Here is a 53,447-nt window from a genome sequence, read left to right as displayed (position 1 = left end):
CTCCAGATAGCCCTGCGGGCGCACCGGCGTGAACATCGTGGTGAGGTGGTAGTCCAGATCCGCCACCGTCGGCCTGCGCAGGACCGCGGCCGCACCGGCGCCCTCGATCCAGTCGCCGAACGTGAGCCCCTCAGGGGCGTCCCATGGCCGGTTTTCCCGGGGCAGCACCATCAACGGCGTGTCCATCATGCGTTCCGCCCACGCCGCGGCGGGGTCCGGGTCGGCCGCGGCCGACCGGGTGCGCACCGGCTCGGTCTCCAGCACGGCGAGCCAGCGTGCCGAGGCGTGCCCGGTGTCCCGCCCGGCGTGCACCCGGGAGTTGGCGAACGCCGCCAGCAGTGGCGGGCCCATCGCGTGCGCGGCGGCCCACCGGGCGGCGAACCCGGTGGATTCCCCGGTGTCGACACAGATCTGCAGCCCGGCGGTGCTGCACATCATGGTGATCCCGCCCGTGCCCAGCGGGGCGAAGCGGCGTTCCATCGCCGCGTACCGCGGGGTGCTGAGAACGCGCCGGGGCGGACGGTGTGCGTCGATGCCCGTCTCGCCCAGTTCGAGATCCTGCCGGGCGAGCAGGGAACGCAGATGGCGAAGATCGGCCGAGACGACCGCGTCGAGTTCACGCAGTCCGGCCAGTGGAGGAGAAGAAATCTCTACCTGGCACCCGGGTTCGAGACTCAGTGGCGAACCACCCGGGAGCGGAGAGGCGGGGCTTTCGGGGCGCAACGTCCGCGGGGTGTGCGGGCCGAGCGCCGTGGCCAGTACATCGGGATCGAGCGGGCGGGCCGGGTCACCGCGATGGTGCACGGTGTACTCCAGTTCCACGCCCACGAGCTTCGGTGGCCCGTGCTTGAAGCACACGGAGGCCACGTACGCCTCGCCCGCCGCTCGATCGGAAAGGACCTTCGCGGTCAGGTTCGACGCACTACCGGACTTCTCCGGGTAGTCGTGCACCGTGTTCGAACGCGCCGTCATATCCGCCCGTCCAGTCTGGGAGCCCGCTCCTTGGGACTCCTTGACTTCGGACGCTACACGCGGGGTCCGACAAAAACAGCGTCGTTCTCAGCTACCCCGCGAACCGATCGGTCGCACCGACGAGCACGTCCCGCATACCCTCCGTCGACACGGTGTGCCCGGACCCGCCCACCATCACGAGTTCACTGCCCGGCCACGCCCGGTTCAGTTCCCACGGTGTCCCGGCCAGATTCCCCAGGTCCAGCACGCCGGCCGCGAGCACGCCGGGAATCGCGGCGAGCTTTCCCGCCTCGCGGAGCACCACTCCGTCCTCGAGCCAGGAACCGTTGCTGAAGTAGTGCGTCACCAGCCGCGCGAACGCCAATCGGTACACCGGATCGGCGAATCGGTCATCGGGCGGCAAATCCGGCAGAATCGCGTCCTCCCACGCACACCACCGGCGTGCCGCCTCGTGGTGCACCGCGGGATCCGGATCCATCAGGAGCCGGTGGTACGCCACGGAAAGATCCCCGTCGCGCTCGTCATCGGGTACCCCGGCGCGGAATTCGGCGAATGCCGCCGGGAACATGGCGCCCAGACCGCGGATCAGCAGCTCCACCTCGCACTGCCGCCCGGTCGCGAGTGCCATCAGGACCATTTCGCTCACCCGGTCCGGATGACGCTCGGCGTAGACGAGTCCGAGGTTGCACCCCCACGACCCGCCGAAAACGAGCCAGCGTTCGACGCCGAGATGAGCCCGCAGCAGTTCCATGTCCCGCACGAGGTGATCGGTCGTGTTCGCGGACAGATCGGCGTCCGGCGCGCTCGCGTGTGGCGTGCTGCGCCCGCAGCCGCGCTGGTCGAACAGCACCACGCGGTACCGCGCCGGGTCGAAGTACCGCCGGAGGCCGGCGGTACTTCCCGTTCCCGGGCCGCCGTGCACCACCACGGCCGGTTTGCCCGCCGGGTTCCCGCAGACCTCCCAATAGAGCGAGTGGCCGTCGCCGACGTCGAGCATCCCGTGCTCGTAGGGCTCGATCTCGGGGTACAGCCCAGCCATCCGCCTCGTCCTTCCGGGAGATACAACAGCGCTGTCATACTAGCGGGGATCACCGTAGCGGCGGGCGATCGCGGCGGCGCGATCACACAGGGAGACGCGCAGCCACTGCGGCGCCAGGGCTTCCGCGTCCGTGCCGAGCTGCCACAGCGCCCATGCGGCGTGCCGGGCGTCCTGGAAGGTCACCTCCAGCCTCAGCCAGCCCTCCGCGTCGGTTTCTTCGGCGCGGAGGGCCAGCGCGGTGTCCATCAGCTCTTCCCGTCGCGCCGGGTTCATCCGCATCAGCACGGCGACCTGGTCGCCGCCGGTCCGGAACCGTGTGCCGCGTTCCTGCCAGGCCTGGTCCAGATCGACCCGGTCCGGCCGCTGGGCGGGTTCGGCGAGTTCCTCGGCGGCCAGGACCCGGGACAGCCGGTAGGTACGGTCCGCGCCGGATCGCGTGGCCAGCAGGTAGCCCTGGTCGCGCACGGTGACCAGGCCGATCGGGTCCACCGTGCGCCATTTCGGGGCCTGATCCGCCGCCGCGTAGCGAATGCGCAGCTTGTGCCCGGCGAGCACCGCGCGCCGGATCTCGGTCACGATCGTGTCGGGCACCTCCTCGGCGACCACGCGGCGCGACAGCAGGTCGGTCTCCGGGTCGATGAGCAACCGCTCGGCAACACCGGCCGCGGCGCCCCGATGGCTTTCGGGCAGCGCGTCGACCACCTTCAGCATGGCCGAAGCGAGCGCCGAGCCGAGCCCGAAAACCTGCGCGCCGCGCCGTGATCCGGCGACCAGCAGGGCGAGCGCCTCGTCGTGGTTCAGCCCGGTGAGCTCCGTCTGGAAACCGGGCAGCAAGGCGAAACCGCCGTGCCTGCCGCGTTCGGCGTAGACCGGGACGCCCGCCGCGGACAGCGCGTCGATGTCGCGCAGCACGGTGCGGGTGGACACCTCCAGCTCGCGGGCGAGCGTGGTCGCGGACAGCCGGCCGCGCTGGCGCAGCAGCAGCACCAACGACACCAACCTGTCGGCGCGCATGGGAAAACCCTAGCGGAATACACGACACAGGATGTCGTGATTCGCTGGGAGGCTCTCCCCACGACGTCGGCACCTGGCCGCCAGCGAGCCGGGGGGCGTCCGTACACCCGATGAATCGAATGGAGCAGATGTGGCGTTGGAACGAACCGCGGTCAACCCGGTGACGTGGTCGGTGGAAATGGGATTCAACCAGGGCGAGGTCGTCTCCGGGCACACCCGCACCCTGTACTGCTCCGGGCAGACCGCGATGAGCGGCGACGGCAAGCCCCAGCACGACGGTGACATGGCGGCCCAGGTGGCGCTGAGCCTCGACAACCTCGAGGCCGTACTCGGCGAGGCCGGCATGTCGCTGGCGAACCTCGTCCGGCTCAACGTGTACACGACGGACGTCGATCTGCTTTTCCAGCACTACGGCGTGCTGGCGTCGCGGCTCGGCGCGGCCAGAGTCGCGCCGACGACCACGATGCTCGGGGTGACGCGGCTGGCGATCCCCGGCCAGCTGGTCGAACTCGAGGGGACCGCCGTCGCGTGACACCCGGCTGCTCGTGCCGGTTCCCCCGGCACGAGCAGCTCGTCACCCGAGGTCCTTGACCAGGAACCGGGCGGGATCGGCGACGTCGTGCGAAGAGCCGTCGGCGTCCACGTACGAGTACCGATCGAGGTAGCGGCAGCCGGTTTCGCGGTAGCCGAGCCGGAGGTAGAGCGCCGCCGCGCGCGGGTTGTCGTCGTCGACACCGAGTCCTATGTGGTGATAGCCGCGATTCCGAGCACAGGTCTCGGCAGTGGCCAGCAACGCGGTCCCGATCCCCCGCGAACGCCGGTCCTCCGCGACGTCGAGACCGTTGATCTCCGGGCAGCCGGGAAAACTCGCCCGGACCTCGGGCGCGGCGCAGCCGTTCCAGCGGATCTCGCCGACGGCGACCGGCCGGTCGCCGTCCCAGGCGACGAGGAAGGTGCTCGTGTTTTCCGCCTGCCGCCGGTACCGGGCCTCGTGATAGCGGTTCGCGCCGGGCGACGGCAGATGGGTTTCGAGCAGGGGCACGTCGTCGGCGCGGCATTCCCGGATGTCCACGTCGGTCATCCTGGCAAGCGGGTGCTCACCGCGCCGCCGATTTTCCGAGCCGTGGTCAGCCCGGCAGCGTCCCGGCGAGTTCACGGAGTGTTTCGGCGAGTTCACGGGTGCCGGCGGGTCCGATGTGGATCACGGCGTCGTCGCCGTCGCCCGTGGTGTAACTGAGGTAGCGGCCCCAGTCGGTGTCGGCGTAGTGCAGGGGCTGGTCGAGGCAGGTGTATCGCCCGACCTCGTCCCGCAGCCCGGCGTACAGCTCACCGCTGCCCGCGACGGGCCGCTGCACCAGCTTCACGACGTCGGCGATCGCGGGTTCGAGCGGATACGCGTCCTCCCCGCGCCGGGCGGCCTCGTGCAGGTCGAAAACCCTTACGGAGCGCGGATTCCCACCGCCAGGGCCGAGTGGCGGGAGCTGCTCGACAAGGGACTCGGCCAACCTGCGCCGGTCGATCTCCTGGACGCCGACCCATTCGCCGTCGGACACCGCGAGCACGGCCTGCAGTCCCCGCGTCGCCGCCAGCACGCCATAGGTCCGCTCGCCGGTGCCGATCCAGCCGTAGAACTCCCGGGCTGGCTTCACCAGCAGCGGCAGCCAGTCGAGGAAGTCGACGAGCGTGCGGCCGTGCGTGTCGACCAGCCCCGCCTCGGCAAGCGCGGCATCGACGCGCTTGCCGGCCTCCGCCCGCGCCTCGTCGGAGAGCCAGATCGGTTCCGGCCGCAACGTCAGGTGCAACCGGCCGATCTGCTCCCGTTCGGCCAGCGCTGCCAGCGCTTCGACCGGCACGTCCACCCGGCCCGTCGCCACGACTCGCCTCCTACTCGCCGATGACCGGCGGACTCGTCTTCTCGTCGGTCCCGAACAGCGAGTCCGGATCCGGCTCGATCAGGAAGTCGGGACGCTGGTGCTCCTCGTCCTCCTCGCGCTCGCCACGCCCGTGCGGCCCCATCGGCCCCATCGGGCCGCTGCCCCGGCCACCGGCCGCCCTGGCCGCGGCGGCTTCCGAAGCCGCCGCGTTGCCGAGCCCGCCGACACCCGAACCACGTCCCCCGCCAAGCCCTCGCGCGTTCTCGCCGACACCGCCACGGCCGTCACCGCCGAGCAGACGGCTCCCCGCGTTGTTGCTGCCGCGACCGCCTCCCGTACCCGGCTCCTCGACACCGTTCCCGAATCCGGTGGTGTTCGGGCCTTGCGTGTTGAGGAGCCCGGTCAGCGTCGATTCGGACCGCTCCGCGTCGCCCACGGGTTTCCGCCCGGCGACGCCCGTCGGTGGCAGGACCCCGGTCCGGCCCGGCCTGGATCCCGTCGGCGTCGTCGTCTCGTCCGTGCCACCGGGACGCCCGGTACCGCCCGGCCGCCCGGTACCGTCCGTGCCACCGGTGTCCCCGGGCCGGTCCGTGCCGGACGGCGTGGTCGGCTTGCCCCCGGTCTGGTCCCCCGAAGTCTGCCCTGGCACGTGACTGCTCGACGTCGTCTGTTCGTTCCCGCCGCGCTTCGTGGTCCGTGTCGTCTTGCCGGGCAACGGCTCGACGTGTCCGGGCGGCGTCGGCTCCTTCACCGAGATCGAGGCGCCGTCGGACTGCAGGAGGCCGTAGTCCGTCGGGAGCGCCGACTTCGTGCTCGACGTGACGTTGCTGTACTGGTCCATCACGCGGACGTTGTTCTCGTTGGCAGCGTTGTACTTCTGCATGCTCTTCTGGTACGAGGTGACGTCGTTCATCGCCATCGACGGCCCCGCGATCGGGATCGCCGCCTTGAGGCCGGTGGTCCAGGGATTCGGCTTGTCCGGCTTCGGCGGGACCTCCACCACCGCGTGCCCGGACGCGTCGAAACTGCTCGCCTGCGCGTCCACCGATGCCGTCGTCGTGTCCAGAGGACCGGCGGTGTCGAAGAACGCCTGCTCGAGCGGTCCCGCCCCCGCGTTCGCGGCGTCCGCGGCGTCACCCGTCCACGCCTTCCGCATCCGGCCCTGCAACGCCTTGATGCTCTCCGCCCGGTCCTTGTACGCCGCCTGAAGCTCGGCGACGCCCCGCGCGGCGGTTCTCAGCCCGTCGGTGTTGCCCTTCGTGAAGTTCTCGTAGATCGCCTTGCCGTCCACGTCAGGCCCCCTTGAGTGTCTTGATGACCGCGGCGGCGACGGTCTGGGCGACCTGGCAGGAATCCTGCTGGCCCTTGTACCCCTGCGGCGCCACGGAAAAAACCAGGTCGTCGGCGATGCCGACGTCGAGATTGCAGTTGCCGCCGGCACGCCGGTCCCGCTTGTCCGCGTAAACCGCCGGATATCCTTCGACGGAGGGCGCGGGCTCGAGGAAGCCCAGCTGCCCGGACCGCTTGCCGGTGTAGAGCCCGGCGAGTCCGCCGAGGCCACGATCACGGTTACCCGTCTCCACGAAGACCTGCAAGCTCAGGCCCTCCGCGCCGATCATCCAGCCGCAATACGGTCCTGCCTGCGTATCGGCCTGATGGGGGTCGGTGTGGGCTGTTCCCGGCTCCGTGTACCGGAGCGGGGTCAGTACCGACTGCGGTACGAGCTTGCACGGGTCCGCCACATAAGCCGACGCATCCAGTGGCCGGGAAACCTTCGGCACATTCGGGTCGGCGGCGGAGGACGCGGTCCCCGCCGCGGTCGGTGACGGCTGCGCGGTGCCGCCCGTGGTGCTCGAACAGGCGGCGAGGCAGAGGACAGCACTCGAGGCGGCCATGATCCGCAGGAGCTTCACGGTCACGTCGCCTGGGTGAGGGGGCCGGCGAGAGCATGGTCGGTCTTCACCGTCTTGCTCTGCGCCTCACGAAGCCTCTCCAGATACCCCTGGACGTACGCCTTCATCGAGTCGTTCTGCGCCTGCAGGGCGGCGATCGAATCGCCTCCCGTGGACACGTAGCTCCCGCTCGCGTCGTCGTGGCCCGGCGGCCGCAGCGCGTCGGCGATACCCCGGATCTTCTGGCCGTCTTCGGTGATCTTCTTGAGCTGGTCCTCCCAGAGGCCGATGACGGCCTTGAGCTCGGCGGGGTCCATCTCGAACTTGCCGCCCCCGCCGGAACCACCACCGCCGTACACCTTGCCGTTCTGGCCCGGCTCGATGCCCCAGACGGCTTGGGCGGCCCGCCCGGCCTCACCGATGATCAACGCCCCCACCTTCCTCACAGGTCACGCACCGTGGTGTCCGGCCACGATGGGCAAAGACTAGCCAAACGGCCGACATCGTGTCAGCAGGACACCGGACGAACACTCCGACGTGGGTGAGGGCGGGCGGGTTCCCCCGAACGCGCAAAGACGCCAGGACCGGCATCACAAGACGTACGTACGGATTGCGATCTCCCCATCCCCAGTGTCAAGATTTCAGAATGCCACGGGTAAGCCAGGATCACCTCGACGCGAGACGGCGCCAGATCCTCGACGGTTCCCGTGTGTGCTTCGCACGGTACGGGTACGAAGGTGCCACGGTCCGGCGCCTGGAGGAAGCCACCGGGCTCTCCCGCGGCGCCATCTTCCACCATTTCCGCGACAAGGAATCGCTTTTCCTCGCGCTGGCCGAGGACGACGCCGTGCGCATGGCCGACGTGGTCGCCGAGCAGGGGCTCGTCCAGGTCATGCGCGATCTGCTGGCGGGGGACACCGAACATCCGGCCGACTGGCTCGGCACCCGGCTGGAGGTCTCGCGGCGGCTGCGGACCGACCCGGAGTTCCGGGCCCGCTGGGCCGAGCGCTCCGAGCAGCTGACCACCGCGACCCGGCAGCGGCTCCAGCGGCAGCGCGACGCCGGCAATCTGCGCGACGACGTGGACGTCCAGGTGCTGACCGCCTTCCTCGAACTGGTGCTGGAGGGTCTGGTCTCCCACCTGGCGATGGGCCTGCCGGGTGACGACCTCGGCCCCGTGCTCGACCTCGTCGAGGAGACCGTGCGGCGGCACCGGACCGGGATCGCGGACCACTCCTCCTGACCTCACCCGCCCGGGATTCCGCTCCGCTGTCGTGGTCAAATGGGGGCCGTGGATCTCCTCGACGCGCACGAGCAGGCCCGGCGGGTGTTCGACGACGCCGTCCACGCCGTCGGCGACCAGGACTGGGACGAGCCGACCCCGTGCACCGAGTGGTCGGTACGCGATCTGGTCAACCACCTGGTGAACGAGCAGCTCTGGGCACCGCCCCTGCTCGACGGCGCGACGCTGGACGAAGTCGGCGACCGGTTCGACGGCGACGTGCTCGGGGACGACCCGGTCGGCGCGTGGGAGTCCTCCTCGGCCGCCGCTCGCGAGGCGTGGACGCGGCCGGGGACACTGCGCCGGACGGTGCACGTCTCCAGCGGGCTGATCCCGGCCGAGGAGTACGGCTGGCAGATGACCATCGACCTGGCAGTGCACGGCTGGGACCTGGCCACCGCGCTCGGCCTGCCGAACCCGGTCCCGGCACCGCTCGCCGAGCGGCTGCTCGACATCCTGCGCCCGATGGTCGACACCTGGCAGGGCATCGGGATCTTCGATCCGCCGGTCCCGGTCGGCCGCGCCGCGGGCGCGCCGACCCGGCTCATCGCCCTGCTCGGCCGCGATCCGCGCTGACCGGAGACCACCGCCACGCGGCACAAGCACCCGATCGGCGCCAAGGACACGTTAAGATGGGGGTCATCGCCGCAGTACAACCCTGATTCATGGCTAGGAGTGACCACTCAAGGTGCGCGACGCACAGTCACCCGGTGACAGTACCGAGCCGGGTGACCGGCCCGGCTGTTCCATAGCGCTTTCCCCCGCCGTTCCGGCTGGTGCGGAATGATCCAGATCCTGCTCGCCGTTCTCGGCGTCCTCCTCTTCGTCCTGCTGACCATCGGCACCGGCCTCGCCGTGGCCGCGGAGTTCTCGCTGACCGCGCTCGAACGCAGCACGGTCGAGGCGAACGTCCGCCAGGTCGGCGACAAGCGCTCGCACATCGTGCAGAAGGCGCACCGCTCGCTGTCCTTCCAGCTTTCCGGTGCCCAGGTCGCGATCACCCTGACCACCCTGGTCACCGGGTATCTCGCCGAACCGCTCATCGGCCAGCTGCTGGAGCCGCTGTTCCGCGCCTTCGGCCTGTCCTCCGGCGTGGCGGGCGGCGTCTCGCTCGCCGTCTCGCTGGTCCTCGCGACCTCGCTGTCGATGATTCTCGGCGAAATGGTGCCGAAGAACCTCGCGATCGCGCGGCCACTGCAGACCGCCCGCGCGGTCGCCGGGTACCACTCGCGGTTCTCGTCGCTGTTCCGCTGGCTCATCACGCTCCTCAACAACAGCGCCAACTTCGTCGTGCGCAAGTTCGGCGTCGAGCCGCAGGAAGAGCTGCGGTCCGCGCGCTCGCCGCAGGAACTCGGCTCGATCGTGCGCTCCAGCGCCGAAAGCGGCACGCTCGACACGGCGACCGCGGAGCTGCTCGGCAAGTCGCTCCGCTTCGGCGAGCGGACCGCCGAGGAGCTGATGACCCCGCGCGTGCAGGCCGAATCGCTGACCGTCGACGACACGATCAGCGATCTCATCGACATCTCGCGGCGCACCGGGTTCTCGCGTTTCCCGGTCTACACCGAGGATCTCGACGACGTGCAGGGCGCGGTCCACGTCAAGCAGGCGTTCACCGTGCCCGCCGACGGACGCGGCAACGTGCGGATCGGCGACGTGATGCAGGACGTGCCGACGGTGCCGGAATCCTTGTCCGGCGACGCGCTCCTGACGAAACTGCGCGACTCCCGTTTCCAGCTCGCGATCGTCGTCGACGAGTACGGCGGCACCGCCGGACTGGTCACGCTGGAGGACGTCGTCGAGGAGATCATCGGCGACGTCCGCGACGAACACGACGAGCGGGAGGCACCCGCCGCGCAGCAGCTGGGCACCGACAGCTGGATGGTGTCCGGGCAGCTGCGCGCGGACGAGGTCACCGACGTCACCGGGTTCCACATGCCCGACGGCGACTACGAGACGATCGCCGGCCTGATCCTCGAACGGCTCGGCCGGATCCCGGCGCCCGGCGACACCGTCGAGGTCGACGGCTGGCGGCTCACCGTCACGACCATGGACCGCCACCGCATCGCCGAGGTCGAGGTGCGGCCCGCCGAAATGACCGCTCCCGCCGAAGCGGAGCGCGAGGTGATGGCGCGATGAGCGAAGCTTGCGAGCGAATCATGGATGTCATGCGCCATAAGGAGTTAGACGCTGTCTCGCGAAGCGAGTCGATCGCATGAACGACTGGCTCAACATCGCTCTTGTCGTGGTTTTGTTGCTGGCCAACGCTTTCTTCGTCGGCGCCGAGTTCACGCTGATCTCCTCGCGCCGCGACCGGCTGGAAGCTCTGCTCGAACAGGGCAAGACGCGGGCGCGGACCGTGATCAACGCCAGCCGCAACGTCTCGCAGATGCTCGCGGGCGCGCAGCTCGGGATCACGATCTGCTCGCTGCTGCTCGGGCGGCTCGGCGAACCCGCCGTCGCGCACCGGCTGTCCGGGTTCTTCGACCTCATCGGGCTGCCGATGGCGCTGCTGCACCCGATCTCGTTCGCGATCGCGCTCGCGTTCATCACCGTGCTGCACGTGATGATCGGCGAGATGGTGCCGAAGAACCTCGCCATCGCCGAGCCCGAACGGCTGGCCCTGTGGCTGGTGCCGGTGCACGTCGCGTGGGTCAAGATCGCGAACCCGTTCATCTGGCTGCTGAACCACGTCTCCAACGCCCTGCTGCGGCTGGTGCGGGTCGAGCCGAAGGATGAACTCGAGACGGCGTACACCTCCGACGAGCTGGCCGAGCTGCTGAGCGAATCGCGGCGCGAGGGCCTGCTGGAGCAGTCCGAGCACCAGCGGCTTTCGCAGACGTTGTCCTCGGTGCAGAAGACCGTCGCCGACGTCCTGGTGCCGACCGCGCAGCTCACCACGCTGCCCTGTGCGCCTACCCTCGGGGACGTGGAACGCGCGGTGTCCTCGACCGGGTTCTCCCGGTTCCCCGTCTGTGCCGACGACGGCTCGCTCACGCGGTACCTCCACGTCAAGGACGTGCTGGACCTGCTCGGAGACGACCCGTCGAGCGAGGTGCCCTCGGCCAAGACGCGGCCGCTCACCGAACTGCGTGCCGACGCGCGGCTCGACGTCGCGCTCTCGGCGATGCGCGCGGAAGGCAGCCACCTCGCCCGTGCGCTCGACGCGAACGGCGTCGCGGTCGGCGTCGTCGCGCTGGAAGACCTCGTCGAGGAATACGTGGGGACCGTCCGCGACGGCACCCACGTGGGCGTATGACGCTCGTGCTCCCCGAGGCCGACTGGCTGGCGCGGGAGCGTGACCACGTCGAGCGCATGCGGGCCTGGACTGTCCCGCACCAGGAGCGCCGGGCCCGCGGCGAAAAGCACCCGGTGCTGGACTTCCTGTTCAGCTACTACTCCCATCGCCCGACCCACCTCGAACGCTGGCAGCCGGGGCCCGGTGTCGTACTTGCCGGAGACGCGGCACGGCGGTTCCTCGACCGCAAGGGCTACGTCGAGACCGCCGACGGCGTGCGTCTCGATCCGTGCGGTTTCACCGAGTCCAAGGCGCGGACGGCGGAGTTCGTCCGGCGGCTGCTCACCGCCACCGCGTCCCGCGCGCCGCGGCTCAGCTGTTTCGGGCTGCACGAATGGGCGATGGTCTACCGCGAGCCCGCCGAGCAGGTCCGGCATGCCCAGCTGCCGTTGCGGCTCGGCTCGCCGGGGACCGACGCGGTCGTCGAGTCCCTCGACATCCGGTGCGGGCACTTCGACGCGTTCCGCTTCTTCACCGGGCCCGCGCGCCCCCGCAACCAGCTCACGCCGACCCGCGAGACCCAGGTCGAGCTCGAACAGCCCGGGTGTCTGCACGCCAACATGGATCTCTTCAAATGGGCGTACAAACTGGACCCGTTCGTCGACGCGGAACTGATCGCCGACTGTTTCCTGCTGGCCGCCGACATCCGCGAACTGGACATGCGCGCGAGCCCGTACGACCTTTCCGGGTTCGGGTACTCGCCGGTGCGGATCGAGACCGCCGGCGGCCGGGCCGAATACGCCCGTGCGCAGGCGGAATTCGCTCGCCGGGCGGCACCGCTGCGTACCCGGCTGATCGCGCACTGCGAGGAATTACTCACTTCGTCAAGGTGAATTTAGTACGGCCGAACCAACTGTGAGTCACATTATTCCCGCCTCACGGCTCACCTGTTAGGGTGATAACGTTTTGGTTGCGTAGCAGCGCGTGTGCGCGCGTTTCGAAAGGACAACGATGGGGCGTCACAGCCTGCCCGAGGAGCCGGTGCCGCATCCCCTGGACCCACCGAAGCGGGCCGCGGGCCGCAGTGAGACCACCGGTTCGCATCGCATCGTCGGCAAGAAGGCGCCGCGCCGCCGCATCGCGAAGTGGCCGATCGCGGCCGTCGTCCTGGCCGCGCTCGTCGCGCTGGGCGTCTTCGGCTGGAACTGGGCCGACGGTCTCCTCAACAGCAGGGCAGAGGCCGAGGCGGCCAGCTGCGCGGGCGGGACCTCCGACCTCCGCGTCCTCGTCACCCCCAGCGCCGCGCAGCCGGTGACCCAGGCCGCGACGAAGTGGAACCAGGCGGCCACCGTCGTGCACGGCCGCTGCATCCACGTGACCGTCGAATCGATGCCGTCGGCACAGGTGCTCGACGCGCTGACCGGCCGCACCAACGTCGACGCGATCGGCGGCCTGCCCGCCGCGTGGCTGCCCGAATCGGGCTACTGGGTCAGCGAGCTGACCACCGCCAAGCCCGAGCTCATCAGCTCGCCCGCGCAGTCCGTCGCCACCGCGCGTTCGGCCGACTACCCGTTCATCTGCCTGGGCGGCAAGGCCGCCGACGACATCCAGCAGCGGGCCGCGCAGACCTTCCGGGAGTACCTCAAGCAGCCCGCGCAGCAGGCCGATTTCGCGGCGGCGGGGATCAAGGCCGCCTGACGTCGCCCAGCGCCGACGTCAGGTCGAAGGTTTCCGGGTCCGGCCCGGTCCGGGTGCCGTTGTCCAGCTCGCCGAGCACGGCCAGGTCGTCCTCGGCCAGTTCGAAGTCGAACACGTCCAGGTTCTCCCGGATCCGCGCCGGGGTGGCCGACTTCGGGATCACCACGGTGCCCAGCTGCAGATGCCACCGCAGCACGATCTGGGCCGGGCTCTTGCCGTACTTCGCGGCGAGCGCGGTGACCGGTTCGTCCCCGAGCAGCCGCCCTTTCGCGAGCGGGCTCCACGCCTCGGTGAGGATGCCCTGCTCGGCGTGGAACTCCCGCAGCGCGACCTGCTGGAGCCACGGGTGCAGTTCGATCTGGTTGACCGAGGGCACGACGCCTGTCTCGTCGATCAGCTCGCGCAGATGCGGGATCTGGAAGTTCGACACGCCGATCGCGCGGACGCGGCCGTCGTCGCGCAGCTTCACCAGTGCCCGCCAGGTGTCGGCAGCCGTGCCGCGTTTCGGCAGCGGCCAGTGGATGAGGTAGAGGTCGAGCCGGTCGAGCCCGAGCGCGGCCATGCTGCGGTCGAACGCGCGCAGCGCGGCGTCGTAGCCGTGGTCGGCGTTCCACAGCTTCGTCGTGACGAACAGTTCCTCGCGCGGGACGCCGCAGCCGGCGATGGCGGTGCCGACCTCGGACTCGTTGCCGTAGGCCGCGGCCGTGTCGATGGCGCGGTAGCCGGCGTCGATGGCGGTGCGGACCACTTTCGTGGCGTCCGAGGCGGGCACCCGCCAGACGCCGAAACCGAGCTGCGGGATGCGGACGTCGTCGGTCAGGGCGAGCAGGGGCGACATGGCCATGAAGGGGCGATCCTCACTGCGTCATCGGCTGCTGCGGGGAGTTCCGCGCCCGATCATCGCACTTCGGCGCCCGCCCGGTCGCGCAGATACGCCGCGGTGGCGGGATTCGCCGGAAAGAACGACTCGATGACGAGCTCCGCGACCGTCACGTCGAGTGGCGTCCCGAACGTGGCGACCGTGCTGAAGAACGCCAGCTCGGTGCCGTGGTGGCGGAATCGCAGCGGGACGAAGATGTCGCCGGGTCCGGGCACTTCCACGTCGGGCACCGGCTGGTCGCACGGATAGCCGCGCAGCTCCTCCAGCAGCGCGGCGAGCACCGGATCGGCGGTCTGGGTGACCTGGCCCCGCAGCCTGCCGAGCAGGTGGGCTCGCCACTCCCCCAGGTTGAGCACGTGCGGTGCCATCCCGTCCGGATGCAGCGTCGCGCGCAGCACGTTGGCAGGCGGCGTCAGCAGCTCGGGCGCCACTTGCTCGGTGAAGATCCCGAGGCTCGCGTTCGCGTCGACGAGGTTCCAGGCGCGGTCGACGACCGCCGCCGGGTAGGGCTCGTGCCCCTTCAGCAGCAGCCGGACCGCCTCGCGGACCGCCGCCATCTCGGGATCACCGAGTCCGCTTTCGCCGTACGCGGGTGCGTACCCGGCCGCCAGCAGCAGCTGGTTGCGCTCGCGCAGCGGGACGTCGAGATGCTCGCCGAGGCGCAGCACCATGTCACGGCTCGGACGGGACCGGCCGGTCTCGACGAAGCTCAGATGCCGGGTCGAGATGTCCGCCGAGATCGCCAGGTCGAGCTGGCTGATGCGGCGGCGGTCCCGCCATTGCCGCAGCAGCTCGCCCACCTTCACGGGAGTAGTCACGAGGCAGACGCTACGGGGCCCGCCGCGGCGTCGCCATTACCTCCCGGGTAATCGACGCGCCGCACCCGCACCGGGCAGGCTTTGCGTCGTCGAGGACAACGAAAGCGTTGTCCGGTAACGAAAAGAGGGATCCCATGTCGGACGTCCAGCACATCGTCGAGCAGTACATCGCCGTGTGGAACGAGACCGACCCGGCCCGCAGGCGCGCGCTGATCGCGGACGTCTTCACCGAGGACGCCCGCTACACCGACCCGTTGGGCGCGGTCGAAGGGCACGACGGCGTCGACGGTTTCATCGGCGGGGCGCAGGCGCAGTTCGCCGGGCTCGTGTTCAGCCTGCCCGCCGAGGCCGACGCGCACCACGACCTCGCCCGGTTCCAGTGGTATCTCGGCGCTCCCGGGGCCGACGAGCCGATGGTCATCGGCTTCGACGTCGTCGAGCTGGAAGGCGGCCGGATCGCGAAGGTGCACGGCTTCCTGGACAAGCGGCCCGGCTGACGAACTCGCGGTCAGTCGGCGAAGGCGTCCGGGGGCGGGCAGGAGCAGACGAGGTTGCGGTCACCGGTGGCGCCGTCGATGCGGCGCACCGGGGGCCACGCCTTCGTCGCCGAAGGGCCTGCCGGGAAAACCGCGAGTTCGCGCGAGTAGGGGCGGGTCCACTCGCCGGTGACGCAGCGGGCGGTGTGCGGGGCGTTGCGGAGCGGGCTGTCCGCCAGGGGCCACTCCCCCGCCGCCACCCGGTCGATCTCGCCCCGGATCGCGATCATCGCGGCGCAGAACCGGTCGAGTTCGCCGAGGTCCTCGCTCTCGGTGGGCTCGACCATGAGCGTGCCCGCGACCGGGAACGACATCGTCGGCGCGTGCAGGCCGTAGTCGGCCAGCCGTTTCGCGACGTCGTCCACCGTGACGCCGGTGCGTTTCGTGATCCCGCGCAGGTCGAGGATGCACTCGTGGGCGACCAGCCCGTCGTGTCCCGCGTAGAGCACCGGGTAGTGCTCACCGAGGCGGCGGGCGATGTAGTTCGCGTTCGCCACCGCGGTCAGCGTGGCGCGGCGCAGGCCTTCGTCGCCCATCATCCGCACGTAGGCCCACGAGATCGGCAGGATCGACGCGCTGCCCCACGGGGCCGCGCTGATCGGGCCGACACCGGTGGCAGGACCGGCGGCGGGCTGCAGCGGATGGTTCGGCAGGAACGGCGCGAGGTGCTCCCGGACGCCGATCGGGCCGACACCGGGCCCGCCACCGCCGTGCGGGATGCAGAAGGTCTTGTGCAGGTTGAGATGCGAGACGTCGGCGCCGAACCGGCCGAACTGCGCCAGCCCGATGAGCGCGTTGAGGTTCGCCCCGTCGACATACACCTGGCCACCCGCGTCGTGCACCAGACCGCAGACCTCGCCGACGGTGTCCTCGTAGACGCCGTGGGTCGACGGGTAGGTGAGCATGATCGCCGCGAGGTCGCCGGCGTGTTCGTCCACAGTGGACTTCAGATGCGCGAGGTCGATGTTGCCGCCCTCGTCGCACCGCACCACGACGACGCGCATCCCGGCCATCACCGCACTGGCGGCGTTGGTGCCGTGGGCACTGGCCGGGATCAGGCATACGTCGCGGGCGTCCTCGCCCCGCGAACGGTGGTAGGCACGGATCGCCAGCAGACCGGCGAACTCGCCCTGACTGCCCGCGTTCGGCTGCAGCGAAACCGCTTCGTAGCCGGTGATCCCGGCCAGCCAACCCTCCACATCGGACACCACCGAGAGCAGCCCCTCGGCGTCCTCGACGGGGGCGAACGGGTGCAGTCCGGCGAATTCGGGCCAGCTGACGGGTTCCATCTCCGCGGCGGCGTTGAGCTTCATCGTGCAGGAGCCGAGCGGGATCATGCTCCGGTCGAGTGCCAGATCCTTGTCCGCCAGGGAACGCAGGTACCGCAGCAGCGCCGTTTCCGAGCGATGCGTGTGGAACACCGGATGGGTCAGGTACTCCCCCGTCCGCCGCAGCGGCACGGGCAGCGCGTCGGCGGTGTCCGCGTCCAGCGAGTCCACATCGGACACAGTGACGCCAAAAGCCTTCCACACCAACGAAAGCCGCTCGCGCGTCGTGGTCTCGTCGCAGGCGACGCCGACGTGGTCCGCATCGACGAGCCGGAGGTTCACCCCGAGGTCGCGCGCGGCCGCCACGATCGCCGCCGCCTGGCCCGGCACGACCGCGGTCACCGTGTCGAAGAACTCGCCGTGGCGCATCTCGATGCCGCCCTCGGCGAGCCCGGCGGCGAACACCGTGGCCATGCGATGGGCGCGGTACGCGATGGCCCGCAGTCCTTCCGGGCCGTGGTACACCGCGTACATCGCGGCCATCACGGCGAGCAGCACCTGCGCGGTGCAGATGTTGGACGTCGCCTTCTCGCGGCGGATGTGCTGCTCGCGGGTCTGCAAGGCGAGCCGGTACGCCCGCGCGCCGTCGGCGTCGACCGAGACACCGACGAGCCTGCCAGGGACCTGGCGTTCGAGGCCCTCGCGGACGGCGAGGTAGGCGGCGTGCGGTCCGCCGAAGCCCATCGGCACGCCGAACCGTTGTGCCGAACCGATCGCGACGTCCGCGCCGAGTTCGCCGGGCGAGCGCAGGAGGGTCAGCGCGAGCGGGTCCGCTGCCACCACGACGGCGGCGCCGAGTGCCTTCGCCTCGGCGATCACCGGATCCAGCTCGCGCACCGCGCCGGACGCGCCGGGGTAGCTCAGCAGGACGCCGAAGAAGTCGCCGCCGAGGCCGAGCCCGGTGATGCCCTGGGACAGGTCGGTGACGACGAGCTCGATGCCGAGCGGCTCCGCGCGAGTACGCAGCACTTCGATGGTCTGCGGCAGGGTGTCCTCGTCGACGACGAACCGCGCGGACTTCGAGCGGGTGGCGCGACGGACCAGGGTCATCGCCTCGGCCGCGGCGGTCGCCTCGTCGAGCAGGGACGCGTTGGCGATCGGCAGGCCGGTGAGGTCCGCGATCATCGTCTGGAAGTTGAGCAGCGCTTCCAAGCGGCCTTGGGAGATCTCCGGCTGGTACGGCGTGTAAGCCGTGTACCAGGCGGGATTCTCGAAGAGGTTCCGGCGGATCACCGGCGGGGTGATCGTGTCGTGGTAGCCGAGGCCGATCATCTGCACCATCGGCCGGTTGCGCGCGGCGAGCGCCCGCAGTTCCGCCAGTGCCTGTGCTTCCGTGGCGGCGGGCGGCAGGCCCGGGGTCCTGGCCGAAGCCCGCAGGGAACCAGGGACCGCGCGCTCGGCGAGTTCGTCGAGTGAGGCGACGCCGACGACGCCAAGGATCCGGGCGAGTTCCCCGGGCCCGGGGCCGATGTGCCGGTCGGCGAAGGGAATTCCCTGCTCCAGTTCGGCGAGGGACGGACTGGGTTCGGTCACGTGAACCTCCCGGGACGGCGGGGACGGGGCCGGACAACGTTGTCCTGGCCCTCCCCACTCTGTCCGTACCCGCAGGGCGCCTGAGAGTTTCACCCGTGTGTTGAGCCGGGCTTGCACCTTCGGCGGAGCCGTCAGGCTGTGTCCTGGCGACCCACTTTCCAGAGGCGTCTCGTCCGCGCGGTCCAGGGTGCCTGAGAGGTTCCGGGGAGGACTTGCTCCTTCGGCGCCGGGCTCAAGGTTGTTGATGGCCCGGTCTCTCCCGCGCGGATTCGTCGACCGCGGAACAGAGCCTACCCTGACGCCCTCGAGCGCCGGTGATCACCCGGTGCGACGGGCGTTGCGGCGCTGGGTCAGCTCGTCCGGCACCATCGACTCGACCTCGCCGCCGTCGGCACGCTCGGCCGGGAACTCGTGGATCGTGCCGCTGATCTCCTGCATGGCCCCGCTGACCGCGATGCCGAACACACCCTGACCGCCCTGGAGCAGATCGACGATCTCCTCCGGCGACGTGCACTCGTAGACCGTGGTGCCGTCCGAGAACAACGTCACCTTCGCCAGATCACGCACTCCGCGTACCCGCAGGTGATCGACGGCGACGCGGATGTTCTGCAGTGAGACCCCGGTGTCCAGTAAGCGCTTCACGACCTTGAGGACCAGGATGTCCTTGAACGAGTACAGCCGCTGCGATCCCGAACCGTGCGCGGTACGGATGCTCGGCGCGACCAGCTTCGTCCTGGCCCAGTAGTCGAGCTGCCGGTAGGTGATCCCGGCGATCTGACAGGCGGCGGGGCCCCGGTAGCCGACCAGTTCGTCCGGAAGCGAGGCGTCGGGGAACAGTTCACCCTGCTCGCCGCCGGCGACCTGAACAGGCTGCTTCTCAGGACCAGCCTCGACCACGCGTGCCTCCCCTCGCCCGACCTGGCGGCCGGCGAACGACAAGCCGGTCGGACCCAGGAGTGGGACCGGCCGGGATGAATCGCCACGTCCGTGCCCCCGCGTTCGCAGCACAGCGGATCGCGGGGTCGAATCACATCGTGGCGATTTACCGCCTTTGACGGTAAGCGCATGCAAGGTGCCGGTCAACGCGACGCGCGGCTGGCCTCAAGTTCGTGTTGAGCCTTTAGTCCGTTCGCCGTACGAGCCCGGCGAAGAGCGGGCCGGCTGGACAGTTTTACTCAGGCGTGTTAATTTTTACTCATGCAAGTAAGCACTGACACGCAGGCGGAGCTCGGCCTCTCCGTGACCGAGGCCGCCCGCCGAGCACAGATCATCGGCGCGACCATCGCGACGATGGCCCAGGTCGGCTATCGGAAGACGACGTTCGCGCGGATCAAGGAACGCGCCGGGCTGAGCAGCACCCGGATCATCTCCTACCACTTCACCAGCAAGGCAGGGCTGATGCAGGCGGTGCTGAGCACGGTGATCGAGACGAAGAGCCGTTTCCTCGCGGAACGGACCGAAGGCCGGATCGACGCCGCGGACCGGCGGGGGAACCTGCGGGCGCACATCGAGACGTCGGTGGCGTTCCTGCGTGACTACCCGGACTGTGTGCGGGTGCTCGCGGAGATGACCGCGAACGCGGAGGACGAGGACGGCTGGGGCATGGCCGGGCCCGTGCTGAACGACCTGCGGGTGGGGAGTGTGTACCGGCAGTTGAAGCAGGGGCAGCGGGAAGGCGCTTTCGGTGACTTCGCGCCGGACGTGATGGCGATGTCCATCGCCCAGGCCATCGACGGCGTGGCGGCCCAGTTCAAAACCGACCCGTCGCTCGACATCGACCGCTACGGCCGGGAACTGGCCGACCTGTTCGAAAGGGCCACCGCCCCCGCCGCCGGGGGTGCACCCGGCGGCACGACGACGGGCCGCGCTTCCGCTCATCGGCATCGATGGGGCGGAGGTCGCGGCCCGCGGTGGCGTGGCGGCGCGGATCAGGTGTCGGCGCCGCGGAAATCCTCTGGGGAGACGGAGTCGAGGAACTCGCGGAACTTCTCGACCTCGTCCTCCTGTTCGTCCGGGATGATCAGGCCGGCTTCCTCGAGGACGGCGTCGACGGCGTGGATGGGGACACCGATCCGCAGTGCGAGCGCGACGGAGTCGCTCGGGCGGGCGGAGACCCTGATGTCGCCGTCGAAGACGAGCTCGGCGAAGAACGTCCCTTCCTTGAGGTCGGTGATGACGACCTGTTCGAGTTCCCGGCCGAGCGCTCCGATGACCTCTTTGAGCAGGTCGTGGGTGAGCGGGCGGGCGGGGCGGACTCCTTGTTGCTCCAAGGCGATGGCGGTTGCCTCGACCGAGCCGATCCAGATCGGCAGGTACCGTTCGCCTTCGGTCTCCCGCAGCAACAAGATCGGCTGATTCGCGGGTAGCTCCACCCGCACGCCGACGACGCGCATCTCGCTCATCGGGCTTCGCCTCCTCTCGTGCGCACGGGCCGCAACGCTGTCCCGGCGTCGGCGCCGACATCCTCGACGCTACCCGTGATCCGAGCGCTGTGCTCGCTAGTGGCGGACTTTCTCGGTTCGCGCGCGGCAAACCCTGCTCTCACGGTACGGCATAGGGTGGCCAACATTCAGTCATTGACATCCGGCGTCGCAAGGGTTCTCAGTGCGCGGGCGCGCCCCATCCGGCTTCAACCACCCGTGACGCCGCGGATTCCCGCTTTCACGAGCAGCGTGTGCAGGGTCACCGAGAGTGCCGCGAGCTCGCGGACCACCTCGTCGGCCCTGGCTTTCGCGTCGGCGTCACGGTGGCGATACACCGGGGTCACGATCTGTTCCAACAGGCCGACCTCGCGGTCGGCCGCGGCGCGGAAGGCACGCAGATGTCTCGGCTCGATACCGAATTCGGTCATCGCCCGGACCGTGCGCGCGATCTGGACCGCGTCGGGGTCGTAGAAACCCGCGGGGCCGGGCCGCACGAGACCGTATTGCCGCAGTTCTGCGAGGGTGGCCTCGTCGATGGCGGCCTGCGCCAGCAGCTCTTCCTGAGTCAGCCGGACGTCCCTGCCGGACAGGAAGTCGTCCGGCGCGGGCAGCCCGCCGGGATCGGCGGGATCGTCGAGCGGAACCAGCTTGCGCGGCAACCGGGGCGTGCCCGGTGCGGGCTCGGCGCCCCGGTCGGCCGCGTCCAGCTGTTCCTTGATGACCTTCAACGGGAGGTAGTGATCCCGCTGGGCGGACAGCACGAACTTCAGGCGCTCCACGTCCGCCGCGGCGAACTGCCGGTACCCCGAGGGCGTCCGGCCCGGCTGGACCAGGCCTTCCGCCTCGAGGAACCGGATCTTGGAGATGGTGACGTCGGGGAAGTCATCGCGCAGCTGCGCCAGGACCGCCCCGATGCTCAACCCGTCGCGCTGTGCCGAAGAACGTTCGGGCCGCCCGGCCGCCGTCACTATGCCCCCTGGCCACCGTGCCCCGGTCCGGTCAGGAAGACCAGGCGGAACTTCCCGATCTGCACCTCGTCGCCCCCGGCCAGCACCGCCTGGTCGACCGGTTCGCGGTTGACGTAGGTGCCGTTGAGGCTGCCCACGTCGATGACGACGAACTCGCCGCCCTCACGCCGGAACTCGGCGTGCCGGCGGGAGACGGTGACGTCGTCCAGGAAGATGTCGCTGTCCGGATGCCGTCCGGCGCTGGTGGTGTCCCGGTCGAGCAGGAAGCGGGAGCCCGCGTTGGGGCCCCGCTTCACGACCAGCAGGGCCGAACCCGCCGGCAGGGCGTCGACGCCCTGCACCGGCGCCTCGGCGGCCGGCGCGGACTCTTGGCCTTCCACATCGGCCAGGAAGTCGGCCCGGAAGACAGAGGTCCGCTCCGGAGACTGCTCCGGGGGAACGCCGGGCCCGTCGTTCGTGCTCACCTGAGCTCTCTCCTCACGCATGATGTTGCCAGTACTCAAGAACGTGTAGCGCTCAACGTACCGTGTCTGATCGATTCTCCGGCCCCGGGCTCCCCTCTATCGGCGGTGGAGCGCCGCGGCCTGCGCGAACCCTTCGCGGGGAAGGGGTTTCAGCCCTGGATCAGCGCCTGGTACGCCTCGGCCTCGAGCAGTGCTTCCAGCCCGGCCGGGTCGTCCAGCCGGATCTCGATCAGCCAGCCCTCGCCGTAGGGGTCGCTGTTGATCAGCTCGGGCGACTGCGACACGGCCTCGTTGACCGCGACGACCTCGCCGTCGACCGGCGCGAACAGTTCCGAAACGCTCTTGGTGGACTCCACCTCGCCGAAGGCGTCCCCGGCGCCGAGCTGCTTGCCCACCTCGGGCAGGTCGACGAACACGACGTCACCCAGCTGCTCCTGCGCGTACTCGGTGATGCCCACCCGCACCAGCGTGCCCTCGCGCGTGGCGACCCACTCGTGTTCCTCGGTGTAGCGCAGCTCTTCCGGAGTGGACAACGCCGCTCCCCTTTCTGGTCCAGCACGGGCGATCTCGTCGCGCACAAGTGTTCCACCAGCCCCGCGGCGGCGCCCGCCACTCCCCCCGAACGGCCTCCCCCTCAGCCGGCCGGGGCGCCGCGCAGGGCGCGCGCGGCCTGGATGACGTACAGCACGCCGGACCAGACGTAGAGGACGCCACCCCAGACGGTGAAGGCGTACCCGATCGGCCGAGCGATCGCGGCGATGTCCGAACCGCCCTGGGTGAGCAGCAGGAACGGGAAGGCGTACATCAGCACGAACGTCGCGCCCTTGCCGATGTAGGTGACCTCCGGCGGCGCGAACCCGCGACGGCGCAGCAGCAGCACGCAGACGCCGAGGACGGCCTCGCGCAGCACGAGCGGCACGACCACCCACCACGGGATGATCTCGCGCAGCAGGAACGCGACGAGCGTCGCCAGGATGTAGAGCCGGTCGGCCGCCGGGTCGAGCAGCTGACCCAGCCGGGACATCTGGTTGAGCCACCGGGCCAGCTTGCCGTCGAGCCAGTCGGTGAGCGCGCTGAACACGAGCACCGCGAGCGCCCAGCCGTCCTCCTTCGGACCCAGCAGCAGCCACAGGAAGACGGGGACACCGGCCAGCCGCAGCAGCGACAGCAGGTTCGGGACGTTCAGCGCCTGTCGCAGCAGCGACGGCTCCGCGCTCTGATCCGGGGCGGTACTCACGCAGTGAATCTAATCAGCGAGGCGAAGCCCCGCCGTCGAGGGTGGTGGCGAGCGGTGAATCGAGTCAGCACGCGCGGCGCGGGCTCCAGCCCCGCCGCTCGAGTTCGGCGCTGCTGAGCGCCTCCGGCCTGCCGCGTTCGTCGGTACCCATCCAGCGGGCCCTGCCGGGCCGGATCTCGAGGACGTAGGGGCGTCCGCCGCACCACACGACGCTCGAGGGAATGGTCGGCAGGGGGTCGCCGGAAGGGCTTTCTGATGCACCGGCCGGGCCGGATGCTGCTTCGCTGGTCATCGGTCTCACGATTCGGGGACGGGAGTGCACGGGGACGGGAAAGCGCCGGAACGCTCTGGTAGATCTTCGGCAGCGAAGCGGCGGATGTTAACCGTCGCACCGGGAATTCCACCGATCGATGCGCGATGACAGTCCCTTGTGTCGCTGCGTGAACGGGATGTTAATTGTCCATAATGGACAGTCGAAAGGCGGGGCCGGTGAACCCGCGCGGACGTGCGCCGCTAACCTCCGGCGAACTTGCCGGAGCGTCAATCCCGGCCCGGCGCCCTTCGGTGGGCCAGAATGAGCCCGACCGCCGGACGAAAGGAGCGCGGTGCCTCATCCGACCTCCCCGCGAGCGTGGCGGACGCTGCTGGTGGCCTGCCTGGCCGTTCCCGCGCTCGCCGCCTGCTCGGGCGATCCGGCGCCGCCACCCGCTCCGTCCGCGCCCAGCGCTCCGCCGAGCGCGCCGACGTCAGCCTCCACCCACGCGCCACCGCCGCTGCCGGACACCGGCACGACCGCGCCACCGCCGCCACCCGCGGCGAAACCGGGCACGGCGACCCCGGCCGCGGCGCCCGCGGCGGGCTCCTGCGGCACCGTCACGGCGGCCAGCGGGCTGACCCTCGACGTCGTCGACAGCACAGGGACGTCAGGGATCCCCTGCGCCGAGGCGACGAAGCTGGTCACCGAGTTCCACCGGAAGATCGCCGGCCGCCAGGGTTCCGGCTCCAACGACGCGGTGAACGACACCGTCGACGGCTGGCTGTGCGTGTCCGGCGCGCCCGCCGCGCAGGGTGGCACCACCTGCAGCAAGGGCGAGCAGACCGTGTTCGCCTCCGTCGTCCCGTCCGAATAACCGAAGAACGCACGAGAAGGGCCCATGCGCGCACTTCCCCCCACGCTGTTCCTGGCCACTCTGCCCCTGGCCGCCGTGCTCACCGGATGCGGTTCGGCGGCACCTCCTGCGACTCCCTCACCCGCCCCGGCCCGGCAGGCCGCCGCGGCGGAGCCGACGCCCACCGGGGCCGCCTGCGGCGATGTCCGGGGGCCCGGCGGAAAGACGGCGAAAGTGGTCGCGCACGGGAAGGTCGACTGCGCACAGGCCGTCAAGCTGTTCGTCGGCTACTTCGCCAAGCTGCCGCCGGAAGCGGCGCGGTCCGCGACCGGCGCGGGCCCGCTCGCGCTCGGCGAGTGGACCTGCGGCAGCGGGCCCGGCGATCCGGTCACAACCTGCTCGACCGAGGACGACCGCCAGGTCAGCGCCACCACGGCGGGCTGACCTGGCCGTCCACTGTGGACTCCGGCTATTCGCCGGTGAACTCCGGCGGCCGGCGGGCGAGGAAGGCCTGCACGGCCTCGGCGAGGTCCTTGCTGGGCAGGAACGCCGCGTTCCACGCCGAGACGTACCGCAGCCCGTCGGCCACCTGACGTTCGGTGTTGGCGCTGAGCACGTCCTTGACGCCCTGGACGACCAGCGGCGGGTTCACGGCGATCTCACCGGCGAGCTTGCGTGCCTCGGCGAGCACGGTGTCCTGGTCGGGATGGACGTCGTTGACGAGGCCGATCTTCTCCGCGCGCGCCGCGTCGATGTCCTTGCCGGTCAGCGCCAGCTCCCGCAGGTGCCCCTCGCCGATGATCGAGGCCAGCCGCTGGAGGCTGCCGAGGTCGGCGACGATCGCGACCTTGACCTCGCGGACGCTGAACTTCGCGTCGGCACTGGCCAGGCGGACGTCGGCGGCGGCGATGACGTCGACCCCGCCACCGATGCACCAGCCCGACACGGCGGCGACGACCGGTTTGCGGCATTCGGCGACCGAGCTCACGGCGTCCTGCAGCTGCCGGACCTCGTCGAGGAAGGCGGTGCGCGGCCCGGCGAGCGCGTCGCCCTGCAGCATCGGGGCCCAGCCGGGCATCATCGCGGGCAGGTCGAGGCCGTAGGAGAAGTGCGACCCGCTCCCGGTGAGCACGATCGCCCTGACCCGGGGGTCGGCGTCGAGCGCGCGGAAGACCAGGGGCAGCTCGCGCCAGAAGTCGGGGCCCATCGCGTTGCCCTTGGACGGGCCGAGCAGGGTCACCTCTGCGACGTGGCCGTCGATCTCGACCTTCAGCGCGACGAGGTCGGGCAGGCTGTCAGCGGTAGCGGTCATGGGGTCATCTTCGCTCATGCCCGCCGGACCCCGCCAACCCGGATTGACAGAGTGCCAATTCGCGCCCGGGATGCTTTCCTGGGTAGACGTATCTCCCTACGAGCGGAAGGACGGTGGCCATGAGCGCTGCTTGCGAGCGAATCATGGACATCATGCGCCAAGAGGGATTCAACACTGTCTCGCGAAGCGAGGCGATCGCATGAGCGCATCCGCGATCGACGACCTCGCGTCCCCGCCGGAGGCCGCCCCCGCGCGGCGCTCGTCGCGGCCGATCGAGCTGTCCGGGTCGTTCCAGCACGACGGCCACCGGCTCTGGTACACCGAGTTCGGCGCCGGCGACCGCGTCGTGGTGCTCACCCACGGCATCATGCTGACGCGCCGCATGCACGCCCCGCTGGCCCGGCGGCTGGCCCGCGACGGCTTCCGGGTGGTCACCCTCGACCTGCTGGGCCACGGCGATTCCGACCGGCCGACCGAGTCGTGGCGGTACTCGATGACGGCCTTCGCCGAGCAGACCGTCGCGCTGCTGGACCATCTCGACGTGAAGCGGGCGGTGATCGGCGGGACGTCCCTCGGCGCGAACGTGGCGCTCGAGGTGGCCGTCGCCGCGCCCGAGCGGGTCCGCGGCCTGATCGTCGAAATGCCCGTGCTGGACAACGCGATCGTGGCCGGGCTGGTCACGTTCGCCCCGCTCCTGCTGGCCGCGCGGTTCCTGCCGGTGACCGTGCGCGGGGTGGCGCTCGCGGCCGGGCTGGTGCCGCACGGTAACCAGTGGGTCGACGTCGTCACCGACACGTTGTCGCAGCGGCCGGGACCGATGGCCGCGCTGCTGCACGGCGTGCTGTTCGGGCGCATCGCGCCGCCGAAGTCGGTGCGGCGGCGGATCACCGCCACCGCGCTGGTGATCGGGCACGAACGCGACCCGATTCACCCGTTCGGCGACGCCGACACGCTCGCGGCGGACATGCCCGAAGCCGAGTTCGTGCAGGCGCGCAGTCCCGTCGAACTGCGCTTCGACCCGACCCGGCTGACCACGGCGATCCGCGAGTTCGCCGCGCGCTGCTACGAGGACTGACCCGGCTGGGGCAGTCCGGCGACCGGCCCGATCACGATCACCGCGGGCGGCCGGACGCCCGCCGCCGCGGCGTCCGCCACCACTGTGTCCAAAGTGGACCGCAGGACCCGCTGGGTGCGCATGGTGCCGTCCTCGACGATCGCGACCGGCGTCTCGGCGGGACGGCCGCCTTCGAGCAAAGCCTTGGCGAACAAGGGAAGCCGCTCCACACCCATCATGAGCACGATCGTGCCGCGCATCCGCGCCAGCAGCGACCAGTCGACCAGCGACGTGTCGTGCCCGGGGGCGACGTGCCCCGACACCACCACGACCTCGTGTGCCACACCACGGTGCGTCACCGGCACATCGGCCACCGCGGGCACCGCGAACGCGCTGGTGATCCCGGGGACCATCGTCACCGGCACCCCGGCCTCCGCGCAGGCGAGCACCTCCTCGAAGCCGCGGCCGAAGACGTACGGGTCGCCGCCCTTGAGCCGCACGACGAACTTGCCCGCCTTGGCCCGGTCGATCAGCGTGCTGTTGATCACGTCCTGGCTCGCGGCGCGGCCGTACGGAATCTTCGCGGCGTCGACGATCTCCACCTCGGGGGCGAGTTCGTCGAGCAGTTCCCGGGGGCCGAGCCGGTCGACGACCACGACGTCCGCGCGGGACAGCAGCCGCCGCCCGCGCACGGTGATGAGGTCCGGATCGCCGGGCCCGCCGCCGACGAGCGCGACGCCGGGCAGCGTGTCGTCCGGCTGGGGGCCACGGCCGTCCTCGACCGTGCCCGCGTGCAGCGCGTCGAGGATGCTGTCGCGCACCGCCGCCGAGCGCAGGGGCTCACCACCGGACAGCACGCCGACCAGCAGCCCGCCGTGCCGCCCGGAAGCCGGGGTGACGGCGCTGCCGAGGTCGCCGTCGTCGGCGCGGACGCAGAATACTCGCGCACGCTCGGCTTCCGCGCACACCGCGGCGTTGGTTTCGGGGTCGTTGGTGCACGCCAGCGCGTACCAGGCGCCGGCGAGGTCGCCCTCGGTGTAGCGCCGCTCGTGCCACACGATCTCGCCGGCGTCGGCCATCGCGCTCACCGAAGGGGTGGTGTGCGGGGAAATCAGCTCGACGCGGGCCCCGGCGCGGATCAGCCGGGGCAGCCGGCGCTGCGCGACCGTGCCGCCGCCGATGACCACGACGCGGCGGCCGGTGAGCTGGAGGCCGGAGAGATAGTGCGGGTCGTCCATGCGCGGAGAGTCTATTGACCTGCCCCGTTCGCGCTAGCCGAGCGTGCTTTCCCTCACTCTCCGGCTTCGAGCAGGCCCTCGTTCCCGAACATCCGGGCCGCGTCGATCGCCGACGGCTGCCCCGCCGCCGGATCCGCGCCGCCCTTGAGCAGCGCGCGCACCACGTCGGGCTCGTTCTTGAACACGGCTCCGGCGAGCGGGCTCTGGCCACGATCGTTGACCCGATTGGGATCCGCGCCGCGTTCGAGCAGCACCGTGACGGTCTCGGCGTGGCCGTGGTAGGCGGCGAGCATCACGAGCGTGTCGCCGCGGTCGTTGGTGAGATTCGCGGAGATCCCCGCGTCCACATAGGCCGCCAGCTCGGCCGTCCGCCCGGCGCGGGCGAAGCCGAACACCTTGGCCCACAGCTGGAGCAGCTCGGGGTCGATTTCCTCCGGATCCTCGCTCATGCCGTGAGTTTCCCACAGGTTCGCGCACGGCTCATGCGCCCCAATGTGGTTTTCTCGCTCAGGGTTCTGGGGCCGTGTGTGTTGCCGGAGGTGTTGTAGGACGCCTGGGGTGCGCTGGTCTGGGGTGTGACAAGGGCGTCCCTGGGTGCGGTGGACGCACCCAGGGCGTCCCTCGGACTTCCCTGCGCACGAGCCGACAGCATCGCCCGATGTCGCGAACGCTCCGTTGCCGACGATGAACGTCCCGAACGGAGCGTTCGCGACACGCGCCCACCAGCAAAGCCGCACCCCCGCACCTACCGAGAAAACCCCAATGTGGCGTTCGGTGCGTCCAACGCACCCAATGCCACATTGGGGCGCTCGTCCGCCGGGCAGCTCAGCCCCTGGCGGGGCCGGGGTACGGGAGCAACGCCATCTCGCGGGCGTTCTTGATCGCCGTGGCGACCTGTTTCTGTTGCTGCGGCGTCAATCCCGTCACCCGGCGGGCGCGGATCTTGCCGCGGTCGGAGATGAACTTGCGCAGCAGGTCGACGTCCTTCCAGTCGACCTCGGTGACCCGGGCGGCGTGCAGCGGGTTCACCTTGCGGCGGCCGGGACGGTCACGGTTCGGCTTCGGCATCGAGCTCACCAGCTCGACTTCGAGACGCCGGGCAGTTCGCCGTTGTGCGCCATCTGCCGCATCCGGACCCGGGAGAGCCCGAACTTGCGCAGGTAGCCCCGCGGCCTGCCGTCCGCGGCGTCGCGGTTGCGGATCCGGGTCGCGCTCGCGTCGCGCGGCATGGCCTGCAGTGCCGAGACGGCCGCCGCCTTCTCCTCCGGCGACGCGGCCGGTGAGGCGATGACGGCCTTCAGCTCGCGACGTCGCTCGACATAGCGGGCGGCGATCACCTTCCGCTGCTCGTTCTTCGCGATCTTGGATTTCTTGGCCATCAGCGTTCTTCCTTGAAGTCGACGTGCTTGCGCGCGACCGGGTCGTACTTGCGCAGCACCATGCGGTCCGGGTTGTTGCGCCGGTTCTTCCTGGTCACGTAGGTGTAGCCGGTCCCGGCGGTCGACCGGAGCTTGATGATCGGCCGGATGTCGGTGGCCTTGGCCATCAGAGCTTCACTCCCTTCGCCCGCAGCTCGGCGACGACGGCGTCGATACCGCGCTTGTCGATCGTCTTCATGCCCTTGACCGAAACCCGCAGCTTCACCCAGCGGCCTTCGCTGGGCACGAAGTAGCGGCGGGTCTGCAGGTTCGGGTCCCACCGGCGCGACGTCCGCCGGTGGGAATGCGACACCTGCTTCCCGAAGCCCGGCTTGCGGCCGGTGACCTGGCACACGGCTGACACATGCCCTCCCAAGTTGATAGTGATAATCGTTGTCACTTACTCTACACAGTCGTACCCGTTCATCCCGACGACCCCGTCCGTTCTGGAGCCTCAGTGACCGATCACCCGCGCGTGCCCCTCTTCCTGATCAGTGGCCTCGCCCCGGGACCGAACAGCACCCTCGCCGCGCTGCTGCGCGAGGCCGAGCCCGGCACCGCCGTGGTGCACCACGACCTGCGGCAGATCGGCGCGGGCATCGTCCGCCGCCGGATCCAGCTCGGTAACCGCGACCAGCTCACCGCCCTCGAACTCGCGCACGGCTGCGTCTCCTGCACCCTGCGCGAGGACCTCCTGCCGTTGCTGCGCCGCCTCGCGCGAAACCCCGAGGTGCGGCGGATCGTCCTGCGCCTCGACGAGGCGATGGAGCCCGAACCGGTCAGCTGGGCGATCCGCAACGTACTGGTCGGCGACCGTCCGGTACTCGACGACGTCGACCTGCGCGCCGTGCTCACCGTGATCGACTGCGCGAACTGGCTCGGCGACGCGACCGGCGACGCGCTGCTGGGCGAGCGCGATCTGCGCGCGAGCCCGGAGGACGAGCGCACCGTCGCCCAGGTCGCGCTCTCGCAGGTCGAATTCGCCGACGTCCTCGTGCTCGCGGGCGCGGCGACCGACGCGTGGACGGCGGCGAGGTCGTCGGCGGTGCTCGACCGGGTGGCGCCTTCGGTACCCAGGGTCGAACTGTCCCGTGTGGACGGTGCGACCGTGCTCGACGCCGTCCCGTCGGACGCGCGCCGCGGCGAGGTCACCGACATGCACGGGGCCCTGCTGCGCGGTCAGCCACCGCTGCACACCGACTGCGGGATCGCGCTCGCCACGTTCACCGCGCAGCGCCCGTTCCATCCGGAACGGCTGCACGAGGCCATCGACGTCCTGCTCGACGGTGTCGTCCGCACCCGTGGCCGGGCGTGGGTGGCCAGCCAGCCGGACGTCGCGTTCTGGATCGAGTCGGCGGGCGGCGGGCTCGGGATCGGGCACGCCGGACCGTGGCTGGCCTCCCCGGACGGTCCTGAGTGGACGGACGTCTCGGCCGAACGCCGCACGCTCGCGTCATTGCGCTGGGACCCCGAACACGGCGACCGGGCGCAGGAGATCGTCGTGGTCACCGACCACACCACGCCCGAGGAGATCGAGGCGGCGCTGAACGGCGCGCTGCTCACCGACGAGGAACTCGCCGCCGGACAGGACGTCTGGCGGCACTACCCGGATCCGTTCGGCGACTGGCACGAGGAACCGTGCGACGACACCGAAGCCGATCCCGCCAAGCACGACGCGTCCGTGCTGAACGACGCGTCGGACCGAAAGGACGAAACCCAGTGAAATCCGGTATCCACCCCGACTATCACCCGGTGGTGTTCAAGGACTCGTCGACCGGCGACGCGTTCCTGACCCGCTCCACCATGACGTCGGACAAGACCATCGAGTGGTCCGACGGGAACACCTATCCCCTCGTGGTCGTCGACATCAGCTCGGCGTCGCACCCGTTCTGGACCGGCAACCGGCGGATCATGGACACCGCGGGCCAGGTCGAGAAGTTCCACCGCCGCTACGGACAGCGCAGGACTGGAGGTAACCGCTGATGGCCGTCCCGAAGCGGAAGACGTCCCGCAGCAACACCCGTTCCCGGCGCTCGCAGTGGAAGGCCGCGGTGCCGGATCTGGTGCCGATCAAGGTCGACGGCGAGACGAAGCTCGTCCCGCGCCGGTTGATCAAGCACTTCCAGCGGCTCGAACGGTGAGCGTCCCCGTCACCGTCCTTTCCGGATTCCTCGGCGCGGGCAAGACGACGCTGCTCAACCACATCCTCGCCAACCGCGAGGGCGTGCGGGTCGCGGTGATCGTCAACGACATGAGCGAGGTCAACATCGACGCCGCGCTCGTCCGCTCCCGCACCGAGGAACGGCTCGTCGAGATGACCAACGGCTGCATCTGCTGCACCCTGCGGGAGGATCTCCTGGAGGAGGTCGACCGGCTGTGCCGCGACGGCCGGTTCGACCACCTGCTCATCGAGTCGAGCGGGATCTCCGAGCCGATGCCGGTGGCGGCGACGTTCTCGTTTCCCGGCGAGGACGGGAGGCCGGTGCTCGACGCCGCGCGGCTGGACACGATGGTCACCGTCGTCGACGCGGTGAACTTCGGCCGCGAGCTGGCGGGCGGCGACTCCCTGGTGGAGCGTCGGCTCGACCAGTACTCCGGCGACGAGCGGACCGTGTCGGATCTGCTCATGGACCAGGTCGAGTTCGCCGACGTCCTGCTGTTGAACAAGGCGGACCTCGTCCCATCCGATGAGCTGGAGCGCCTGGTCGCGGTGCTGCGGCGGCTCAATCCGGCGGCGGACGTCCTGACGTCGAGCTTCGGCAAGGTGCCCTTGGAGCGGGTGTTCGGCACCGGGCGCTACGACGCCGCCCGTGCGGCGGAGGCGCCGGGCTGGGTCGCCGAGCTGAACGGCGATCACGTCCCGGAGACCGAGGAGTACGGGATCTCCAGCGTGGTGTTCCGGGCGGACAGGGCGTTCGATCCGTCCCGGTTGTGGGACGTCGTCGCCCGCCGTCTGGACTCCGGGGAGTTCGGGAACGTGTTGCGCTCCAAAGGGTTCTTCGCGCTGTCGTCGCGGCCCGGGGTGACCGGGCTGTGGTCGCAGGCGGGGTCCGTCGCGCGATTCGAGCCGCAGGGTGTCGCGGACGCGCCGCGTCAGGAGCTGGTGTTCATCGGCGTCGACCTGGCGGCCCCCGCGCTCACGGACGCGCTCGTGTCCTGCCTCGCCGACGCTCCGTCCACAGAGGACCCTTTCCCGGCTTGGGACGCCGTCCACGTCCATTGATGGTCCGTGAAGGCCTCCTTACCGGCGCTCAGCGCCGGTAAGGAGGCCTTCACGGACTTCAGACGCGAGCGCGCAGGACGGAGCGGCGCAGCAGCGGGATGCCGAACAGGACGAGGACGGCGGGCAGCACGCTGGACCCGATCAGGATCGCGGTGATCGCGCTGCCCGGCTGGACAGCCGCGGCGTCCACACTGGACACATACCCGCCGAGGGCGAGCACGATCCCGAACACGCCGGGGCCGAGCGCGAGGCCCAGCGTCTCCGACGCCGTCCAGACCCCGGCCGCGATGCCCGCGCGAGTGGCTCCGGTGCGCTCCTCCTCGTCGCCGATGAGGTCGGCCAGGATCGACAGCGGGAACACCGAGATACCCGCGTAGCCGACGCCGCCGAGCGCGACGCACACGAAGGTCAGCGGCAGCGGCAGGACCTTCCCGCCGATCATCCCGGCCAGTCCGACCACGAAGGACAGCGTGGCGATCCGGAACCCGGCGAGCTTGCCCCAGCGCTTCCCGAGCCGCGGCCACAACGGCATGGTGAGCAGCGCCGGGGCGACGACCCCGACGAACAACAGCGTCCGGTAGCCGGGATCGCCCAGGATGTGCTGGGCGTAGTAGCTGATCGCCGCGAGCACGACACCGACGCCGAGTGCCTGGATGAAGTACACGCCGAGCAGCCAGCGGAACGGCCGCCACTGCCGCATCGTCGTCACCAGCTCGCGGAAGCTCACCGTGGTCGGCCGCAGCGAACCGACCGGCGCGTCCTTCAGCCCGAAGTAGACCCCGAGCGTCGCGGCCAGCACGATCAGTCCGATCACGACACCCATCACCCGGTAGCCCGCGACCCCCGCGATGGCACCGGTGATCGCGGGCGCGCCACCGCCGGAGACCAGGATCGCCACCGCGAGGAAGCCGATCCGGACACTGGTCAGCCGGGTGCGCTCGTCGGCGGAGTCGGTGATCTCGGCGGGCAGCGCGTTGAACGGCACCTGGAAGAACGCGTACGCCGTGGCGCACAGGAAGAACGCGACGACGACGTAACTCGCGTCCGGCAGCGGGCCGCCGAACCCGGGATGCGCGAACAACGCCGCGAAGAGCACCGCGACCCCGATCCCGCCGTACAGCAGGAAGAGCCGCCTGCTGCCGCGTTTGACCAGGCTCGCGTCCGAGAGCCGCCCGGCGACCGGGTTGAACAGGACGTCCCACGCCTTCGGCACGAACACGATCACGCCCGCCCACGCCGACGGCACGGCCATCGTGTCGGTCAGGTACGGGAGCAGCAGGAGGCCCGGCACGGTGCCGAAGGATCCTGTCACGAACGAGCCGAGCGAGTACGTGTACCTCGTCCGGCGGGGCAGCGTTCGGGGCAGCGTCGCCATGATCCTCCTGTCGAACGTTCCCGGCGAACGATTCAGTACTGGATCTCTGCCCGCACCGGGTAGTGGTCGGGAGGAATCGTGCCACCGTCGTGATGCGCGGGCCGTACCGGGCCGATTTCGGCGAGTACGCCATGCGGTGCCGCCGCCTGTGCCAGGGTGGATCTTCCGGCATCGAGGAGGAATCGGATGAGATCCCCGAGAACGACCCGGGTGTGCGTGGCCGCCCTGCTGTGCGCCACCGCCGCGCTCGCGACCGCGGGCACCGCCAGCGCCGCCCCTGTGTCCTGCGGGACACCCGCACCCTGTCGGGCGCATGAGCAGCGCTCCGCGAAGTTTTATGCCCATGCCCCCTCCACCACGTCGCCCGACGACGTCCGCACGGCGGGTGTCGTCCCCGTCGGCCCGGCCACCGCGCTGCGGACGGCGACCGGTCAGGCGATCGTCGACCACACCGAATGGCTCCCGGACCCGAAGGGGCCGCGCCTCGCGGTCTTCCCGACCGAGTACGGACGCCGCCAGGCCCCGGCGAGCGAACGGCTCAACGCCTGGAACGAGGTCGTGAAGCTCGCGCCGGCCGCGAACCACACCAACATGCGCGACCAGTTCCTGTGCCACTACGACTTCGCCCGCATCTCCGAACCGGACAAGCCGAGCTGGAACCTCGAGCAGTGGCGCCCGGACGTCGGCTACACGCGGACCGTGCTCGCCCGCTGCAATCCCACCTGAGCCGGGTTCAGGCTCACGTGAGCGCGGCGGCGACCTTCGCCAGCGTGTCGGCGTCGCCGCGCAACAGCAGCGTGGTCACCACGGTTTCCTCCCACCGCGCCAGCTCCTCGCGGACCTTCGCCACCGGCCCGATCAGGGACGTGTCCTCGACCAGCGACGTCGGAATCGCCGCCGTCGCCTCGTCCTTGCGCCCGGCCAGGTAGAGCTCCTGGACCTTGTCCGCGACGTCCGCGTAGCCCATGCGGGCGAACACGTCATGGTGGAAGTTGACGCTCTTCGCGCCCATTCCGCCGATGTACAACGCGAGCGAGGGCTTGATCCAGCTCGCCGCTTCCTCGACGTCGTCGTGCACCAGCACCGGCACCGAGGCCGCGACCTCGAAGTCGTCGAAGGAATGCCGTGCGTTCGGCCGGGCGAAGCCTTCCTGTAAGGCGCCACGGTAGAAAGCATCGCTCTTGGGCGAGAAGAAAAGCGGGAGCCAGCCGTCGCAGATTTCGGCCGCCAGCGCGACGTTCTTCGGCCCCTCGGCGGCGAGGTAGATCGGGATCTCGGTGCGCAGCGGATGGACCGTCGGCTTCAGCGCCTTGCCCAGCCCGGTCCCGCCCTTGAGTGGCAACTGGAAGAACTCGCCGTCGTGCGTCACCGGCTCCTGCCGCGCGACGACCTTGCGGACGATGTCGACGTACTCGCGGGTGCGCGCCAGCGGTTTCGGGTACGCCTGGCCGTACCAGCCCTCGACCACCTGCGGGCCGGACGCGCCGAGCCCGAGGATGAACCGGCCGCCCGACAGGTGATCCAGCGTCAGCGCGGACATCGCCGTCGCCGTCGGGGTGCGCGCGGACATCTGGACGATGTTGGTGCCGAGCTTGATCCGGCTCGTCGACGCGCCCCACCAGGCGAGCGGGGTGAACGCGTCGGAGCCGTAGCCCTCGGCCGTCCACACCGAGTCGAAGCCCAGCTCCTCGGCGCGCTTCACGGCGTCGAGCGCGCCCGGCGGCGGCCCTGCCGACCAGTACCCGAGGTGATAGCCCAGCTTCATCCGTCCTCCAGATCAGACGTTCGGTGAGTAGTGCTCCGGTTTTCCGCGTTCGGAAAGCGGCGGCAGGTTCCTTCGTGGAGTCTCGGCCACCGGCGCGTCCGGCGCCAGCTCCCCGCGTTCCCGCCGCCAGCCCGCGCGGGCACGCGGGTGGTAACGGCGATCGTGCGGGACGAACTTGAACAGCGTGTTCACGACCCGCCCGAACCGCCGGAACCAGCGTTCGTCGGCCGCCGACCAGGTGAAGCCCAGCAGTTCGCGGACTTCGGGCTCGTACATGCCGACGGTCAGCCGGACGAAATCACGAGCGACGACGACTCGCACTCGGCGCCACACGAAGTCCGGCAGCCACGGCAGGAACGGAGGTTTCGCGATCTCGCCGATTTCCAGCACGTCGCGGGTGGCCTTGTTGTCCTCCAGCACCTCGGCGCACATGTGCTTCCAGTACAGCTGGAAGTCCTCCCAGCTCTCCGGGACCGGGCGCATGCTCATGTCGTACATCCGGTACCACTGGACGTGCTCGTCGAACAGCCGCCGCTTCTCGACGTCGCCGATGCCGCCCATGAAGTGGTCCGCGATGTGGATCGTGCTCATGAAGAACGTCGCGTGTGCCCAGTAGAACGTCTCCGGGTCGAGCGCGTGGTAGCGGCGGCCCTTCGCGTCCACGCCCTTGATGCGGTCGTGGTAACCCCGCACTTCGAGCGCGGTCCGATGCGCGTTCGGGCCGTCGAACACGACGCCGCCGATCGGGTACAGCGAACGGAAGAGCCGCTGCCAGCGCTCCTCGAAGAACCGCGAGTGCTGCTCGACGCCGGCGCCGAGCCCCGGGTGCATGTTCTGCATCGACCCCGCCCAGAGCCCGATCAGCAGCCCGCGCCAGTCACCGAAGTACTTCCAGGTGAGCGAATCCGGTCCCAGCGGTATCGGTTCTTCCCGTGTCATCGTCCGCTCCTCGTCGAGTCGTCCAACTGACCACACCTGTTGTCACGCTAGAATGTGACAACGCTTGTAGTCAACCGAGGAGTAGGTGGACATGCCGGGGCGGACCTGGGCCGGGACGACGCTCGACGACCGCAAGGCCGTGCGCCGCGGGCAACTGGTCGAAGCGGGTCTGGACCTGCTCGGCACCGAGGGCAGCATCGCGGTCAGTGTCCGCGCGGTCTGCCGTCACGCGAAACTCACCGAGCGGTACTTCTACGAGAGCTTTTCCGACCGCGAGGAACTCGTCGCCGCCGTGTACGAGCACGTCGGCGAGCAAGCCCGTCAGGTGCTGGTCGACGCCGTCCGTGACGCGCCCAGCGCGGCCGAACGCGCCGAGAACGCGGTGAAGGCGTTCGTCGAGCTGATCGTCGACGATCCCCGCAAGGGCCGCGTTCTGCTGCTCGCTCCGCTCACCGACCCGGCACTGACCCAGCGCGGACTGCACCTGCTGCCCGCCTTCGCCGCGCTCGTCGGCGAGCAGCTCTCGCGCGGCGACGAGACCGAACGGCGGCTGGTGTCGATCGGCCTCGTCGGCGCGCTGAGCAACGTCTTCATCGCCTACCTCGACGGAACGCTCCAGGTGTCCCGGGAGCGGCTCGTCGCGCACTGCGTGCGGCTGGTGCTGGGCGCCGACGACCTGACTCACTGAGCCGCCTTTTCGCCCTTTTCGGCCTTCTCTGCAACCAGCCGCAGCGCGATGTCGATGATCATGTCCTCCTGTCCCCCGACGTACCGTTCCGCGCCGACGCGGTAGAGGATTTCGTGCGCCGGAACGCCGTAGCGCTCGGCGGCGCGTTCGGCGTGCAGCAGGAAACTGGAGTACACCCCGGCGAAGCCCTGCACGATCGAGGAACGGTCCATCACCGGCAGCCGCGTCAGGTACTTCTTCACGACGTTTTCGGCGGCGTCCATCAGCACGTCCTTGTCGACGCCGGTGGTGATGCCGAGCCGTTCGAACGTCGCCGCGAGGACCTCGGTCGGCGAATTGCCCGCGCCGGCACCGAGTGCCGCCAGCGAGCCGTCGATCTGCCGTGCGCCCGCGCGGCAGGCGAGCACCGAATTGGCCACGCCGAAGCTGAGGTTCTGGTGCCCGTGGTAGCCGACCTGCGCCTGGTCGCCCAGTTCGGCGACCAGCGCCTCGACCCGGACCGAAGCGTCCTCGAGGATCAACGCGCCCGCGGAGTCCACAATGTATACACACTCGCAGCCGGCGTCGGCCATGATCCGTGCTTGCTTCGCCAGATCGTCCGGTGTGGACATATGCGAGAGCATCAGGAATCCGACGGTTTCGAGGCCGAGCGCGCGTGCCGCGCCGAAGTGCTGTTCGGAAACATCCGCCTCGGTGCAGTGGGTCGCGATCCGGACCGCGCCGGCACCGAGATCGGCCGCCACCTTCAGGTCCTCGACCGTGCCAAGGCCCGGGAGCAGCAGCACGGCGATCTTCGCCCGGCGCGCCTCGTCCACGGCGGCGGCGATCAGCTCGCGTTCGTCCACAAGGGAGAATCCGTAGTTGAAGGTCGAGCCGCCGAGCCCGTCGCCGTGGGTCACCTCGATCAGCGACACGCCCGCGTCGTCCAGTGCCCGCACGGTGTCGCGCACCTGCCGTTCGGTGAACTGGTGCGCCATCGCGTGACTGCCGTCGCGCAGTGTCGTGTCGACCAGCCGGACCTCACGTTCGACGTCGTCCCACTTCACGCCCGGCTCCTTGCGGGACACCCGCACCCGGTCGGCGTCATGAGCAGAGCTTCGCGATTGTGTGCTCATGCCGCCTCCACCTCCTGCGCCAGCAGTTCCCCGGCCCGCGCGGCGGCGGCCGTCATGATGTCCAGGTTCCCGGCGTAGCGCGGGAGATAGTCGCCGTTGCCCGCGACTTCGAGGAAGACCCCGACCCTCGCCAGGCCCTTCCACTCCGGGCGCGGGGCGTCGAACTGCGGTTCGGCCTTGAGCGTGTAGCCCGGCACGTACTGCTGGACGTCCTTGACCATCCGCTGGATCGAGTCGGTGATCGCGGCGACGTCGGCGTCCGGGTCGATCGCGCAGAAGACCGTGTCCCGCATGATCATCGGCGGTTCGACCGGGTTGATGATGATGATCGCCTTGCCCTTCACCGCGCCGCCGACCTCCTCGATGCCGCGGGCGGTCGTCACGGTGAACTCGTCGATGTTCGCGCGGGTGCCCGGTCCCGCCGAGCGCGACGACACCGACGCGACGATCTCCGCGTACGGCACCGGCGTCACCCGGGAAACGGCGTGCACGATGGGGATCGTGGCCTGTCCCCCGCAGGTGATCATGTTGACGTTGGGCACGTCGAGCTGCTCCGGGGTCGCGACCGCCGGGCACACGAACGGCCCGACCGCCGCCGGCGTCAGATCCACCGCCCGGATACCCGCCGCCGCGAAGCGCGGCGCGTTCGCGAGATGCGCTTTCGCCGACGTGGCCTCGAAAACCAGCTCGGGCAGCTCGTCACGTTCCAGCAGCCAATCGACGCCCTCCGCGGACGTCTCCAGGCCCAGATTCGCCGCTTTCGCCAGCCCGTCCGACGCCGGATCGACGCCGACCATGTACCGGACCTCGATCCGCTCGCTGCGGCGCAGTTTCGCGAGCAGGTCCGTGCCGATGTTGCCGGGGCCGACGATCGCGGCCACCACCTTGCGTCCCATGCCTGGTGACGGTCCTCGCCAGGGTGGTCCATACTCAACCCATGCGTACCACTGGGCGGAACGGCGATGGCCTCGTCGCGGACCGATTCGCCGCGCTGCTCGGCGCCTTCCGGCCCGGCGACGACACGCTCGGCGTGTCCGAGCTGGCGCGGCGGACCGGGCTGGCGAAGACGACCGTGCACCGGCTGACCGGGCACCTCGTCGACACCGGGCTGCTCGAACGCGAGGGCACGGCGGTGCGGCTCGGCCTGCGGCTGTTCGAGATCGGCCAGCTCGCCGTCCGGCGCCGCGGGCTCGTCGAGGCGGCCCGGCCGTATCTCGCCGACCTCCGCGAGGCGACGCGCAACACCGTCCACCTCGCGGTGCTCGAAGGCACCGAGGTCGTCTACCTCGACATCGTGCGCGGACCCGACGCGCCATCGCTGCCGTCGCGGATCGGCGGCCGGTTCCCCGCCCACGCCACCGGGGTGGGCAAGGCGATCCTGGCGCACGCGCCGGAGTCCGTCGTCGCCGCGGTGATCGACGCGGGACTGCCGCGCGTCAGCACCCGCACGATCACCGCACCCGGGCTGCTGCGACGTCAGCTCACCCGCATCCGTGAAGAGGGAATCGCGTTCGAGCGCGAGGAATCCGGCGTCGGCGTCGTCTGCGCGGCGAGTCCCCTAGTGGACGCGCACGGCACGGCCGTCGCCGCGGTGTCGATCTCCGGCTGGGCCAACCGGATGCGGACCGAACGGGTCGCCCCGGCGGTCCGCACAGTCGCGCTGGCCCTGTCCCGCGCGTTGTGAGCCCGTCGCCTACCCAGTGACGAGATCATGCAAGACCGTGACTAGCTGTCCCACTCAGCATGTCGGATGTGCTATTCAAGTAACCATGAAACTACGCAAGGTGGCCGGTGACTGCGACGACGGCACCTGCCCCGCAGTACATGTATCCGACCGGGGAACGCTTGTCTTCCAAGGAAACGCCGTTTCGGCCGCCGACGGACTCACGCTTGGCCCTGATGAGCAAGCTGTCGAGCTGGAGCCTTGGCTTCTCCGGGAGGCTTTGACCACCCTCGGGGGTAGGTTCGGACTGCCCACTGGCCTAGGGAGTCTCTGAGTGCTGCTTGACGGGGAAAGCTTCGCAAGTCATCTACGCGGCTATGAACACTCCGCGTGGCGGCTGGAAACACAGCCGGTCTACACCATGCCTAGAGAACAGGACAGCTTGAAACAGTTCATGGCCGGGGGATCCCGGCCTGAAGGACACAACTCCGGATGGCACGAGACCGTGCGCGGCCTGACACAGGCGGGGAAGTCCATCGGACGCGTGCGGACCATCCGAAAGCCACTCACCGACTACCAGCGCTATCAACTCGCGTGGGGCATTCCCGGCAATGTCGAAGCGGGCGAAGACATCCGCATTCTCGATCTGTCCGAGAACGACCTAGGCCTGCCTCAACAGGATTTCTGGCTGTTCGACGACTCGATCGTCGTGCACCTCAACTTCAATCCGGATGGAACCCTGCTCACCATCGAACAGCTCGACGACCCCGACCTTCCGACTTACCTCGCATGGCGTGAAACGGCCCTGACGCACGCTGTGCCGTACGCCGAGTATGACCGAACTTGATCAGCCCGACCCGGGGCTAGCTGACGCATTGAAGCGGCTTCGCAAGGCAGCCAACCTTTCCGGTGAGCGGCTGGCTGTCCGCTGCGCGATGTCTCAGTCGAAGATCAGCCGCATCGAGCGCGGCCGAATCTTGCCGACAGTGGTGGATGTCGAGCGCATCCTCAAGGCGCTTGACGTACCGGCCGAGACAGGCCGGGAACTGGTCACACTTGCCCGCCGGGCGAACGTGCAACACACGTCGTGGCGCGCGGTTGCCGAATTGGGACTATGGCGCAAGCAGGCCGAGTTGAAGGCCCTCGCAGAATCATCCTCGGTCGTCCGACAGTTCCTTCCAGCCACACCGAGCGGTCTTATCCAAACCGAGGAATACGCGAGGACAGCGCTCACGCCCACCGTGGGGGGCAGACCTGCCCGGAATGTCGAGCGGGCCGTGAGAGCCCGTATGGAGAGCCAACAAGCGCTACAGGACGAATCCCGTACATTCCACTTTCTACTCACCGAGCAAGCCATACGATGGGGACGCGCCAGCCCGGATGTGATCGCACGGCAGTGCGCTCACATGGCCGAGGTGTCCCAGCGACCGAACGTGCACCTTGCCGTACTCCCGTGGACAGCGACCAAGGTCGCCATGCCTTCGCCGTTGAACGTGTTCGTCGTGTACGACGACCGTCTGGTGACCGCCGAACTTTTCTCCGGCGAGGTTGTACTGCGTGATCCACGAGACGTATCCTATCATCTGAATCTCTTCGAGCACTTCCACAAGAAAGCACTTACAGGAAGCAACGGTACCCTTTTTCTCCGGCAAGTCGAGAGCGAATTAATGCGCAAGCGCGGGTAAACAACAAAAAATATTCGAGACGGCGACTTGAACTCGCGTTTCAGATAGAAGATTCCGTACCGTTTCCGACGTGATGAAGTGGGCACCTGTCAACCGGGACACCTACCGTGTGAAATCGGACGGCCGGACCTGGCTGCTTCGGTCGACGCCTCAAGCGAAGTACCCATGGTTGCTGCACACATCGCCCGGCGAGTCGGACTACGAGGAGACCCCGGTCGGATCGCCGGAGGTCGAAACCGCACAACGGCAGGCCGAATTGTGGCTATCGCTGCGGTATCTCGACGAACTCTCCCATAAACTCGGCGCGCGGGGATATGAAGAAAGCCCCAGCCCATGAAGGTGGGAATTTTCCGCCTCGCGTCAGAGCGCGGCGACGTTGCGTTCCGGGTGGGCTGATCGCAGGGCCGGGACATCGGCGAGCAGGCCGCGCCGCGCCAGTTCGGGACGGACGCCCTCCCCGAACCAGTACGCCTCCTCCAGGTGCGGGTAGCCGGACAGGACGAACTCGTCGACTCCGACCGAGTGATATTCCTCGATGAGGTCGGCGACTTCGGCGTGGCTGCCGACGAGCGCCGTGCCGGCACCGCCGCGTACCAGGCCGACCCCTGCCCACAGGTTCGGGTGGATCTCCAGGCCGCGCACCCCGGCGTCGAGGCGGCCGCCGTGCAGCGCGACCATCCGCTGCTGGCCGATCGACTCGCTCGCCGCCAGCTGGCTCTGCGCCTTCGCGACCTGCTCCGGGCTCAACGCGTCGAGGAGTTTCTGCGCCTCCGCCCACGCTTCGGCCGACGTATCGCGCGAGATCGTGTGCAAACGAACGCCGAAGCGCAGTGTCCTGCCGTGTTCCGCCGCGAGCTCCCTGACCTTGGCGATCTTCTCGGCCACCTGCGCGGGCGGTTCACCCCAGGTCAGGTAGACGTCGACGTGCCGCGCGGCAACCGGGAGCGCGGCAGGCGAGGAACCGCCGAAATACAGGGGCGGCAAGGGATCCGGCACCGCCAGGGTAGTCGCGCCCTCGACCTTCAGATGCTCGCCGGAGAAGTCGAACGGCTTGCCCGACCACACCCCGCGCACGATCGACAGGAACTCGTCGGTGCGGGCGTAGCGCTGGTCGTGGTCGTGCCAGTCGCCGAAGCGGCGCTGTTCGACGGCGTCGCCGCCGGTGACGATGTTGAGCAGCGTCCGGCCGCCCGACAGCCGCTGGAACGTCCCGGCCATCTGCGCGGCCAGCGTCGGCGAGATGACGCCCGGCCGGAACGCGACCAGGAACTTCAGCCGTTCGGTCTCCCGGATCAACGCGGCCGTGGTCAGCCAGGCGTCCTCACACCACGTGCCGGTGGGCGTCAGCACACCTTCGAAGCCCTGGCGCTCGGCCGCGCGGGCGACCTGGGCGAGGTAGCCGATGTCCGGGTCCCGCTGCGCGACCGGTCCGGCGGACTTGTTGGCGTGGAAGCGTTCCACGATCGTCCGGCCGTCCCCGCTGGTGGGCAGGAACCAGTGCAGCGTGACGCTCATCCGTTGCTCCTCACGGCTTCCAGCTCGGGCCCGTATCGCCGGTCCACAAAGGACGCGAAGTCCACCTTGCCCGGCAGGGTCCTGTCCTCGCCGAACGCGTCGGCGAGCTGTTGTTCCGCCTTCACCACCGTGTCGTCGAGCGGGGTGGGCAGGTCCCGGCCCGCGTCGACCGACTTCTGCGCGACGTCGAGCCGCAACCCGGTCCCCTGTGCCCACGCCTTCGCCCATTCCGCGCGGTGCGTGTCCGCCCATTTCTGCGCCTTGACCACGCGGATCAGATAGTCCTTGATCGCGGCGTTCTTGCCGGCGTCGCCGAGCGCGGCCGTGCTCGCGGCCTGGAAGCTCAGCCCGTTCGAGCTGCCCCGGCCGTCGGCGATCGCCCGGCCGCCCGCGTCGAGCTGAGCCTGCGCGGTGTACGGATCCCAGATCGCCCAGGCGTCGATGCGGTGCTGCGTGAACGCTGCGTAGGCCTCCGACGGCTGCAGGAAGGACAGCTGGACATCCTTTGTGGACAGTCCAGCCTTCCGCAAGGTGTTGAGGATCTGGCCGTGTGCCGAACTGCCCTTGGCAACGCCGATCGTCCTGCCCCGCAGCGAAGCGACGTCCTTGACCGGCGAGTCGGGCGGCACGAGCAGCGCCTCGCGTTCGACGTTGCTGGTGGCGACACTCACCACGGCGATCTTCGCCTTGGCCGCGGCGGCGAAGATCGGCGGCGTGTTGCCGACGCGGCCGAGGTCGATCGCGCCCGCCGACGCCGCTTCGAGCAGCGGCGGTCCCGAGGTGAACGTCGACCATTCGATCTTGTACGGGACATCGCCAAGGAGGTTCGCCGCGGTGAGCAGTGCCTGCACCCCGCCCTTCTGATCGCCCACCTTGAGCGTCACCTTCGCCAGGTCCGCCGCGGAGACCGGGCCGGGAACCGCGGCCTTCCCGGTCGAGCCTTCCGACGCGCCGCAGGCGGTCAGCGCACCGAGGGCCAGTACGGACACGGCCGCGGTGATCGTCCTACGCCAGCGCATTTTCGGTCACTCCCAGGTCTTCGAGCACCCGCGCGCGGACCTCGACGTGATCGGTGAGCGCCCGCGGCCGGGGGCGGCCGAGGGCGTGTTCGGAGACGATCCGGCCCTCCCCGAGGACCAGGATCCGGTCGGCGAGCAGCAGTGCCTCGTCGACGTCGTGGGTCACCAGCAGGACGGCCGGTTCGTGGCGCCGCCACAGGTCTTCGACCAGGCGGTGCATGGCGATCCGCGTCAGCGCGTCGAGCGCGCCGAACGGTTCGTCGAGCAGCAGCAGGTCGGGTTCCCGCACGAGCGCGCGGGCGAGCGACACCCGCTGCGCCTCGCCCCCGGACAACGTCAGCGGCCAGTCGTCCGCGTGCGCGCCGAGCTGGACCTCCGCCAGCGCGCGTTCGGCGAGCGCGCGGTCGCGGGCCTGACTGACACCGTCCTGGCGCAGCCCCAGTACGACGTTGCGCCACACCCGCCGCCACGGCAGCAACCTCGGCTGCTGGAACGCGACGGACACCGTGCCCTCGACGTCGGCGGTGCCCTCGACGTCGCCGTCGAGCCCTGCCAGCACCTTCAGCAAGGTGGACTTTCCGGAACCGCTGCGGCCGAGCAGCGCGACGAACTCGCCGCGGCCGATCGTCAATTCGAGTCCATTGAGGACGGTCCGGTCACCGAACCGCTTGGTCAGCCCCGAAACCGTCACCGGGCGCGCCATCGCAACGCCCTCCTTTCCAAGAGCCGGACCAGTGCGTCGGTGACCAGCCCGAGGAGCGCGTAGACGATGAGACCGACGACCACGACGTCGGTGCGCAGGAAGTCCCTCGCGTTGTTGATGAGGTAGCCGACTCCGGCGTCCGCGTTCACCGTCTCGCCGACGATCAGCGCCAGCCACGCCAGTCCCAGCGACTGCCGCAGCCCGACCAGCGCCTGCGGCAGCGCTCCCGGCAGCACGACGTGCCAAAGTCGTTCCGGCCGGCTGAAACCCAGCGCGCGGGTGGCCTCGACGAGCCGTTCGTCGGTGGTGCGGATTCCCGAGTGGACATTGAGGTACAGCGGGAACGCGACACCGAGCGCGACGAGGAAGATCTTCGTCTGCTCGCCGATGCCGAACCACAGGATGAACAGCGGGATCAGGCCGAGGAACGGCAGGGTCCGCAGCATCTGCACCGGCGGGTCGACCAGCGCCTCGCCCCAGCGGGACAGCCCGGCGAGGACGCCGAGCGCGATCCCGGCGACGGCGCCGAGCGCGAACCCCGCGCCCACCCTGCCGATCGACACCGCGAACGCCGTGCCCAGCTCCCCGCTGCGGACGACCTCGCCCGCGGCTTTCAGCACCGTCCACGGTGAGCTGAGCTTGTCCGGCGAAAGGATCCCGGTGGCACTCGCGATCTGCCAGATCGCGAGGAGCGCCAGCGGGCTGATCCAGCGGCGCAGGTTGGGCAGCCGCCACCGTCTGCGGCGCGGCGGTGCCTCGGGCACGGCCGGTTCGGCGCGCGCGAGCACGCCCGTGGAAAAGGACACGGATTTCTCCGGACTTCGTTCAGGGGAAGGGGAAACTGGCCGGCGAACGCCGGGGCGCGAATCAGCCTGCCGGACAGACCGCGCTCGCCTGCTGCCGGAGATCGACGTGCAGACGGGCAACCAGGAGCGCGCCGCGGTTCATGGTCCCGAGCATCGTCGCGCCCGCGGCACCGAGTCAACCAGTGGACCGCGCGTCCCGGGATGTGAACGAATCCGCAGGAACGGTTGCACGGCGGACTCCCCGCGGGTTGGCCGTCAGGGCTGGGTGCCCCGGCGGGCTCGCGCGCCGAGTCCGGTTTCGACGCGGCGCAGGATCGCGTTCACGGCCTCGATCTCCTGGGGATCGGACACGATCCCGTCGAGCAGGCCGCTCCAGATTTCCCGGAGCTGCCGCAGGTTCTCCCGCGCCCGCGCGGTGGGGTACAGCCGAACCCGCCTGCCGTCGCGCTGATCGACGTCGCGGCGCACGAGGCCCTTCTTCTCCAGGCTCCGCACCGCCCTGCTGAAGTTGCTGGAGATCAGCTGGGTCGCCTCCGCCGCCGCACCGGCCGACGTGCCCGGGTTCCGGTCGATGAACCGCATCACCGCGCTCTCCAGCGGCGTCCACGATTCGGCCGCGAACTCCTTGGCAGCGTTCTCCTTGGCAGCGTGGATTTGCCGCCCGACCGCCAGGATCAGGTCGGCGAGCTCGAACAGCCGTGACGTTTGCGCTTCATCCACTCCGTGATGCTATCTTTGCTGTCAATTGATAGCTATCACTCGATAGGAGATTCGGTGACCAGCTCGCCCCGAAGCACCATCACCGTCCCGCTCCTGCTCACGCTCGCGCTGCTGGCCAGCGTCGCGCCGTTCGGGATCGACCTCTACCTGTCCGCGTTCCCGCGCATGGCCGCCGACCTCCGCACAAGCGACACGGCCATCCAGCTGACCCTCACGATGTTCCTGCTCGGGCTCGCCGCGGGTCAGCTCGTCTTCGGGCCGGTGTCCGACCGGTTCGGACGGCGAGGGCCGCTGCTCGCCGGTTCGGTGCTGTTCGTCGCCGCGAGTGTCCTCGCCGCCTTTTCGCCCACGATCGGCATCCTCCTGGCCGCCCGCCTCGTACAGGGACTGAGCGCCGCGGCGGGCATGGTCATCGGCCGCGCGATCATCGCCGACCTCGAAACCGGCCGCGCCGCCGCTCGAGCCTTCAGCCTGATGATGATCGTCAGTGGTGTCGCCCCGGTGGTCGCTCCGCTGCTGGGCAGTCTTCTGGTCGATCACGTCCGGTGGCGCGGAGTCCTCGCCGTCCTGGCGGGGCTGGCCGTGGCCATGCTCACCGGGTCCGCGGTGATCGTGCGCGAAAGCCTGCCGCGTGGGAAAAGAGGAACGGTCCGGGGCGGCGGATTCCGCCTGTTGCGCCGCCGCGCCTACGTGTCCACCACGGCCACCTTCGTCTTTTCGTTCGCCGTCCTGATGGCCTACATCTCGGCGTCACCCTTCCTGTACCAGACCGTCATCGGGGTGAGCGCTGTCAGCTATGGCCTGCTGTTCGCGCTCAACGCGCTCGGCCTGGTACTGAGCAGCGCGGGAGCATCGCGGCTTCTGCGTCGCGGCGAACCGCGGCGCATCCTCGTCATCGGCGTCCTCTGGCTTCTCATCGCTTCACTCGCGTTGCTCGCCCTCGCACTGCTGCCCGTCAGCGCCGTTTGGCTGCCCGTCCCGATCTTCTTCGCGGTGTCGGCATTGGGGTTCATCCTCGGTCCTGCCACGGCGATCGCCCTCGACGCGGTTCCCGGAGCCGCCGGCACCGGATCGGCGGTCCTCGGCGCGGCCCAGTTCGGGCTCGCCGCCCTCGTTTCCCCGCTCGTCAGCCTGGGCGACAGCCATTCCGCCGTCCCCATGGCGATCACCATCGCCGCGCTCGCCGTAGTCGCGGCGCTCTCGCACGCGGCCTTCCCCGGGCGTTCCCCGCGGGAAAGCCACTACCCAGTCGTCCCAGCCACCAACGAAGGGTGAACCATGACTCTCATCGCCATCGAAGAACACTGGATCCTGCCGGAACTGACGTCCGCCCTCACCGCGTTACCGCCCGAGGTCCGCGACGAAAGCCTCGCCTTCAACGAAATGGGCGACCATCAGCAGCGGCTGGAGGATCTGGGCGCCGGCCGCATCGCGACCATGGACGCGCAGGGCATCGACGTGTCGATCCTCGCGCTGACACCACCGGGCACCCAGCCGCTGCCGCCCCACGAGGCACTGCGGTTGAGCCGCGCCGCCAACGACACGGCCGCGGCGGCCGTGCGCGAAAACCCGTCCCGGTTCCGCGCACTGTCCACCTTGCCCTTGTCCGCACCTCAGGACGTCGCGGGCGAGCTGGAACGAGCCGCCGGACTCGGCCACGTGGGCACCATGGTTTACGGCCGTTCGGGCGACCGCTTCCTCGACGACCCCGTCTACGACGACTTCTTCGCGGCCGCCGCGGAACTCGGCCAACCGGTGTTCATCCATCCTCAACTACCGTCGCGTGCCGTGCGCGACGCGTCCTACCGCGGCTTCGACCCGACGACCGATCTCGCCCTCGCCACCTTCGGCTGGGGATGGCATCTGGACGCCGGGACCGCGGCGTTGCGGCTGATTCTGCGCGGCACGTTCGACCGGCATCCGGATCTCCAGGTCGTGCTCGGCCATTGGGGCGAAATGCTGCTGTTCTGGCTGGACCGCGCCGACAGCCTTTCCCGCGTCGCCGGTTTGCGGCGCAAGGTCTCGGACTACCTCCGGTCGAACTTCTTCATCACCGCGTCCGGCATGCTCAACCCGGCGCTCCTGCACCACGCCTTGTCGGTGACCTCGGCCGACCGGCTGATCTTCTCGACCGACTATCCCTTCCAGCATCCGTCCAAAGAGGACATCGACGCCCTCCTCGGGCACTTCTCGTCCGATGTGGACCGTCAGAAGTTCGCCTCGGGCAACGCGGCGGCGTTGTACGGTCTCGACAGCTGAGAAGAAACCGCGTCAGCCGCCGAAGAGCTGGTGCCACTCCTGCAACGAGCGCGGCCGGAAGACGAAGTTCGTCGACTTGACCTCCGACAGCGCTGCCGACGGCGCGGGCGAGTACTGGTGCCCGGGATGGACCACCGGGTCCCCCGGCAGCCCGGCCAGCCACTGGAGGCTGCGGAAGATCGCGTCCGCGTCGCCGCCGGGGAAGTCCGTGCGGCCGCAGCCCTCGAGGAACAGCGTGTCCCCCGAGACGAGCTTGTCCTCGACCAGGAAGCATTGGCTGCCCGGTGTGTGCCCGGGAGTGTGCAGCAGCCGGATCGGGATCGCTCCGACCTCGAGGACGTCGTCGTGGTCGTGGGTGCGCAGGTCGGTGCCGGACACGCCGGTGACCCTGCGCACCCACTCCGACTCCGCGCCGTTGACGTGGATCGGGACCTGCTCGATCGCCAGCAGCTCGGCGATACCGGGCAGCGAGAACCCCATCATCTCGCCGCCGACGTGGTCGGGATGATGGTGCGTCGCGAGCACGCCGGTGAGCCGCATGCCGTCGGCGGCGAGCACGTCCAGCAGATCGCGCACGGCGTACGCGGGGTCGACGACCACCGCGTCGCCGGTCTCGCGATCGCCGATCAGGTAGGCGAAGTTGACCATCTGGGTCGCCACCGGGTCGCCGACCGCGAAGTCACGGCCCGCGAGCAACTGCCGGAAGTACAGCCGATCTGCCATGGGCCCACCCTAGGACCCGCCCGCCGCCCACTGCGCGACGGTGCCCCGGTGCAGCGCGGCGTACACCCGATCCCGCAGCACGTTGGCCTCGTGATCGGACAACGTCGCGCCGAGCGGCCGCAGCACGATCCGGACGAGCAGGTTCTTCTGCACCGGGCTCGCGCCGAGCCGCGCCACCGCCCGCGCCGGCAGCTCGGCATACGGCGTCTCCGCGAGGATGTCCACCGATTCGACGCTGTCGGCGTCCTGCCCCAGCGCGTCGCGGACGCGGTCGCCGAGATCTTCGGCGAGGTCGTCGGCGTCCACGGCGATGGAGAGGTCGCGGCGCACCGGCGGCATCGCCGACACCGGCCGGTACGGCTCGAGGTCGCCCAGCTGGGCAGCCACGCCCGCTTCGGCCGAGCGCAGCAGCCGGATGTCCGGAACGCCCTTGAGCAGCATGAGCATCCGGTCCAGTCCCATGCCGAGTGCCAGCCCCGACCAGGCGCCGTCCAGCCCGGCCTTGGCGAGGACCCCGGGATGGGCGACGCCGGATTCGGCGACTTCGACCCATTCGCCGTGGTGCTCGACGTCGACCTGGACGCCGCCGAGGGTGTACGGATGACGGCGGGGTTCCCGGCGGTCGGGTTTGCCGGGCACGAGCGCGGCCAGCAGCGCGGTGATCATCCCGTGCAGCGCGGTGCCGTCCATCGGCGCGCCCCGGGTGATCCGCCACAGGTCGAGCTGGTGCGGAGTGCCGGTGTGCAGGCGGTCGATGCTGTCGCGGCGGTACACGACGCCGGGGCACACGAGCAGGACATCGTCGACCGGCTCCGCGGCGAGCGAGCGCAGCGCGGCGGGGATCAGCGCGCTGGAATGGCTGCGCAGCATGTGGTGCTCGTCGACGTAGCGGGTGTAGCGCGCGTCGCGGGTGACGTCGGCGGGGTCGTAGCCGAGGTTGTCGTAGTTGTCCTCGACGGTGACGATCCGGTCGCCGCGACACCAGCGGATCTCGCAGTCCCACAACGCCGCCAACGCATTGACGGCGCGTTCGACGACGAGTTGGAGTGCGTGCGGGCCTGCCGTGGGATCGCTGAGATCGCGTACGGCGAGGTCGCGGGCCAGCTGGGCGGAACTGAGGATGGACATGACAAAGCCTCCTGAGCGGAACGGGATCGGGTGGGACTTCTCCCCCTTGACCCCGGAGCGCTCGGCGAGGCGGGTCAGCGCGCGTGTGGTGGCACCGGTTCCCCGCGGCGCCCGATGGGGGCCAGGGGGCCGGTAAATCGGCGGGTTTCCGCTACGACGGCCACGCGTTCAGCATACCGGCTGGCGCCACCGGAAGGCGCGCGGTTATTCACCGGTCTCGCCGTCGGCCAGCTCCCGCAGAACGTCCAGATGCCCGACGTGCCGGGCCGTTTCCTGGACGACGTGGGCGAGGATCCAGCGCACCGTGAACTCGTCCGGCGAGCGCCGTGCCCGGTCCCCCGCGCCGAGCCCGGCCGTGGACGTGGCGGCGTGCGCCCATTCCGCGCGATAGGCCCCGACGACCGACACCGGGTCGTCGTCGCCCGTGAGGTCCCAGCTCGGATCCGGCGAACCCGCCCACAACGACGGCAGGTCCGCGCCGCCGGCCTCGATCGACAGCCACCACCGCTCCATCGCCGTGAGGTGCTTGAGCACCCCCAGCGCGCTCATCCGTGGCGATGTCGTCAGCGGGGTCGCCGCGGCCTGTGCGCGGCTCAGCCCGGCGACCTTGTTCACCGCGGTGGCGCGCAGGAAGGCCAGGAACTCCCACTGCAGGCGCAGTTCGTCGTCCGCGATGTTCGCCGGCCACGACCGGCCGACCGGCTCCGCGATCCTCGAACGCTCGTTCGACATGACGCGTACCCTACAGCGAGCAACGCGACCTCTAGGCTGGGCTCATGTGGTGGGGACTGCTCTGCGCCTTGGGCGCCGCGTGCGCGTACGGCGTCGCTTCGGTGATGCAGGCGGTGGCCGCCCGCGCCGCCGACAACGGCGGTGACGACCGCGCCGGGGTCGATCCGCGGCTGCTGGTGCGGGTGCTCGGCCAGTGGCGGTTCGTGGTGGGTGTCGGTCTCGACGTCCTCGGTTTCGTCGCCCAGATCGCCGCGTTGCACGTCCTGCCGCTGTTCGTGGTGCAGGCCGCGCTCGCGGCCAGCCTCGCGGTGACCGCCGTCGCGGCGCGGGTGCTCGGCATCCGGCTCGGCGGCCGGGAATGGGCCGCCGTCGGCCTCGTCTGCGCCGGGCTCGCGCTCCTCGGGACGTCGGCGGAGAGCGAGGGGTCGGATCCGGTCGGGCTCGGGTTCCGGCTCGTGCTGATCGGCGCCGTCGTGGTGCTCGGGATCGGCGGGTTCGTCGCCGGGAAGGCGGGACGCCGGGTGCGGACGCCCGCGCTCGGGCTGGTGGCGGGCCTGTGCTTCGGCGCCGTCGCGATAGCGGGCCGGGTCATCCCGAGCCTCGCCCCGCTCGACCTGCTCACCGACCCCGCGACCTACACGGTGGTGGTCGCCGGGCCGATGGCGATGCTGTTCTACGCGACCGCACTGCAACGCGGGAGCGTCACGACCTCGACCGCGATGATGGTCCTCGGCGAGACGGTCTTCCCTTCGCTGATCGGGATTTTCGCACTCGGCGACCGGACGCGGCCGGGCTTCGCGATCGTCGCCGTCGCCGGGTTCGTCCTCGCCGTGGCGGCCGCGCTGGCGCTGGCCCGGTTCGGCGAGCCCGCCCCCGTCGAGTCCGAAGTGGACACTCCGGCTCGCACTTAGCCGCGGTTGCGGCGCCATTCGTGGCTGAGCAGCCAGATCAGGTACAGCCCGCCGATCCCGCCGGTCACGATCCCGACCGGCAGGCCTTCCTCCCCGAACACGCGCTGCGTGACCAGATCACTGCCGACCAGCAGCAGCGCTCCCAGCAACGCGGCCGAACCGAGCGCCGGCCGGGCCGAGCGCGCCAGCCGTTTCGCCAGCTGCGGCGCCGCCAGCGCGAGGAACGTGATCGGCCCGGCGGCCGCGGTGGCCACCGACGCCAGCCCGATGCTCACCGCGATCAGCACGATCCGGCTCCGCTCCACCGGGACGCCGAGCCCCTTCGCGGAGTCGTCGCCCATCTCCAGCAACGCGAGCCGCCTGCCGTAGCCGAACGCGAGGGGCAGCAGGATCGCGACGGCGATCAGCATCGGGACGACGTGTTCCCAGCCGCGTCCGTTGAGCCCGCCGACGAGCCAGGCCTGCGCCGACACCGCGTCCGGCACCGACGCGCGGGTGATCAGGTACTTGTTCGCCGCCACGAGCATCGCCGAGACACCGATCCCGACGAGGATCAGCCGGAAGCCCTGCACCCCGCGCCGCGCCGCGAGCAGGCCGACGACCAATGCCGTGAGAAGCCCGCCCGCCAGCGCGCCCGCCGCGATCTCCAGCATCCCGCCGTGCGCCAGCACGATCACCAGCAGCGCGCCGGAGGCCGACCCCTCGGTGAACCCGATGACGTCCGGGCTGCCGAGCGAATTCCCGGTCAGGCTCTGCAGGATCGCGCCGCTGACGCCGAGCGCCGCGCCGACCAGCAAGCCGGTCAGCAGCCGGGGAAGCCGCAGCGTCGTCACGATGAACTCGGTGCCGGCGTCGCCGAAGCCGAAAAGTGTCTTCACGACGTCGCCGACCGACACCGGGTAATCACCGGTGGTCAGGCTGATCGCGCTCACGACGAGCACCGCCACCAGCAGGACGGCGCCGGCGATCAGCGCACGCGGGGTCACCCGCATCGACACCGAGCCGCCCGGGGTACGCAGCACGCGGCCTTGCCGCTCCTTCACCACGTTCACAGCCGGGCCAGCTTCCGGCGGCGGCAGAGGGCGACGAAAACGGGCGCACCGAGGAACGCCGTCACGATGCCGACCTGGAGTTCCTGTGGCGGGTTGACGATC

Annotated in this window: 64 protein-coding genes, 1 pseudogene and 1 riboswitch (2 of these 66 cut by a window edge); of the genes and pseudogenes, 25 read left to right on the top strand and 40 right to left on the bottom strand. The window is 70.0% G+C overall.

Going from position 1 to position 53,447, the window contains the following annotated elements; all coding sequences use genetic code 11:
* The 3 genes from ACFW0G_RS01795 to ACFW0G_RS01785 all read right to left on the bottom strand — a co-directional run.
* Positions 1-972, bottom strand: partial view of a glutamate-cysteine ligase family protein gene (locus ACFW0G_RS01795; RefSeq protein WP_378322707.1) — the 5' portion only. The gene continues 300 nt to the left of window position 1, outside the view; the window shows 972 of its 1,272 coding nt (coding positions 1-972); it begins with the start codon at positions 970-972; its stop codon lies beyond the left edge, outside the window.
* 91 nt (positions 973-1,063) lie between these two features.
* A complete protein-coding gene (pip, locus tag ACFW0G_RS01790) occupies positions 1,064-2,011 on the bottom strand; it encodes a prolyl aminopeptidase (protein ID WP_378322706.1) in 948 nt (315 codons plus the stop codon).
* Between the two features lie 39 nt (positions 2,012-2,050).
* A complete protein-coding gene (locus ACFW0G_RS01785) occupies positions 2,051-3,025 on the bottom strand; it encodes a helix-turn-helix transcriptional regulator (RefSeq protein WP_378322705.1) in 975 nt (324 codons plus the stop codon).
* A 136-nt stretch (positions 3,026-3,161) separates the two neighbouring features.
* On the opposite strand from ACFW0G_RS01785, the gene ACFW0G_RS01780 reads away from it, so the two are divergent.
* A complete protein-coding gene (locus ACFW0G_RS01780) occupies positions 3,162-3,557 on the top strand; it encodes a RidA family protein (RefSeq protein ID WP_378322751.1) in 396 nt (131 codons plus the stop codon).
* A 42-nt stretch (positions 3,558-3,599) separates the two neighbouring features.
* Here the strand turns inward: ACFW0G_RS01780 and ACFW0G_RS01775 are convergent, their stop codons facing one another.
* From ACFW0G_RS01775 to ACFW0G_RS01755, 5 genes are read right to left on the bottom strand one after another with little or no spacing between them, the layout of a single operon-like run.
* Positions 3,600-4,106 carry a GNAT family N-acetyltransferase gene (locus ACFW0G_RS01775; RefSeq protein ID WP_378322704.1) on the bottom strand — a complete coding sequence of 169 codons (507 nt, stop codon included), beginning with the start codon at positions 4,104-4,106 and terminating at the stop codon, positions 3,600-3,602.
* A gap of 46 nt (positions 4,107-4,152) precedes the next feature.
* On the bottom strand, positions 4,153-4,884 hold the full coding sequence (locus ACFW0G_RS01770; protein WP_378322750.1) for an ESX secretion-associated protein EspG: 732 nt from the start codon (positions 4,882-4,884) through the stop codon (positions 4,153-4,155).
* Between the two features lie 25 nt (positions 4,885-4,909).
* Positions 4,910-6,190, bottom strand: coding sequence for a hypothetical protein (locus ACFW0G_RS01765; protein ID WP_378322703.1), 1,281 nt, complete (start codon positions 6,188-6,190; stop codon positions 4,910-4,912).
* 1 nt (position 6,191) lies between these two features.
* Positions 6,192-6,818: a DUF3558 domain-containing protein gene (locus ACFW0G_RS01760; RefSeq protein ID WP_378322701.1), complete on the bottom strand. Its 627-nt coding sequence runs from the start codon at positions 6,816-6,818 to the stop codon at positions 6,192-6,194.
* Complete coding sequence (locus ACFW0G_RS01755; RefSeq protein WP_378322700.1) at positions 6,815-7,219, bottom strand: hypothetical protein; 405 nt, start codon at positions 7,217-7,219, stop codon at positions 6,815-6,817. Before ACFW0G_RS01755 ends, ACFW0G_RS01760 begins: the two co-directional genes overlap by 4 nt.
* A gap of 218 nt (positions 7,220-7,437) precedes the next feature.
* On the opposite strand from ACFW0G_RS01755, the gene ACFW0G_RS01750 reads away from it, so the two are divergent.
* From ACFW0G_RS01750 to ACFW0G_RS01725, 6 genes are all read left to right on the top strand, one after another.
* Positions 7,438-8,034, top strand: coding sequence for a TetR/AcrR family transcriptional regulator (locus ACFW0G_RS01750; protein WP_378322699.1), 597 nt, complete (start codon positions 7,438-7,440; stop codon positions 8,032-8,034).
* Between the two features lie 48 nt (positions 8,035-8,082).
* The gene (locus ACFW0G_RS01745) at positions 8,083-8,649 is read left to right on the top strand and encodes a TIGR03086 family metal-binding protein (protein WP_378322697.1); all 567 of its coding nucleotides are present in this window, start codon (positions 8,083-8,085) and stop codon (positions 8,647-8,649) included.
* Positions 8,650-8,856: 207 nt separating this feature from the next.
* The gene (locus tag ACFW0G_RS01740) at positions 8,857-10,209 is read left to right on the top strand and encodes a hemolysin family protein (RefSeq protein ID WP_378322696.1); all 1,353 of its coding nucleotides are present in this window, start codon (positions 8,857-8,859) and stop codon (positions 10,207-10,209) included.
* Between the two features lie 76 nt (positions 10,210-10,285).
* Complete coding sequence (locus ACFW0G_RS01735; RefSeq protein ID WP_378322694.1) at positions 10,286-11,329, top strand: hemolysin family protein; 1,044 nt, start codon at positions 10,286-10,288, stop codon at positions 11,327-11,329.
* Positions 11,326-12,201, top strand: coding sequence for a 3-methyladenine DNA glycosylase (locus ACFW0G_RS01730; RefSeq protein WP_378322693.1), 876 nt, complete (start codon positions 11,326-11,328; stop codon positions 12,199-12,201). Before ACFW0G_RS01735 ends, ACFW0G_RS01730 begins: the two co-directional genes overlap by 4 nt.
* A 118-nt stretch (positions 12,202-12,319) precedes the next feature.
* On the top strand, positions 12,320-13,006 hold the full coding sequence (locus ACFW0G_RS01725) for a hypothetical protein (protein WP_378322692.1): 687 nt from the start codon (positions 12,320-12,322) through the stop codon (positions 13,004-13,006).
* Here ACFW0G_RS01725 and ACFW0G_RS01720 read toward each other — a convergent pair.
* Together ACFW0G_RS01720 and ACFW0G_RS01715 are read right to left on the bottom strand one after the other, a co-directional pair.
* Positions 12,993-13,850 carry an aldo/keto reductase gene (locus ACFW0G_RS01720; protein WP_378322691.1) on the bottom strand — a complete coding sequence of 286 codons (858 nt, stop codon included), beginning with the start codon at positions 13,848-13,850 and terminating at the stop codon, positions 12,993-12,995. The two genes, ACFW0G_RS01725 and ACFW0G_RS01720, sit on opposite strands and share 14 nt — an antisense overlap.
* Positions 13,851-13,903: 53 nt before the next feature.
* The gene (locus tag ACFW0G_RS01715; protein WP_378322690.1) at positions 13,904-14,704 is read right to left on the bottom strand and encodes a helix-turn-helix domain-containing protein; all 801 of its coding nucleotides are present in this window, start codon (positions 14,702-14,704) and stop codon (positions 13,904-13,906) included.
* A 134-nt stretch (positions 14,705-14,838) separates the two neighbouring features.
* Between ACFW0G_RS01715 and ACFW0G_RS01710 the strand changes: the two genes are divergently transcribed.
* Positions 14,839-15,201, top strand: a complete 363-nt coding sequence (locus ACFW0G_RS01710) for a nuclear transport factor 2 family protein (protein WP_378322689.1) — start codon at positions 14,839-14,841, stop codon at positions 15,199-15,201.
* Positions 15,202-15,212: 11 nt separating this feature from the next.
* On the opposite strand, the gene gcvP is transcribed toward ACFW0G_RS01710, so the two are convergent.
* Positions 15,213-18,101: an aminomethyl-transferring glycine dehydrogenase gene (gene gcvP / locus ACFW0G_RS01705; protein WP_378322688.1), complete on the bottom strand. Its 2,889-nt coding sequence runs from the start codon at positions 18,099-18,101 to the stop codon at positions 15,213-15,215.
* A 168-nt stretch (positions 18,102-18,269) separates the two neighbouring features.
* Positions 18,270-18,373: riboswitch (glycine riboswitch) on the bottom strand.
* A gap of 46 nt (positions 18,374-18,419) precedes the next feature.
* Positions 18,420-18,998 (bottom strand): MerR family transcriptional regulator, encoded by a 579-nt coding sequence (locus ACFW0G_RS01700; protein WP_378322687.1) that lies wholly within the window; start codon positions 18,996-18,998, stop codon positions 18,420-18,422.
* Positions 18,999-19,298: 300 nt separating this feature from the next.
* Here ACFW0G_RS01700 and ACFW0G_RS01695 point away from each other — a divergent pair.
* Positions 19,299-19,928 (top strand): annotated as a pseudogene (locus ACFW0G_RS01695) (TetR/AcrR family transcriptional regulator); the annotation flags it as partial.
* A gap of 101 nt (positions 19,929-20,029) precedes the next feature.
* Here ACFW0G_RS01695 and ACFW0G_RS01690 read toward each other — a convergent pair.
* The 6 genes from ACFW0G_RS01690 to ACFW0G_RS01665 all read right to left on the bottom strand — a co-directional run bounded on the left by ACFW0G_RS01690 (position 20,030) and on the right by ACFW0G_RS01665 (position 23,485).
* Positions 20,030-20,503 carry a bifunctional nuclease family protein gene (locus ACFW0G_RS01690; protein WP_009078856.1) on the bottom strand — a complete coding sequence of 158 codons (474 nt, stop codon included), beginning with the start codon at positions 20,501-20,503 and terminating at the stop codon, positions 20,030-20,032.
* 227 nt (positions 20,504-20,730) lie between these two features.
* On the bottom strand, positions 20,731-21,492 hold the full coding sequence (locus tag ACFW0G_RS01685; RefSeq protein WP_378322686.1) for a MerR family transcriptional regulator: 762 nt from the start codon (positions 21,490-21,492) through the stop codon (positions 20,731-20,733).
* Entirely contained in the window at positions 21,492-21,956 is a 465-nt protein-coding gene (gene garA, locus ACFW0G_RS01680) for a glycogen accumulation regulator GarA (RefSeq protein ID WP_378322685.1), read from the bottom strand. Before garA ends, ACFW0G_RS01685 begins: the two co-directional genes overlap by 1 nt.
* Before the next feature lie 149 nt (positions 21,957-22,105).
* Positions 22,106-22,489, bottom strand: coding sequence for a glycine cleavage system protein GcvH (gene gcvH / locus ACFW0G_RS01675; protein ID WP_378322684.1), 384 nt, complete (start codon positions 22,487-22,489; stop codon positions 22,106-22,108).
* 101 nt (positions 22,490-22,590) lie between these two features.
* The gene (locus tag ACFW0G_RS01670) at positions 22,591-23,193 is read right to left on the bottom strand and encodes a CDP-alcohol phosphatidyltransferase family protein (protein WP_378322683.1); all 603 of its coding nucleotides are present in this window, start codon (positions 23,191-23,193) and stop codon (positions 22,591-22,593) included.
* Between the two features lie 64 nt (positions 23,194-23,257).
* Entirely contained in the window at positions 23,258-23,485 is a 228-nt protein-coding gene (locus ACFW0G_RS01665) for a hypothetical protein (RefSeq protein WP_378322682.1), read from the bottom strand.
* Positions 23,486-23,798: 313 nt separating this feature from the next.
* On the opposite strand from ACFW0G_RS01665, the gene ACFW0G_RS01660 reads away from it, so the two are divergent.
* Together ACFW0G_RS01660 and ACFW0G_RS01655 are read left to right on the top strand one after the other, a co-directional pair.
* A complete protein-coding gene (locus tag ACFW0G_RS01660) occupies positions 23,799-24,323 on the top strand; it encodes a hypothetical protein (protein ID WP_378322681.1) in 525 nt (174 codons plus the stop codon).
* Between the two features lie 24 nt (positions 24,324-24,347).
* Positions 24,348-24,746 (top strand): hypothetical protein, encoded by a 399-nt coding sequence (locus tag ACFW0G_RS01655; protein ID WP_378322680.1) that lies wholly within the window; start codon positions 24,348-24,350, stop codon positions 24,744-24,746.
* Positions 24,747-24,771: 25 nt separating this feature from the next.
* On the opposite strand, the gene ACFW0G_RS01650 is transcribed toward ACFW0G_RS01655, so the two are convergent.
* Positions 24,772-25,614, bottom strand: a complete 843-nt coding sequence (locus ACFW0G_RS01650) for a crotonase/enoyl-CoA hydratase family protein (RefSeq protein WP_378322679.1) — start codon at positions 25,612-25,614, stop codon at positions 24,772-24,774.
* Positions 25,615-25,813: 199 nt separating this feature from the next.
* On the opposite strand from ACFW0G_RS01650, the gene ACFW0G_RS01645 reads away from it, so the two are divergent.
* Positions 25,814-26,689 carry an alpha/beta fold hydrolase gene (locus tag ACFW0G_RS01645; RefSeq protein ID WP_378322678.1) on the top strand — a complete coding sequence of 292 codons (876 nt, stop codon included), beginning with the start codon at positions 25,814-25,816 and terminating at the stop codon, positions 26,687-26,689.
* On the opposite strand, the gene cobA is transcribed toward ACFW0G_RS01645, so the two are convergent.
* From cobA to rpmB, 6 genes are all read right to left on the bottom strand, one after another.
* Positions 26,677-27,906, bottom strand: coding sequence for a uroporphyrinogen-III C-methyltransferase (gene cobA, locus ACFW0G_RS01640; RefSeq protein ID WP_378322677.1), 1,230 nt, complete (start codon positions 27,904-27,906; stop codon positions 26,677-26,679). The genes ACFW0G_RS01645 and cobA overlap by 13 nt on opposite strands.
* A 53-nt stretch (positions 27,907-27,959) precedes the next feature.
* Positions 27,960-28,355 carry an ankyrin repeat domain-containing protein gene (locus ACFW0G_RS01635; RefSeq protein ID WP_378322676.1) on the bottom strand — a complete coding sequence of 132 codons (396 nt, stop codon included), beginning with the start codon at positions 28,353-28,355 and terminating at the stop codon, positions 27,960-27,962.
* A 376-nt stretch (positions 28,356-28,731) separates the two neighbouring features.
* Positions 28,732-28,983: a 30S ribosomal protein S18 gene (gene rpsR / locus ACFW0G_RS01630; protein WP_378322675.1), complete on the bottom strand. Its 252-nt coding sequence runs from the start codon at positions 28,981-28,983 to the stop codon at positions 28,732-28,734.
* Positions 28,980-29,285, bottom strand: a complete 306-nt coding sequence (gene rpsN, locus ACFW0G_RS01625) for a 30S ribosomal protein S14 (RefSeq protein ID WP_378322674.1) — start codon at positions 29,283-29,285, stop codon at positions 28,980-28,982. Before rpsN ends, rpsR begins: the two co-directional genes overlap by 4 nt.
* Positions 29,285-29,452 carry a 50S ribosomal protein L33 gene (gene rpmG, locus ACFW0G_RS01620; protein WP_378322673.1) on the bottom strand — a complete coding sequence of 56 codons (168 nt, stop codon included), beginning with the start codon at positions 29,450-29,452 and terminating at the stop codon, positions 29,285-29,287. Before rpmG ends, rpsN begins: the two co-directional genes overlap by 1 nt.
* Complete coding sequence (gene rpmB / locus ACFW0G_RS01615; protein ID WP_378322672.1) at positions 29,452-29,688, bottom strand: 50S ribosomal protein L28; 237 nt, start codon at positions 29,686-29,688, stop codon at positions 29,452-29,454. The genes rpmG and rpmB overlap by 1 nt, the downstream gene beginning before the upstream one ends.
* A 93-nt stretch (positions 29,689-29,781) precedes the next feature.
* Between rpmB and mrf the strand changes: the two genes are divergently transcribed.
* Genes mrf through ACFW0G_RS01595 form a run of 4 tightly spaced genes read left to right on the top strand, consistent with a single transcriptional unit; the run spans position 29,782 to position 32,547 of the window.
* Complete coding sequence (mrf, locus tag ACFW0G_RS01610; protein WP_378322671.1) at positions 29,782-31,047, top strand: ribosome hibernation factor-recruiting GTPase MRF; 1,266 nt, start codon at positions 29,782-29,784, stop codon at positions 31,045-31,047.
* The gene (locus tag ACFW0G_RS01605) at positions 31,044-31,307 is read left to right on the top strand and encodes a type B 50S ribosomal protein L31 (RefSeq protein ID WP_378322670.1); all 264 of its coding nucleotides are present in this window, start codon (positions 31,044-31,046) and stop codon (positions 31,305-31,307) included. The genes mrf and ACFW0G_RS01605 overlap by 4 nt, the downstream gene beginning before the upstream one ends.
* Complete coding sequence (gene rpmF / locus ACFW0G_RS01600) at positions 31,307-31,465, top strand: 50S ribosomal protein L32 (RefSeq protein WP_345392056.1); 159 nt, start codon at positions 31,307-31,309, stop codon at positions 31,463-31,465. The genes ACFW0G_RS01605 and rpmF overlap by 1 nt, the downstream gene beginning before the upstream one ends.
* On the top strand, positions 31,462-32,547 hold the full coding sequence (locus tag ACFW0G_RS01595) for a GTP-binding protein (RefSeq protein WP_378322669.1): 1,086 nt from the start codon (positions 31,462-31,464) through the stop codon (positions 32,545-32,547). The genes rpmF and ACFW0G_RS01595 overlap by 4 nt, the downstream gene beginning before the upstream one ends.
* 58 nt (positions 32,548-32,605) lie before the next feature.
* Here ACFW0G_RS01595 and ACFW0G_RS01590 read toward each other — a convergent pair whose 3' ends face one another.
* Positions 32,606-33,922: an MFS transporter gene (locus ACFW0G_RS01590; protein WP_378322668.1), complete on the bottom strand. Its 1,317-nt coding sequence runs from the start codon at positions 33,920-33,922 to the stop codon at positions 32,606-32,608.
* Between the two features lie 186 nt (positions 33,923-34,108).
* On the opposite strand from ACFW0G_RS01590, the gene ACFW0G_RS01585 reads away from it, so the two are divergent.
* Positions 34,109-34,648: a DUF2599 domain-containing protein gene (locus tag ACFW0G_RS01585; protein WP_378322667.1), complete on the top strand. Its 540-nt coding sequence runs from the start codon at positions 34,109-34,111 to the stop codon at positions 34,646-34,648.
* Positions 34,649-34,661: 13 nt separating this feature from the next.
* On the opposite strand, the gene ACFW0G_RS01580 is transcribed toward ACFW0G_RS01585, so the two are convergent.
* Together ACFW0G_RS01580 and ACFW0G_RS01575 are read right to left on the bottom strand one after the other, a co-directional pair.
* Positions 34,662-35,687, bottom strand: coding sequence for an LLM class F420-dependent oxidoreductase (locus ACFW0G_RS01580; RefSeq protein ID WP_378322666.1), 1,026 nt, complete (start codon positions 35,685-35,687; stop codon positions 34,662-34,664).
* A gap of 12 nt (positions 35,688-35,699) precedes the next feature.
* Complete coding sequence (locus tag ACFW0G_RS01575; protein WP_378322665.1) at positions 35,700-36,626, bottom strand: oxygenase MpaB family protein; 927 nt, start codon at positions 36,624-36,626, stop codon at positions 35,700-35,702.
* A 91-nt stretch (positions 36,627-36,717) separates the two neighbouring features.
* Between ACFW0G_RS01575 and ACFW0G_RS01570 the strand changes: the two genes are divergently transcribed.
* Complete coding sequence (locus ACFW0G_RS01570) at positions 36,718-37,314, top strand: TetR/AcrR family transcriptional regulator (RefSeq protein WP_378322664.1); 597 nt, start codon at positions 36,718-36,720, stop codon at positions 37,312-37,314.
* Here ACFW0G_RS01570 and dmpG read toward each other — a convergent pair.
* Both dmpG and ACFW0G_RS01560 read right to left on the bottom strand, forming a co-directional pair.
* The gene (gene dmpG, locus ACFW0G_RS01565) at positions 37,308-38,360 is read right to left on the bottom strand and encodes a 4-hydroxy-2-oxovalerate aldolase (RefSeq protein ID WP_378322749.1); all 1,053 of its coding nucleotides are present in this window, start codon (positions 38,358-38,360) and stop codon (positions 37,308-37,310) included. The two genes, ACFW0G_RS01570 and dmpG, sit on opposite strands and share 7 nt — an antisense overlap.
* Before the next feature lie 65 nt (positions 38,361-38,425).
* On the bottom strand, positions 38,426-39,325 hold the full coding sequence (locus ACFW0G_RS01560; protein ID WP_378322663.1) for an acetaldehyde dehydrogenase (acetylating): 900 nt from the start codon (positions 39,323-39,325) through the stop codon (positions 38,426-38,428).
* A 41-nt stretch (positions 39,326-39,366) separates the two neighbouring features.
* On the opposite strand from ACFW0G_RS01560, the gene ACFW0G_RS01555 reads away from it, so the two are divergent.
* The 4 genes from ACFW0G_RS01555 to ACFW0G_RS01540 all read left to right on the top strand — a co-directional run bounded on the left by ACFW0G_RS01555 (position 39,367) and on the right by ACFW0G_RS01540 (position 42,114).
* Positions 39,367-40,113, top strand: a complete 747-nt coding sequence (locus tag ACFW0G_RS01555) for an IclR family transcriptional regulator (protein ID WP_378322662.1) — start codon at positions 39,367-39,369, stop codon at positions 40,111-40,113.
* A gap of 313 nt (positions 40,114-40,426) precedes the next feature.
* A complete protein-coding gene (locus ACFW0G_RS01550) occupies positions 40,427-40,939 on the top strand; it encodes a DUF6879 family protein (protein WP_378322661.1) in 513 nt (170 codons plus the stop codon).
* The gene (locus ACFW0G_RS01545) at positions 40,926-41,777 is read left to right on the top strand and encodes a helix-turn-helix domain-containing protein (RefSeq protein WP_378322660.1); all 852 of its coding nucleotides are present in this window, start codon (positions 40,926-40,928) and stop codon (positions 41,775-41,777) included. Before ACFW0G_RS01550 ends, ACFW0G_RS01545 begins: the two co-directional genes overlap by 14 nt.
* A gap of 70 nt (positions 41,778-41,847) precedes the next feature.
* The gene (locus ACFW0G_RS01540; protein WP_378322659.1) at positions 41,848-42,114 is read left to right on the top strand and encodes a hypothetical protein; all 267 of its coding nucleotides are present in this window, start codon (positions 41,848-41,850) and stop codon (positions 42,112-42,114) included.
* A gap of 23 nt (positions 42,115-42,137) precedes the next feature.
* Here the strand turns inward: ACFW0G_RS01540 and ACFW0G_RS01535 are convergent, their stop codons facing one another.
* The 5 genes from ACFW0G_RS01535 to ACFW0G_RS01515 form a co-directional block, all read right to left on the bottom strand.
* Positions 42,138-43,292, bottom strand: coding sequence for an LLM class flavin-dependent oxidoreductase (locus ACFW0G_RS01535; protein ID WP_378322658.1), 1,155 nt, complete (start codon positions 43,290-43,292; stop codon positions 42,138-42,140).
* On the bottom strand, positions 43,289-44,311 hold the full coding sequence (locus ACFW0G_RS01530) for an ABC transporter substrate-binding protein (protein ID WP_378322657.1): 1,023 nt from the start codon (positions 44,309-44,311) through the stop codon (positions 43,289-43,291). Before ACFW0G_RS01530 ends, ACFW0G_RS01535 begins: the two co-directional genes overlap by 4 nt.
* Positions 44,298-45,014 (bottom strand): ABC transporter ATP-binding protein, encoded by a 717-nt coding sequence (locus tag ACFW0G_RS01525; RefSeq protein WP_378322656.1) that lies wholly within the window; start codon positions 45,012-45,014, stop codon positions 44,298-44,300. The genes ACFW0G_RS01530 and ACFW0G_RS01525 overlap by 14 nt, the downstream gene beginning before the upstream one ends.
* Complete coding sequence (locus tag ACFW0G_RS01520; RefSeq protein ID WP_378322655.1) at positions 44,999-45,820, bottom strand: ABC transporter permease; 822 nt, start codon at positions 45,818-45,820, stop codon at positions 44,999-45,001. The genes ACFW0G_RS01525 and ACFW0G_RS01520 overlap by 16 nt, the downstream gene beginning before the upstream one ends.
* A 255-nt stretch (positions 45,821-46,075) precedes the next feature.
* Positions 46,076-46,540: a MarR family winged helix-turn-helix transcriptional regulator gene (locus tag ACFW0G_RS01515; protein WP_378322654.1), complete on the bottom strand. Its 465-nt coding sequence runs from the start codon at positions 46,538-46,540 to the stop codon at positions 46,076-46,078.
* Between the two features lie 54 nt (positions 46,541-46,594).
* Here ACFW0G_RS01515 and ACFW0G_RS01510 point away from each other — a divergent pair, with 54 nt between their 5' ends.
* Both ACFW0G_RS01510 and ACFW0G_RS01505 read left to right on the top strand, forming a co-directional pair.
* Positions 46,595-47,815 (top strand): multidrug effflux MFS transporter, encoded by a 1,221-nt coding sequence (locus ACFW0G_RS01510; protein WP_378322653.1) that lies wholly within the window; start codon positions 46,595-46,597, stop codon positions 47,813-47,815.
* Positions 47,816-47,818: 3 nt separating this feature from the next.
* A complete protein-coding gene (locus ACFW0G_RS01505; RefSeq protein WP_378322652.1) occupies positions 47,819-48,799 on the top strand; it encodes an amidohydrolase family protein in 981 nt (326 codons plus the stop codon).
* 12 nt (positions 48,800-48,811) lie between these two features.
* On the opposite strand, the gene ACFW0G_RS01500 is transcribed toward ACFW0G_RS01505, so the two are convergent.
* The 3 genes from ACFW0G_RS01500 to ACFW0G_RS01490 all read right to left on the bottom strand — a co-directional run bounded on the left by ACFW0G_RS01500 (position 48,812) and on the right by ACFW0G_RS01490 (position 51,382).
* Positions 48,812-49,522: an MBL fold metallo-hydrolase gene (locus ACFW0G_RS01500; RefSeq protein WP_378322651.1), complete on the bottom strand. Its 711-nt coding sequence runs from the start codon at positions 49,520-49,522 to the stop codon at positions 48,812-48,814.
* Positions 49,523-49,531: 9 nt separating this feature from the next.
* Entirely contained in the window at positions 49,532-50,650 is a 1,119-nt protein-coding gene (locus ACFW0G_RS01495) for a hypothetical protein (RefSeq protein ID WP_378322650.1), read from the bottom strand.
* Between the two features lie 204 nt (positions 50,651-50,854).
* The gene (locus ACFW0G_RS01490) at positions 50,855-51,382 is read right to left on the bottom strand and encodes a DinB family protein (protein ID WP_378322649.1); all 528 of its coding nucleotides are present in this window, start codon (positions 51,380-51,382) and stop codon (positions 50,855-50,857) included.
* Positions 51,383-51,426: 44 nt separating this feature from the next.
* Here ACFW0G_RS01490 and ACFW0G_RS01485 point away from each other — a divergent pair, with 44 nt between their 5' ends.
* Complete coding sequence (locus tag ACFW0G_RS01485; protein WP_378322648.1) at positions 51,427-52,293, top strand: hypothetical protein; 867 nt, start codon at positions 51,427-51,429, stop codon at positions 52,291-52,293.
* Here the strand turns inward: ACFW0G_RS01485 and ACFW0G_RS01480 are convergent.
* Positions 52,290-53,285 (bottom strand): FecCD family ABC transporter permease, encoded by a 996-nt coding sequence (locus tag ACFW0G_RS01480; RefSeq protein WP_378322748.1) that lies wholly within the window; start codon positions 53,283-53,285, stop codon positions 52,290-52,292. The genes ACFW0G_RS01485 and ACFW0G_RS01480 overlap by 4 nt on opposite strands.
* A gap of 56 nt (positions 53,286-53,341) precedes the next feature.
* Positions 53,342-53,447, bottom strand: partial view of a FecCD family ABC transporter permease gene (locus tag ACFW0G_RS01475; protein ID WP_378322647.1) — the 3' portion only. 947 nt of this gene lie beyond the right edge of the window; only the last 106 of its 1,053 coding nucleotides appear in the window; its start codon lies beyond the right edge, outside the window — the gene reads right to left on this strand; its stop codon occupies positions 53,342-53,344.

The organism is Amycolatopsis sp. NPDC058986, assembly GCF_042741125.1.
Lineage (GTDB): Bacteria > Actinomycetota > Actinomycetes > Mycobacteriales > Pseudonocardiaceae > Amycolatopsis.
Note: the sequence above shows the minus strand (reverse complement) of the source record. Positions and strands in the feature narration are given on the sequence as shown.

What these genes read in the sequence shown, in the direction of transcription:
- pip (WP_378322706.1), bottom strand. Translation starts at nt 2,011, where the DNA reads ATGGCTGGGCTGTACCCCGAGATCGAGCCCTACGAGCACGGGATGCTC.
- ACFW0G_RS01785 (WP_378322705.1), bottom strand. Translation starts at nt 3,025, where the DNA reads ATGCGCGCCGACAGGTTGGTGTCGTTGGTGCTGCTGCTGCGCCAGCGC.
- ACFW0G_RS01775 (WP_378322704.1), bottom strand. Translation starts at nt 4,106, where the DNA reads ATGACCGACGTGGACATCCGGGAATGCCGCGCCGACGACGTGCCCCTG.
- ACFW0G_RS01750 (WP_378322699.1), top strand. Translation starts at nt 7,438, where the DNA reads ATGCCACGGGTAAGCCAGGATCACCTCGACGCGAGACGGCGCCAGATC.
- ACFW0G_RS01740 (WP_378322696.1), top strand. Translation starts at nt 8,857, where the DNA reads ATGATCCAGATCCTGCTCGCCGTTCTCGGCGTCCTCCTCTTCGTCCTG.
- ACFW0G_RS01735 (WP_378322694.1), top strand. Translation starts at nt 10,286, where the DNA reads ATGAACGACTGGCTCAACATCGCTCTTGTCGTGGTTTTGTTGCTGGCC.
- ACFW0G_RS01730 (WP_378322693.1), top strand. Translation starts at nt 11,326, where the DNA reads ATGACGCTCGTGCTCCCCGAGGCCGACTGGCTGGCGCGGGAGCGTGAC.
- ACFW0G_RS01725 (WP_378322692.1), top strand. Translation starts at nt 12,320, where the DNA reads ATGGGGCGTCACAGCCTGCCCGAGGAGCCGGTGCCGCATCCCCTGGAC.
- ACFW0G_RS01720 (WP_378322691.1), bottom strand. Translation starts at nt 13,850, where the DNA reads ATGGCCATGTCGCCCCTGCTCGCCCTGACCGACGACGTCCGCATCCCG.
- ACFW0G_RS01710 (WP_378322689.1), top strand. Translation starts at nt 14,839, where the DNA reads ATGTCGGACGTCCAGCACATCGTCGAGCAGTACATCGCCGTGTGGAAC.
- ACFW0G_RS01690 (WP_009078856.1), bottom strand. Translation starts at nt 20,503, where the DNA reads ATGAGCGAGATGCGCGTCGTCGGCGTGCGGGTGGAGCTACCCGCGAAT.
- ACFW0G_RS01665 (WP_378322682.1), bottom strand. Translation starts at nt 23,485, where the DNA reads ATGACCAGCGAAGCAGCATCCGGCCCGGCCGGTGCATCAGAAAGCCCT.
- ACFW0G_RS01655 (WP_378322680.1), top strand. Translation starts at nt 24,348, where the DNA reads ATGCGCGCACTTCCCCCCACGCTGTTCCTGGCCACTCTGCCCCTGGCC.
- ACFW0G_RS01650 (WP_378322679.1), bottom strand. Translation starts at nt 25,614, where the DNA reads ATGACCGCTACCGCTGACAGCCTGCCCGACCTCGTCGCGCTGAAGGTC.
- ACFW0G_RS01645 (WP_378322678.1), top strand. Translation starts at nt 25,814, where the DNA reads ATGAGCGCATCCGCGATCGACGACCTCGCGTCCCCGCCGGAGGCCGCC.
- cobA (WP_378322677.1), bottom strand. Translation starts at nt 27,906, where the DNA reads ATGGACGACCCGCACTATCTCTCCGGCCTCCAGCTCACCGGCCGCCGC.
- ACFW0G_RS01635 (WP_378322676.1), bottom strand. Translation starts at nt 28,355, where the DNA reads ATGAGCGAGGATCCGGAGGAAATCGACCCCGAGCTGCTCCAGCTGTGG.
- rpsN (WP_378322674.1), bottom strand. Translation starts at nt 29,285, where the DNA reads ATGGCCAAGAAATCCAAGATCGCGAAGAACGAGCAGCGGAAGGTGATC.
- rpmG (WP_378322673.1), bottom strand. Translation starts at nt 29,452, where the DNA reads ATGGCCAAGGCCACCGACATCCGGCCGATCATCAAGCTCCGGTCGACC.
- rpmF (WP_345392056.1), top strand. Translation starts at nt 31,307, where the DNA reads ATGGCCGTCCCGAAGCGGAAGACGTCCCGCAGCAACACCCGTTCCCGG.
- ACFW0G_RS01590 (WP_378322668.1), bottom strand. Translation starts at nt 33,922, where the DNA reads ATGGCGACGCTGCCCCGAACGCTGCCCCGCCGGACGAGGTACACGTAC.
- ACFW0G_RS01585 (WP_378322667.1), top strand. Translation starts at nt 34,109, where the DNA reads ATGAGATCCCCGAGAACGACCCGGGTGTGCGTGGCCGCCCTGCTGTGC.
- ACFW0G_RS01580 (WP_378322666.1), bottom strand. Translation starts at nt 35,687, where the DNA reads ATGAAGCTGGGCTATCACCTCGGGTACTGGTCGGCAGGGCCGCCGCCG.
- ACFW0G_RS01575 (WP_378322665.1), bottom strand. Translation starts at nt 36,626, where the DNA reads ATGACACGGGAAGAACCGATACCGCTGGGACCGGATTCGCTCACCTGG.
- ACFW0G_RS01570 (WP_378322664.1), top strand. Translation starts at nt 36,718, where the DNA reads ATGCCGGGGCGGACCTGGGCCGGGACGACGCTCGACGACCGCAAGGCC.
- ACFW0G_RS01560 (WP_378322663.1), bottom strand. Translation starts at nt 39,325, where the DNA reads ATGGGACGCAAGGTGGTGGCCGCGATCGTCGGCCCCGGCAACATCGGC.
- ACFW0G_RS01555 (WP_378322662.1), top strand. Translation starts at nt 39,367, where the DNA reads ATGCGTACCACTGGGCGGAACGGCGATGGCCTCGTCGCGGACCGATTC.
- ACFW0G_RS01545 (WP_378322660.1), top strand. Translation starts at nt 40,926, where the DNA reads ATGACCGAACTTGATCAGCCCGACCCGGGGCTAGCTGACGCATTGAAG.
- ACFW0G_RS01535 (WP_378322658.1), bottom strand. Translation starts at nt 43,292, where the DNA reads ATGAGCGTCACGCTGCACTGGTTCCTGCCCACCAGCGGGGACGGCCGG.
- ACFW0G_RS01530 (WP_378322657.1), bottom strand. Translation starts at nt 44,311, where the DNA reads ATGCGCTGGCGTAGGACGATCACCGCGGCCGTGTCCGTACTGGCCCTC.
- ACFW0G_RS01525 (WP_378322656.1), bottom strand. Translation starts at nt 45,014, where the DNA reads ATGGCGCGCCCGGTGACGGTTTCGGGGCTGACCAAGCGGTTCGGTGAC.
- ACFW0G_RS01505 (WP_378322652.1), top strand. Translation starts at nt 47,819, where the DNA reads ATGACTCTCATCGCCATCGAAGAACACTGGATCCTGCCGGAACTGACG.
- ACFW0G_RS01500 (WP_378322651.1), bottom strand. Translation starts at nt 49,522, where the DNA reads ATGGCAGATCGGCTGTACTTCCGGCAGTTGCTCGCGGGCCGTGACTTC.
- ACFW0G_RS01495 (WP_378322650.1), bottom strand. Translation starts at nt 50,650, where the DNA reads ATGTCCATCCTCAGTTCCGCCCAGCTGGCCCGCGACCTCGCCGTACGC.
- ACFW0G_RS01490 (WP_378322649.1), bottom strand. Translation starts at nt 51,382, where the DNA reads ATGTCGAACGAGCGTTCGAGGATCGCGGAGCCGGTCGGCCGGTCGTGG.
- ACFW0G_RS01485 (WP_378322648.1), top strand. Translation starts at nt 51,427, where the DNA reads ATGTGGTGGGGACTGCTCTGCGCCTTGGGCGCCGCGTGCGCGTACGGC.
- ACFW0G_RS01480 (WP_378322748.1), bottom strand. Translation starts at nt 53,285, where the DNA reads ATGCGGGTGACCCCGCGTGCGCTGATCGCCGGCGCCGTCCTGCTGGTG.